Raw genomic sequence first — 56,936 nt, forward strand, 5'->3', positions numbered from 1 at the left:
GGTGGTGAGGTACGCGACGAAGTCGTCGACGCTCTCGGGCTTCAGCTGCTCGTCGGCGGCGTTGTAGTTGCCGGAGACGTAGCCGTTCTCGGTCATGAAGTACGGCGGGGAGTTGCTGAAGGCCTCCCACTTCGTGATCTTGTCCTTGAGGGCCGTGAGCCACCAGCGCTGGGTCTCGTCGGCGGTGAAGTCGTAGGAGGCCGGGTCATCGGCGTCCCAGGCCGCGGCGTAGCGGTCGCGGTCGGCGTAGTCGGAGGTGATCGGTCCGTCCGCGTCGCTCGCGCCGAGCTCCGGGTTCCACCAGCCGTCGACGGCGCCGCCGGCGCGGAGGTAGGGCGGGACGTCGCTCGCGTTACCGCCACCGATGTTGTACCGAGCGATGTTGAGGTTGAGGCCGTCCTCCCCGAACACCTTGTCGAAGAGGTCCTGGCGGACGTCGGCGGGGTAGTCGCCGGTCGCGTTGGCAAACCAGACGAGGCTCGTGCCCCAGCCCTCGAAGGCCTCGTTCTGGTAGGCGGGGTTCGGCGTGATGGTCAGGGCGGTGCCCTCCGCAGCGGCGGCAGGCGTCGCCTCCACGGTGGCGAGCGCTGGTGCGATCGCGGCGATGCCGAGGGCGACGGCGACGGTCGCTCCGATCGTTCGGCGGCGGACTGGTGACGGCAGTGTCATCGGTGGTTCCTTCGTTGGAGGCCGTGGAGCAGATCGATGTTCACGTGAACATTCCACGACACGACGTCGCGATGTTCACGTCAACATTTCCGACGAGTATGGGCGACCCCTCACTCGGGTGTCAAGGGCGCCGGTCAGCGCGTGGGTGGGGGAGCGGTGCTCGCGCGCACGACGAGGCGGGTCGGCGTCAGCGGCTCGGAGGACGCCGACGGGCCCTCCTCGATCTCGCGGAGGAGGATCGTGATCGCCCGTCGGCCGATCTCGTCGAAGTCCTGGTGCACCGTCGTGAGCGGCGGCCAGAAGGAGTCCGACTCCGGGGTGTCGTCGAAGCCGACCACGCTGATCGACCCCGGCACGGCCCGCCCGCGTTCGTGCAGGGCACGCAGGAGTCCGAGCGCCATCTGGTCGTTCGAGGCGAAGACGGCGGTGATTTCCGGGCGCTCGGCGATCTCGAGGCCGATCTCGTAGCCGGAGGTCGTCGACCAGTCGCCACGGAACGCGGGCGGCGGCGTGATGCCGGCCGCGCGCAGGGTGTCGCCCCAGCTCTGCTCCCGACGAGCTGCCGAGTAGGAGGTGCGGGGACCGGCGATGTGCCACACGCCCTGGTGCCCGAGGTCGAGGAGGTGCTGCGTGGCGAGTGCCGCACCCTGCGCCTGGTCGTTGTCGACGACCGGGTAGTCGGTGCGCGCGGCCGAGTCGATGACGACGACGGGCAGGCCGGCCGGCAGCTCGACGTCGGCGCCGTCGACGATGTGCGACTCGATCACGATGATGAGCCCGTCGACGTCCTGCTCGCGGAGGCTGTCGAGCGCGACGGCGACGTCGCGCTGCGTGGGGTACTCGACCGGGACGACGGTGACGGAGTACCCGGCCCGCGCCGCCTGCACGGTGATCGCATCGAGCGTGCGCATGTTGCCGTAGGAGGAGAGTGTGAACATCGTGATGCCGATGCTGCGGGTTCGACCGGATCGAAGGGCGCGTGCGGCCCGGTTCGGGCGGTAGCCGAGTTCCGTCATCGCCTCGAGGACGCGGTCGCGAGTGGTGTCGTCGACGTTCGTCAGGCCGTTCGCGACGCGCGACACCGTCTGCGAGGAGACGCCGGCGTGGGCGGCGACGTCCGCCATGGAAGGCGCACGTCTGGCGCGGCCGGGCGCTCGCCGAGTGGTGTCCGTCATGGTCTCCCTATCGTCGCATCCATCCTTGCATGTTGACGTGAACATGCTATGGTACCGAACAGATGTTGACGTAAACATCACCGGCGACACCCCCACCACGCCACACCGCACGACGGTTCCACCCGAATCCAGCAAGGAAGCTGCCCATGACCACCACGACCGCTCGCACCGGCCGGCCACCAGCGGTCCGCGTCCACCGCCGCGACCGCCGGGATTGGAAGGGGTGGGCGTTCATCGCCCCCTTCATGATCGTCTTCGCGCTGATGATCATCGCGCCCCTCGTCTACGCGCTCTACCTCAGCTTCTTCCAGGAGAAGCTCATCGGTGGCAACGCCTTCGTCGGGTTCGACAACTACCTCCAGGTCTTCCAAGACCCGAAGTTCTGGGAACCGTTCGGCCGCGTCGCGCTGTTCTTCGTCGTGCAGGTGCCGATCATGCTGGCCCTGTCGCTCACGGCCGCACTCGCACTCGACAGCGCCCGGCTGCACGGCGCCGCGTTCTTCCGCATCGCCCTCTTCCTGCCGTACGCGGTGCCTGGCGTCGTCGCCGCACTCATCTGGGGCTTCATCTACGGCGACCAGTTCGGGCTCGCGGGCAGCTTCAACGACCTCGTCGGCGCGCAGATCCTCGAGCCGTTCAGTTCGCAGGCCGTCCTCGCCTCCATCGGCAACATCGTCACGTGGGAGTTCATGGGCTACAACATGCTCATCTTCTACGCCGCCCTCCGGGTGGTCCCCGGCGAGATCTACGAGGCGGCCGAGATTGACGGCGCCGGACAGTTCCGCACGGTCTTCAGCATCAAGATCCCGGCGCTCCGCGGCGCACTCGTCATCGCGACGATCTTCTCCGTCATCGGGTCCTTCCAGCTCTTCAACGAGCCGAACCTGCTGAAGAACCTCGCCCCCAACGTGATCACGAGCAACTTCACGCCGAACATGTACGCCTACAACCTGTCCTTCGCGGGGCAGCAGTTCAACCTCGCGGCGACGGTCGCGATCATCATGGGCGTCATCACCGCCGTCATCGCCTACGTCGTGCAGGTGCGCGGCTCCCGACAGGAGAACAGCTGATGGCCACCGTCTCGAACCCCACCGTGCGTCCGCAGACCGTCTCGACGAGCACCGCCCGCAACGCACGCGCCTTCGACCGCCCCACCCGGAAGCGCCACGATCCGCGACGCAAGCGCTCGCTCGTCCTGACGATCGTCATGGCCGTGTTCCTCATCTACTCCGTCGTCCCGATCCTCTGGCTCGTCATCAACGCGACGAAGTCCCAGCCCGACCTCTTCTCCTCCTTCGGCCTCTGGTTCGGCGACGGCGGGTTCAACCTGTGGCAGAACATCGTCGACACCGTGACCTACCGCGACGGCCAGTTCGTCGGCTGGTTCGGCAACACGCTCCTTTACGTCGTCGTCGGCGCCGGTGGGGCGACCCTCCTCGCGACGATCGGCGGCTACGGGCTCGCGAAGTTCCGGTTCCCGGGCAAGCGTGCGGTCTTCGCGATCATCCTCGGCTCCATCGCGGTGCCCGGAACCGCGCTCGCCGTGCCGACGTTCCTCATGTTCAGTCAGCTCGGCCTGACGAACACGCCGTGGGCCGTCATCCTGCCCTCGCTCGTCAGCCCGTTCGGCCTGTACCTGATCTGGACGTACGCGGTCGACGCCGTGCCCACCGAACTGCTCGAAGCGGCACGGATGGACGGCGCGGGGGAGTTCCGCACCTTCTTCACGATCTCGCTCCGGCTGCTCGGACCCGGCATCGTCACGGTCCTCCTCTTCGCGATCGTCGCGACCTGGAACAACTACTTCCTGCCGCTGATCATGCTCTCCGAACCCACCTGGTACCCGCTCACCGTCGGCCTCAGTCAATGGAGTGCACAGGCCACGGGTGTCGCGGCCCAGCCGATCTTCAACCTCGTGATCACCGGATCGCTCCTGACCATCGTCCCGATCGTCATCGCGTTCCTCTTCCTGCAGCGCTTCTGGCAGTCCGGCCTCAGCGCCGGCAGCGTCAAGGGCTGATCCGCTCCCGTCCGTCCGGTCCCTGAGCCTGTCGAAGGGCCCCGGTCCACAACCGCTTTCCCCCGGTCCCTGAGCTTGTCGAAGGGCCACCAGCACCACTCCTCCTCCCAACGCAGTGAAAGGAAACACCCATGAAGCGCATCTCACCGTCCCGCACGGTCCTGCGCCGCGCGGCCACGGCGGCCGTCGCGTCCGCGATGATCGGAGCGTCGCTCGTCGCCTGCTCGTCCGGCGGCGGCACCACCGCCTCGGGCGACGCCAAGGACATCGAATCGGCCCTCGAGGCCGGTGGCGAGCTGACCTACTGGTCGTGGACCCCGTCCGCGGAGGCCCAGGTCGCCGCGTTCGAGAAGGCCTACCCCAAGGTGAAGGTCAACCTCGTGAACGCGGGCACCAACACCACCGAGTACACGAAGCTGCAGAACGCGATCAAGGCCGGCAAGGGTGCCCCGGACGTCGCGCAGGTCGAGTACTACGCCATCCCGCAGTTCGCGCTGAGCGACTCCCTCGTCGACCTCAACGCCTACGGCTTCGGCGACCTCAAGGACGACTACAGCCCCGGACCGTGGAGCTCCGTCAACATCGGCGACGGCCTGTACGCCCTCCCGCAGGACTCCGGCCCCATGGCCATGTTCTACAACAAGACGGTGTTCGACCAGTACGGCATCGCCGTCCCGACCACCTGGGACGAGTACATCGCCGCCGCGGCCCAGCTGCACACCGCCGACCCGTCGAAGTACATCACCAACGACTCCGGTGACTCCGGCTTCGCGACCAGCATGATCTGGCAGGCCGGTGGCCGTCCCTTCACCGCCGACGGCACCAAGGTGAGCGTCAACCTCGCCGACGAGGGCTCGAAGAAGTGGGCAGACACCTGGAACCAGCTCGTCGAGGGTGACCTGCTCTCCGACGTCCCCGGGTGGAGCGACGACTGGTACAAGTCGCTCGGCAACGGCAGCATCGCGACCCTCATCACGGGCGCCTGGATGCCCGGCGTGCTCGAGTCGTCCGTCGCCGAGGCCTCCGGCCAGTGGCGCGTCGCCCCGATCCCGACCTACGACGGCAAGCCGGCCAACGCCGAGAACGGTGGCGGCGGCCAGGTCGTGCTGAAGCAGAGCAAGAACCCGGCGCTCGCCGCGGGCTTCCTCAAGTGGCTGAACAACGACGAGGAGAGCGTCAAGGTCTTCCTCGACAACGGCGGCTTCCCGGCGACCACCGCCGACCTGAACTCCGACGAGTTCCTCTCCGCCGCCCCCGAGTACTTCGGTGGACAGAAGATCAACGAGGTGCTCGTCCAGGGTGCCAAGGACGTGTCGACGGGTTGGCAGTACCTGCCCTACCAGGTCTACGCGAACAGCATCTTCGCCGACACCGTCGGGCAGTCCTACGCCAACCGGGCAGACCTGAACGACGGTCTCGCCGACTGGCAGAAGCAGCTCGTCGAGTACGGCAACACGCAGGGCTTCACGGTCACCGAGAAGTAGTCGTCCACCGGCTCCGGTCCCTCCCGGAGCCGGTGGCGCGGCCTGCGGCGACACCGCGGGCACCTGCACCATCAGCACCATCGACCGTGGCCGGTCGGCGGACCCGCACGGGTCTCGTCGGGCCGGCCACGGTCGCTCCATCCCGACCTCTTCATCACGGAGCCCCAGCATGCCCACGTTCTCCATCGGCGCCGACGACTTCCTGCTCGACGGCCAGCCGTTCCGGATCCTCTCCGGAGCCCTCCACTACTTCCGGGTGCACCCCGAGCAGTGGGCGGACCGCATCGCGAAGGCGAAGCTCATGGGGCTCAACACGATCGAGACGTACGTGGCCTGGAACCAGCACAGCCCCGAGCGCGGCGTGTTCGACACCACCGGCACCAACGACCTCGAGCGCTTCCTCGACCTCATCGCCGAGGCCGGCATGTACGCGATCGTGCGGCCCGGCCCCTACATCTGCGCCGAGTGGGACAACGGCGGCCTGCCGGGTTGGCTGCTCCACGATCCGGAGCTCGGACTGCGTCGCAGCGAGCCCCGGTACCTCGCGGCCGTCCGCGAGTACTTCGAGGCGCTCCTCCCGATCGTCGCCGCGCGGCAGATCGACCGCGGTGGTCCCGTCATCCTCGTGCAGGTCGAGAACGAGTACGGCGCTTACGGCGACGACCACGACTACCTGCGTACCCTGACCGCCTGGACCCGTGAGCTCGGGATCACCGTGCCGCTGACGACGGTCGACCAGCCGACCGCGCAGATGCTCGAGGACGGCAGCATCCCCGAGCTCCACAAGACCGGTTCCTTCGGCAGCCGTTCGCTCGAACGCCTCGCGACCCTGCGGGAGCACCAGCCGACCGGCCCGCTGATGTGCTCGGAGTTCTGGGACGGGTGGTTCGACCACTGGGGTGAGCACCACCACACGACCCCGGTGGCGGAGACGGCCGCCGACCTCGACGCGCTGCTCGCCACGGGTGCGTCGGTCAACATCTACATGTTCCACGGCGGCACGAACTTCGGGTTCACCGGCGGCGCGAACGACAAGGGGCAGTACCGCTCCCACGTCACGTCCTACGATTACGACGCCCCACTCGATGAGGCCGGTCACCCGACGGAGAAGTTCTTCGCCTTCCGCGACGTGATCGCGAAGTACGCCGAGGTGCCGACGGACATCCCGCCCGCCGCGGCGGACGCGCCGGCGTTCACCGCCGCGTTCGAGTCCGAGGTGCCCTTCGCGCAGGTCGCCGACGAGCTCGCACCGCTCGAAGCGTTCGACCGGATCCCGACGATGGACGAACTCGGGGCCTTCAGCGGTCTCGCACGCTACCGTGCGCGGCTCGGTGGACGTGGCGGCGTGCTGCGGTTCGCCGAGGTGCGCGACCGCGTCGTCGTGTCCGTCGACGGCGTGCCGGTCGGGACGCTGACCCGCGAGTTCCAGGAGCGTTCCCTCGTGATCCCGGCGGGCGAGACGCTCGAACTCCTCCTCGAGAACCAGGGACGCGTCAACTACGGCAGACGCCTCGGTGAGCCGAAGGGCATCATCGGGCCCGTGTCGCTCGACGGCGTCGAACTGACTGCCTGGGGGATCGCGCCGATCGCCCTCGACCGACTCGACGAGGTCGTCGACGCCGCGGCGTCGCGGACGCCTGTCGCACCGATCAGCGGTGCCGGCCCGGTGCTGCTCACCGCGACCGTGACGCTCGATGCACCCACCGACCTGTTCCTCGACACCGCCGCCTGGGGCAAGGGACTCGTCTGGGTGAACGGCTTCCTGCTGGGCCGCTACTGGTCGAGAGGGCCGCAGCACACGCTCTACGTCCCCGGAGGTCAGTTGCGTGCGGGGGCGAACCGGTTCACCGTGTTCGAGTTCCACGCGTTGACCGCGCCGGAGCTCTCCTTCCTGGCCCGTCCGTCGCTCGGTCCCGTGGAGTTCTAGGCGCCGTCCGAGCGGTGGCCGTCCGCTTCCATCGGCGGCCCCGATGTCGGGGGCGACGGCTACCATTGGTGGGTGGTCACTGCTCTGTATCGCCGGTATCGGCCCGAGACGTTCGCCGAGATGATCGGTCAGGCGCAGGTCACCGATCCCCTCATGACGGCCCTGCGCACCAACCGGGTCAATCACGCCTATCTGTTCAGTGGTCCGCGAGGCTGCGGCAAGACGACGTCGGCCCGCATCCTGGCCCGTTGCCTCAACTGCGCCGAGGGCCCGACCGACACCCCCTGCGGTGTCTGCGCGAGCTGTGTCGACCTCTCACGCGACGGCTCGGGCTCGCTCGACGTCGTCGAGATCGACGCCGCCAGCCACAACGGTGTCGACGACGCCCGCGACCTCCGCGAGCGCGCGATCTTCGCGCCGGCCCGCGACCGCTACAAGATCTTCATCCTCGACGAGGCGCACATGGTCACCCCGCAGGGCTTCAACGCGCTGCTGAAGATCGTGGAGGAGCCGCCGGAGCACGTGAAGTTCATCTTCGCGACGACCGAGCCCGACAAGGTGATCGGCACCATCCGTTCGCGCACCCACCACTACCCGTTCCGGCTCATCCCGCCGGCCCAGATGCTCGACTACGTGCAGCAGCTCTGCGACAGCGAGCACGTCGGCGTCGAGCCGGGCGTCCTGCCGCTCGTGGTCCGCGCCGGTGGCGGTTCGGCGCGCGACACCCTGTCGCTGCTCGACCAGCTGATGGCCGGCTCGGAGGGCGACTCGGTCGACTACGAACGTGCCGTCGCGCTGCTCGGCTACACGCACACCGCGCTGCTCGACGAGGTCGTCGACGCCCTCGCCGCGCGCGACTCCGGGGCCGCGTTCAGCACGGTCGACCGCGTCATCCAGACGGGACAGGACCCCCGACGCTTCGTCGACGACCTGCTCGAACGACTCCGCGACCTCATCGTCGTGGCCGCCACCGGGGAGAACGCGGCCGCCGTGCTGCGTGGTCTGCCCCAGGACGAACTCGACAAGATGCTCGGCCAGGCGCGTGCCTTCGGCATCGCCGAGCTCTCCCGCACGGCGGACGTCGTCAACGAGGCGCTCACGCAGATGACGGGCGCGACCTCGCCACGGCTCCACCTCGAACTCATGATGGCCCGCATCCTCGTCCCCGCGGCCGACGACTCCGCCCGCGGAGCGCTCGTCCGGGTCGAGCGCCTCGAGCGCCGCATCGGTGTCGACGGTGTCGCAGCCGACCCCACCGCTACAGCGCCCTCGGCCTCGGTTCCGGCACCCGCCTCGAGCCCGGCCGTTCCGGCAGGGGCTCCGTCATCCGCACAGGCCCCGGCCCCCGCATCGTCTCCGGTCCCCGAGCCGGTCGACGCACGCGCAGCTGCCGCTCCCGCGCCGGTCGCCCCTCCGGCCCCGGCCGCGCCCCGCGTCGGCCCGGTCACGCTGCAGCTCGTCCGCGACGCGTGGCCGGAGATCGTCGCCCGGGTCGAGAAGGCCGACCGCAAGGCGTGGATGATCGTCGTCAACGCCCAGGTCGGTGGCTACTCCGACGACGAGGTCCTCACCCTCGTGTTCGCGAACAACAGCGACCTCAACGACTTCAAGGCACGCCACGCTCCGGGCACCGGGGTCGCCGAGGTGCTGCGCACCGCCGTGCTCGACGTCCTCGGCGTGCGGGTCAAGTACCTCGCCAAGGTCGCGGGTGCCGAGGAGCCCCCGGCGGTCCGCGCCGGTGCGGCGGCCTCGGGCCCCACCTCGTCGGAGCCGTCCGCCTGGTCGACGCCGAGCCTGCCGCAGAACGTCCCAGCGCCCGCAGCGCCGTCGTCGACCGGCGGCCCCGCCTCCGCGGCGTCCCGCCCGTCGTGGCCGACGGTCGCGCCGGCCGGAGGAGCGGACGCCGCGTCCTCGTCCGAGCCCGCTGCCGGCGGTTCCGGCGTCGCCGTCATCGAGTCGCCGGCTCCGTCGCCTGCGGCGCCGGTCGAGGAGCGGGCCTCGGTCTCGTCCTCCTCCTGGGCGACGGTCGCCCCGCCGGCCGACGAGCCCGAGCCGTCCTCGGTCCCTGAGCCTGTCGAAGGGCCCACGGCATCTCCGGCGCCTGCCTCCGCCACGCAGCCGTCTCCGGTCCGCGAGCCTGTCGAAGCGCCCACCTCCTCTCCGGCGCCTGCCTCGACGACACCACCGTCTCCGGTCCCTGAGCCTGTCGAAGGGCAGCCCACCCAGCCCACAGGACCCGCAGCTTCCGCCCCGACGACCACGCCGCGCCAGCAGGCCGCGCCGTCGCGCCAGCAGGCGCCCGCCCGAGGTCCCGCCAACGGCGACGCCCTCGGCTCGCGGACCGTCACCTGGGACGTGGTCTCGATCCCGTCCGACGCGGACGCACCGCCGCCGGACGACGAGCCGCCGTACCCCGACCCCTACGACGCCCCGGCGTCCGCGGCGGCCCCCTCGGCTCCCGCCGCTCCGGCTCCGGCCGCTCCAGCCACCCCACCCGAGGCCGAGCGCCGGCAGCCGCTGGTCAAGATGCGTCAGGCGCCCCCGGCGTCGGCGGGCTCCCATCCGGCGGGCGACAACCGGTACGGCGAGAGCGTCGTCCGCGAGCTCCTCGGCGCCACATTCATCGAGGAGCAGCCGCACGAGCCGCGCTCCGGAGGGCGGTAGGCCATGTACGAGGGAATCGTCCAAGATCTGATCGACGAGTTCGGGCGACTGCCGGGCATCGGTCCGAAGTCGGCGCAGCGCATCGCGTTCCACATCCTCCAGACGGAGTCGTTCGACGTGTCGAAGCTCGCCGAGCTCCTCACCGTCGTGCGCGAGAAGGTGAAGTTCTGCGAGATCTGCGGCAACATCTCCGAGCAGAACCTGTGCAGTGTGTGCCGCGATCCACGGCGGAACCCGGCGCTCATCTGCGTCGTCGAAGAGCCCAAGGACGTCGTCGCCATCGAGCGCACACGTGAGTTCCGCGGGTTCTACCACGTGCTCGGTGGCGCCATCAGCCCCATCGACGGCGTCGGGCCCGACGACCTCAACATCCGTCGACTCATGCAGCGTCTGGCCGACGGCACGGTCACCGAGGTCATCATCGCGACCGACCCGAACCTCGAGGGCGAAGCGACCGCCACCTACCTCAGCCGGCTGCTGCTCCCGATGGGGATCCGCATCACCCGACTCGCCTCCGGCCTGCCCGTCGGCGGTGATCTCGAGTACGCCGACGAGGTCACCCTCGGGCGCGCCTTCGAGGGCCGCACCGTCGTCAGCGGCTGAGCCGCCGGCCCACCCACCCGTTCACCCCAGCCCGCTCTGACGCCGGTCGACCCGTTCTCAGGAGTCGGCCGGTGTGTCGGGTTCGGCCGGCGTCGCCGCGCCGGGGAACTCCTGAGTTGGGGCGGGTCCGGCGGGGGTCAGGCGTCGGCGGACGGCGAGGGCCACTCGGCCACCACCGGCCGCACCGAGAGCTGCCGACCGACGGCGGAGAAGCCGAGCTTCCTCGCGACCGCGCGCGATCCGGGGTTCGTGTCGGCCGCCCGCCACTGGGGGAGCAGGCCGTGCTCGAGCGCGTGCTCGACGGCGGTCGAGGCGAGCCGGGTCGCGAGACCGGTGCCGCGAGCCTCCGGTGCCGTCAGTGCCGTGACGTGTGCGACCCCGAGCGGCCAGGAGCGGTAGCCGGCGACAGCCAGTACGCGTCCGTGGTCGCGTACGGAGAACAGGGGAGAGGTGATCCCGAAGATCCCGCTCTCCGAGGCCTCATCGTCGCCCACCTTCGACAGCATCGACTCGATGGCGGGGTCGCTCGCCTTGCTCGCCACCACGTCGATCTCCTCGGCGGGCGTGAACCGGCCGGGCAGCAGGTAGTCGAGGGTCGCCGGGCCGAGGACCTCGGCGATCTGCATCCGGGATCGCAGGAAGTCGACGGTGCCGACGTTCTTCGGCGACTCGTCCTCGATCGCCAGTCGTTTCGCCGTGTCCTCGTCGGGCACGATCGCGAGGGCGCTGCCGGCGATCTCGACGACGCCGATCCAGCCGGGCGGGCAGGCCATCGACCCGGCGTTCACGACGACCGCGACGCGTCCCGGGGTGAACCGTGCGGTCGGCGAGGCGAGCCCCTGCCAGAGGCGCCGCACCGTCGCGAGCACCCGAGCGTCGTCCTGTTGCATGCGCCAACCCTACCCAGCGGGTGCCACCGTCCGGGGCCGGTCACGGCGGTCGCGAACCGGGTGAGGGTGCCCTTCGTCACATGAACGGCGCGGAATGCCCGGATGGGTAGGATGATCGCGGGGCCGCTCGTGCCCGCACCGACTTCCCCAGGAGATCCGATGGCATTGATCGTGCAGAAGTTCGGCGGGTCATCCGTCGCTGACGCCGAGAGCATCAAGCGCGTGGCGAAGCGCATCGTCGAGACCCGCAAGGCGGGCAACGAGGTCGTCGTCGCCGTCTCGGCGATGGGCGACACGACCGACGAGCTCCTCGACCTGGCTCACGAGGTCACGCCGATCCCGGCACCCCGTGAGCTCGACATGCTCCTCTCGAGCGGTGAGCGCATCTCGATGGCGCTCCTCGCGATGGCCATCAGCAGTATGGGCTACGTCGCGCGTTCCTTCACCGGCAGCCAGGCCGGCATGATCACGGACGCCCAGCACGGCGCGGCCCGCATCGTCGACGTCACCCCCGTGCGCTTGCGTGAGGCCCTCGACGACGGTGCGATCGTCATCGTCGCCGGATTCCAGGGCTTCAACCGCGACACCCGCGACATCACGACGCTCGGTCGAGGCGGCTCGGACACCACGGCCGTCGCCCTCGCCGCGGCGCTCGACGCCGACGTCTGCGAGATCTACACCGACGTCGACGGCATTTTCACCTCCGACCCACGGGTCGTGCCGAAGGCGCGGAAGATCGACCGCATCTCCAGCGAGGAGATGCTGGAACTCGCGGCCTCTGGCGCGAAGGTCCTCTACATCCGCGCCGTCGAGTACGCACGCCGTCACGGCGTGACGCTCCACGTCCGCTCGTCCTTCAACAACAACGAAGGCACGCTCGTCCTGAACGATGCGGGCCGCAACAACCCAGGAGCAGGTGAGGCACCCATGGAGCAGCCCATCGTCGCCGGAGTCGCGACCGACCTCAGCGAAGCGAAGATCACGGTCGTCGGCGTCCCCGACCTGCCCGGCAAGGCGGCGGAGATCTTCACGATCGTCGCGAAGTCCGGCGGCAACGTCGACATGATCGTGCAGAACGTGTCGACCGCCGTCTCCGGTGTCACCGACATCTCCTTCACGCTCCCGAAGCCCGAGGCGCAGCAGGTGCTGCGTGCCCTCGCGGCCGAGCAGGGACGGGTTGGCTTCTCGGCCATCCAGCACGACGACCAGATCGGCAAGCTCGCGCTCGTCGGCGCCGGCATGCGCACGAACACGGGCGTGTCCGCGAAGCTCTTCGAGGCGCTCAGCGCTGCGGGGATCAACATCGAGATGATCTCCACGAGCGAGATCCGCATCTCGGTCGTGACGCGCGCCGACACCCTGAACAAGGCCGCGAACGTGGTGCACTCCGCGTTCGGTCTCGACGGCGAGGACGAGGCCGTCGTCCACGGCGGTACCGGCCGCTAGCGCCGCCCTTCGACCAGCTCAGGGACCGGACGGTCGCCTGAGGGACCGGATGGTCCACCCAGGGGGTCGGCACGGCCGATCCTGATGCAAGATGGTTCACAACAACCCCTGATCCCAGAGGAATCCCCATGAGCAACGGTGTACGTGTCGGTGTGGTCGGAGCGACCGGTCAGGTCGGCAAGGTCATGCGCCGCCTGCTGGAGGAGCGCGAGTTCCCGATCAGCGAGATCCGCTTCTTCGCGACCGCGCGGTCCGCGGGCACGACCCTGCCGTTCCGCGGCCAGGACATCGTCGTCGAGGACGTCGAGACGGCAGACCCCAGTGGCATCGACATCGCCCTGTTCTCCGCCGGCGCGACCGGTTCGCGGACGCAGGCTCCACGCTTCGCCGCCGCCGGTGCGCTCGTCATCGACAACTCCAGTGCGTGGCGCATGGACCCCGAGGTCCCGCTCGTCGTCAGCGAGGTGAACCCGCACGCCATCAAGGACGCCGTCAAGGGCATCGTCGCGAACCCGAACTGCACGACCATGGCCGCCATGCCGGTGCTCAAGGTGCTCGACGCCGAGGCCGGGCTCTCGCGCCTCATCGTGAACACCTACCAGGCCGTGTCCGGTTCCGGCCTCGCCGGTGCCGCAGAGCTCGCCGGTCAGATCGAGGCAGCCGTCGCCCAGGGCGACCTCACGCGCCTCGTGCACGACGGTTCCGCCATCGACTTCCCGGCACCCGAGAAGTACGTCGCGCCGATCGCCTTCGACGTCATCCCGCTCGCCGGGTCCATCGTCGACGACGGCCTCGGGGAGACCGACGAGGAGAAGAAGCTCCGCAACGAGAGCCGCAAGATCCTCGAGCTCCCGGAGCTGCTCGTCTCCGGCACCTGCGTGCGCGTGCCGGTCTTCACCGGCCACTCGCTCTCGATCAACGCCGAGTTCACGAACGAGCTGTCGGCGGAGCGCGCGACCGAGTTGCTGCGCGACGCCCCCGGTGTCCAGCTCTCCGAGGTCCCGACGCCCCTCGAGGCCGCCGGTGCCGACCCGTCGTTCGTCGGGCGCATCCGGCCCGACCAGAGCGCTCCGGCCGGGAAGGGCCTCGTGCTCTTCATCTCGAACGACAACCTCCGCAAGGGTGCCGCGCTCAACGCGGTCCAGATCGCCGAACTCGTCGCCGCCGAGCTGCTCGCGCAGCCCGCGTCGGTCTGACCGGCTCCCGGAACCCGACAGGGGAGACATGTCGCGCCCACGCCTGCGCCGACGCTGGTTCGTCGCCTTCATCGCCGCCGCCGTCGCGGTGGCCGCAGTCGTCACCGTGAGCGGTCTGCGTGCCGACGTGCAGCAGACCACCGTCGCGCGTGCCGGGTCCGGCTCAGAGGTGGCGGTCGGTCCGCTGGTCGCGTTCTACGGAGACTCGTACACGAAGGGGTCCGCGGCGTCGGCACCCGCCGCTCGCTGGTCCTCGCTCGTCGCCCAGGCCGAGGGGTGGACGGAGTACAACGCCGGGTACCCGGGGCTGGGGTTCGTCCGCAAGCGCGACCAGGTCGGCGACGTCGCGGCCGACGTCATCGCGCAGCACCCCGAGGTCCTCATCGTCGCGCTCGGCATCAACGACAACTTCGAGTGGACGGGCAACGAGGAGGCGATCCGGGAGGCGATCCTGCCGGAGTTCCAGCGCCTGCGGGACGGCCTGCCCGGAACGCGGATCGTCGTCGTCGAGCCCTGGTGGTTCACGGCGGAGCGTCCCGACTCGCTGGAGCAGATCATCGGGTGGGTCCACGACGCCGCCGACACGATCGACGCCGACTACATCTCGGGTGCGTCGCACTGGCTCGACGAGGATCCCGCGGCCTGGATCTCCGCCGACGGTCTGCACCCGAGCGACGCCGGCTACGCGCACATCGCGCAGCGGATGCTCGAGGAGCTCGACGCCCTGTCGCCAGCACTCCCCGGACGCTGAGGCTCCGGCCCGGCCGGTCTTCCGGGTGCTGCGCGCACCGAGCGCAACTGTCTCGACATCGAGCTATCCGATAAGTGGCGATCACTGACCTCGCGCGGGTGGAGAGCTCGCGCCTCGCCGCGACTAGACTGCTCTGGTGACCGAAACCATCGACGTAGCCCTCATTGGTGGTGGCATCATGAGCGCCACGCTCGCCGCCCTCATCCACCAGGTGCAGCCTGATTGGAAGGTGGAGGTCTACGAGCGCCTGAGCGACGTCGCGCTCGAGAGCTCCAACCCGTGGAACAACGCGGGAACGGGCCACGCGGCGCTGTGCGAGCTGAACTACATGCCGCAGGACGCCCACGGGAAGGTCGACCCGGCCAAGGCCATCGGCATCAACGAGCAGTTCCAGCTCAGCCGCCAGTTCTGGGCGCACCTCGTGGAAGAGGGGCTGCTGGGCGAGCCCGACACGTTCATCAACCCCACGCCGCACATGACCTTCGTCCGTGGCGAGAAGGACGTCGAGTACCTGCGGAAGCGGTACGAGGCGCTCAAGGACGAGCCCCTGTTCGCCGGCATCGAATTCTCCGAAGACCCCGCGGTCATCGCCGAGTGGGCACCGCTGCTCATCAACCGTCGTGCCGTCGGCGAGCGCATCGCCGCCACGCGGATCACGGCGGGCACCGACGTCGACTTCGGTTCGCTCACCCACAAGCTCTTCGATGCGGCACCGTCCGCCCACGTGCGGTTGAACCACGAGGTCCGCTCGCTCAAGCGCCTGAAAGACGGCACCTGGCGGATCCGGGGTCGGCAGACGCTCGGCCGCTCGCCGATGGAGATCAACGCCCGCTTCGTGTTCGTCGGAGCCGGCGGATGGGCGCTCAAGCTGCTGCAGAAGTCCGGCATCCCCGAGATCAAGGGCTACGGCGTCTTCCCGATCGGCGGCCAGTTCCTCCGCACCGACAACCCCGCGGTCGTGTCGAAGCACCAGGCCAAGGTCTACAGCCAGGCCTCGGTCGGCGCCCCGCCCATGTCGGTCCCGCACCTCGACACCCGCGTGGTCGACGGTCAGGCGAGCCTCCTCTTCGGCCCGTACGCGACCTTCAGCCCGAAGTTCCTCAAGCGTGGTTCCATCCTCGACCTCGTCACCCAGGTCCGCCCGCACAACCTCTTCCCGATGCTGGCGGTCGCGAAGGACAACCCGAGCCTGATCACCTACCTCGTCGGGCAGCTCCTGCAGTCCCGCTCGCAGAAGATGGAGAGCCTGCGGGAGTTCCTGCCGACGGCGAAGGACGAGGACTGGTACCTCATCGAGGCCGGCCAGCGCGCTCAGGTCATGAAGAAGGACAAGGACAAGGGCGGCGTCCTGCAGTTCGGGACCGAGGTCATCACCGGCGCCGACGGCACGATCGCAGGCCTCCTCGGAGCGTCGCCCGGTGCCTCGACCGCCGTCCCGATCATGCTCGACGTGCTGCGCAAGTGCTTCCCCGACCGCATGACGGCGTGGGAGCCACGGCTGCGCGAGATGATCCCGACGTACGGCTCGACGCTGAACGACGTCCCCGCCAGGGCGGCCGAGGTGCTCGAAAGCACGGCTGAGGCGCTCGACATCTCGCTCTGACGCGGTCTCGACCGCTCCGGGCCAGGTGAACGGCTGTCGACGGCCGTCGCCGTCGATGCAACAGGTGCCGTCTCCGAACCCTAAGCTTGCCTGGTGGCGAAACTCTACTTCCGTTACGGGGCGATGAACTCCGGCAAGAGCACCGCCCTGCTCCAGGCTGCCTTCAACTACGAGGAACGCGGTCACCGCGTCCTCCTCGCCAAGCCGTCGCTCGACACCAAGGGCGACGCCGCCATCGTGAGTCGCCTGGGCGTCACGCGAGACGCCGACTTCCTGCTCGGTCCGGACGACGACGCGGTCCAGGTGTTCGCCGAGCACCGCCGACGGGTCGTCGCGGAGACCGGCGCGGACGTCAGCTGCCTCCTCGTCGACGAGGCGCAGTTCCTGCACGCCGGGCAGGTCGACGGCCTCCTGCGGATCGCCCTTCTGGAAGGCATCCCCGTCCTCGCCTACGGCATCCGCACCGACTTCCAGACCGTCGCCTTCCCCGGGAGCCGCCGCCTCCTCGAGGTGTCGCACAGCCTCGAGGAACTGAAGACGATCTGCCGCTGCGGACGCAAGGCGATCTTCAACGGGCGCCGCTTCGGCGACACCTTCGTCTTCGACGGCGACCAGGTCGCCATCGACGGCACCACGGTCACCTACGAATCGCTCTGCGGCGTCTGCTACCTGCAGGAGTCCGGCGGCCGACTCTCCTCCACCTCTCCCACCGTCCGACCCATCAGCGAAGGATCACACGCATGAAGCTCTCCGTCATCGGCTGCGGCTACCTGGGCGCCGTGCACGCGGCCGCCATGGCATCGATCGGTCACGAGGTCGTCGGCATCGACGTCGACCCCGCGAAGATCGAGGCGCTCGCTGCCGGTCGTTCGCCGATCTTCGAACCGGGACTGCCCGAGCTCCTCCTCGCCGGTGTCGAGTCCGGTCGCCTGCGGTTCAGCACCGACATGGCCGACGCGGCCGGGGCGACCATGCACTTCGTGGCGGTCGGTACCCCGCAGAAGGCCGGTTCCAACGCGGCCGATCTGCGCTACGTGGACGCCGCGGTGACGGCGCTCCTCCCGCACCTGTCGGCCGGTGACGTCGTCGTCGGCAAGTCGACCGTGCCCGTCGGCACCGCAGCGCGCCTCGCGGAGCTCGTCGCCCCCACGGGTGCCGTGCTCGCCTGGAACCCCGAGTTCCTCCGCGAGGGCTTCGCCGTCCAGGACACCATCGCCCCCGACCGGCTCGTGTACGGTCTGCCGCCGGCTCCCGAGGACGCCGCTGTCGCCCGTGCCGCCTTCGACGAGGTGTACGCGCAGGCGCTCGCCACCGGGACGCCGCTCGTCGCCACCGGCTACTCGACCGCCGAGCTCGTCAAGGTCGCCGCCAACGCCTTCCTCGCCACCAAGATCTCGTTCATCAACGCCATGGCGGAGATCGCCGAGGTCACGGACGCGGACGTCACGGAGCTCGCCGACGCGATCGGGTACGACGCGCGGATCGGCCGTCGCTTCCTGAACGCCGGCGTCGGCTTCGGCGGCGGCTGCCTGCCGAAGGACATCCGCGCGTTCACGGCGCGAGCGGAGGAGCTCGGTCGCGGCGAGTCGGTCGCGTTCCTGAAGGAGGTCGACGCCATCAACCTCCGTCGCCGTCAGCGGGTCGTCGACCTCGTCGTCGAGGAGCTCGGTGGGAGCGCCTACCAGAAGCGTGTCGCGGTGCTCGGACTCGCCTTCAAGCCCGACAGCGACGACGTCCGTGACTCGCCGGCCCTCGACGTGGCCGTCGGGCTCAACGGTCTCGGTGCGAAGGTCCTCGCGTTCGACCCGGAGGCCGTGCCCAACGCGCGTCGTCTCCACCCGCAGCTCATGTTCGCGGAGTCCGCTGAAGAGGCGGTGACCGACGCCGACATCGTCGTGGTCGTGACCGAGTGGAAGGCGTTCCGCGCCCTCGACCCGGAGGCGGTGGCGGCGCTGACCGCCGGCAAGATCGTCGTGGACGGCCGCAACTGCCTCGACGTCGACGCGTGGCGTGGTGCCGGGTGGCGCTACGTCGGCCTCGGTCGCCCCTGAGCGCTGACGAGGAGTCGGACGACGAGCACGATCGTCGCGCCGAGCAGCCCTCCGGCGGCGTTCGCGTAGACGTCGGCGATGGTCGCGACCCGAGCGGGGAGCAGCGTCTGGCCGAGCTCGATGGCGACGGAGAACGTCGTCGTCGTCAACGGAGCGATCCACCACAGCTTCAGGGGGAGCTCCAACGCGAGGAGTGCGCCGAGCGGGATGAACAGGACGACGTTCGCGGCGGACTCGACGAAGCGGTAGTCGAACCAGGACGGCGCTCCGGCGGCCTGGAGTCGATCGATCAGCGCCAGCAGGGTGTCCCGCCCACCGGCGTCGACGGGCGTCGGCCAGAACGCGATCCCGAGCATGACGCACAGGCAGACCAGCAGCAGGACCCCGATGATGATTCGAGGTGTGCGGGTCATCTGCGGTGCGGCTCCTGATCGGTCGTCGGGTCGTGCCGTCGGCACCTCGCAATCGTAGGCCATGGGGTGCCCGAGACCCGGGCGACGGGCGGCTGCTTGCCCCAAAACGGGGGCGTGCAGCGCCCCGTTCCGCCCGTCAGCTGGCGGCTAGGCTGTGCCTACCCGAACAAGGAGCACTCTTGGCTGACCCACGCCCGGCGACGGCCGGCATCCCCACGAGTGGTCGCCGACGGTCCCGCCGCTGGTGGATCGCACTGGCCGTCCTCCTCGTCGTCCTCGCCCTCGGAGCGTGGCTGGGTGTCCGGGCCTCCCTCGCGAAGTCCGCCCTCGAGGCCGCCCAGGCGGATGCCAAGACCCTCCAGACCGCCGTCCTCGACGGTGATGCGAGCGGCACCGACGCCACCCGACAGTCGTTGTCGGCGCACACCGGCGAGGCCGTCTCCCTGACGAGCGATCCGGTGTGGCGCGCCGCCGAGGTCCTCCCGTTCCTCGGCGTGAACTTCTCCGCGGTCCGCGAGGCCGCAGCCGCGACGGACGACGTGGCGGACGACGTGATCCCGTCGGTCGTCGAGATCGCCGGTCGGGTCAACCTCTCCTCGCTCCTCCCCGGCGACGGGTCGATCGCCACCGAGCCGTTGCGTGACGTCGCGCCGAGGGTGGCCGAAGCCGCGGCCGCCGCCGACGCCATTGCGGGTCGCGTCGACACGATCAGCACGGACGGTGCCCTCCCGGTCGTCGCGGACGCCGTCGAGAAGCTCACCCGGACCCTCGACGGGGCGAGCACGATGCTCGACACGGCCGCGCGCGCCACGGCCCTCCTCCCCGACATGGCAGGCGGGGCGGGGCCGCGGAACATCATGGTGATGATCCAGAACAACGCGGAGGTGCGCTCGAGCGGCGGCATCGCCGGCGCCGTGGCGCTGATCCACGCGGAGAACGGCGTCATCTCCTTCGCCGGGACCCGCGGCAGTGACGACTTCTCCAAGTTCCCGACCCCGGTCCTGCCGCTCACCCCCTTCGAGCAGAACGTCTACACCGACAACCTCGGCACCTACATCCAGGACACCAACCTCACCGTCGACTTCAGCCGGACGGGCGAACTCGCCGCCGCCATGGGCACCCGGGTGTTCGGCGTGCCCATCGACACCGTGGTCGCCATCGACCCCTACGTCCTCGCCCACCTGCTGCAGGCGACCGGCCCGGTCGCCCTGCCGGACGGCTCCGAACTCACCGCCGACAACGCCCCGAAGACCCTCCTGAGCGACGTCTACGCGCGGTTCCCGGACCGGCTCGTCCAGGACGCCTTCTTCGCCGCCGTCTCGGGTTCGGTCTTCGAGACCATGATCTCCCGGTCACCGGACCCCGCCGCGCTCGTCGAGGCGCTGTCGGCATCCGCTGCGGAGAACCGGCTCCACCTCTGGAGTGCCGTGCCCGCCGAGCAGACGCTCATCGCCCAGACGACGCTCGCCGGGATCCCGCCCGCGACCGACGACGACGCCGTGTACACCGGGGTGTACCTCGAGGACCTCACCCGGGCGAAGATGGACTACTACCTGGAGACGAAGGTCGACCTCCGCGACGCCCGCTGCACGAGCCAGGGCGCCGAGTACGTCGTCGCCGTCACCCTCACGTCCACTGCCCCGGCGGACGCCGCGACGTCCCTCCCCGACTACGTGACCGCGGGCGGACGCTTCGGCACCCCTCCCGGCGACATCGCGACGCGCGTCGTGATCCACGGACCACTCGGCGCGGCCCTCCTCGGAGCGAGCGACGGAACCGACCTCGCGGTGAAGGCGGTGACCGACCCGAACGGTCGCCTCTACGCGCAGACCGACGTGACCCTCACTCCGGGGGCATCCACCGAACTCGTCTTCACGGTGGTCGCTCCGAAGGCCTCCGACGTACCCCCAAACCTGGTCACAACCCCCGGAATCACGGGCAAAACGACGATTTCGACCTTCCCTCGCTGTGGCTCCTGACATAGCATGACAACACCTCAGGAAGCCACGCACCCGAATTCGTGACCCTGGGGAACCTCGCGCGGACGCCCACCCGAAATCGGCGGACGCAGGGGTACTCGACGTTCCTTGGGGATACACACATGAAGCGCACCCTTGCCCTAGCATCGCTCTGCCTGCTCGCCGTCTTCGCGGTCCCGACCGCGGCGAACGCAGCCACCGACTCGTCCACGTACGGCCCTGCCGGCTGTGCCACCCTCACCCCGGTCTCGGTGACCCAGGGGGAGTCCACCGTGTTCCGTTGCGACGGCACCTTCGACCCCGGCACCCCCGTGACGGTCACGGTCGATGGCCCCGGCTGCAGCGTGCCCGCCCCCGCCAAGCCGAACACCGCCGGCACGACCGAGCAGGCCGCCGGCCAGAGCGCCGTCCCCACCTCCGGGACGTTCAGCGCCGACACCGCTCGCGCGTTCGCCGTGACGATCTCGACCGACGCGACGAAGTCGGGCACCTGCATGGTGACCGCGACCCAGGGTGCGACCACCGAGAGCGCCTCCTTCCAGGTCTCCGAGCGCGAGTTCGCCTCGACCGGCTTCGACGGTGGAGCCCTGCCGTGGATCGGTGGCGGCCTGCTCGTCGTCGGCGCCGGCGTCGTCTCCGCGCTCGCCGTCCGTCGCCGCAAGACCGCCTGATCGGGTCATCCGGTCCCGGGTCCGCGAGCATGTCTCGCGGGCCCGGGGCGGCCGGGGTGCCCGTACCCCCAAAGGTGGTCACATCCGCGGAATTCCGCGGTTTTCAGCGGTCCCGTCGGCGGCCGCTGCCCTAGCATGATCACGGCCATGGAGGCCACGAGTGACCAGTGCTCGGCTCCAGGCCCACTGTCCGCATGACGCGTCATCGCACCGCATGCGCCATCCGCACACCTAGGGGCCCGCACATGAACCGCACTCTCTCCGCCGCCGCACTCGTCCTCCTCGCCGTCGTCGCGCTGCCCACCGCAGCCAACGCCGTCGAGGGTGAGAGCTACGGACCCGGCAGCTGCAACTCGATCACGCCCGCGAGCGTCGCCCGGGGTGCAGCCGTCACCTACTCCTGCTCGGACTTCTGGGCGGCGAACCAGACCGTGTCGATCACCATCGACTCGTCGGCCGCAGGCGGATCGACCCGCACGCTGTCGACCGTCGCCGACGCGGCCGGTGACATCGACGTCTCGATCGACACCGCAGCCGACCCCGCCGGCACCTACACGCTGACGGCCACCCAGGGTGCCGTGAGCGACTCGTCCGACTTCACCGTGCTCGACCCGGCTGAGGCCGCTGCCGCCGCTGCGTCCGACCCGTCCGCCGGGGGCAACGCCCTCGCCGACACCGGCTTCGCCGGAACGGCCCTCCCGTGGGCCGCCGGAGGCCTCCTCGCCGTCGGTGCCGCAGCGCTCGGCACCGTCCTCGTGCGCCGCCGCCAGCAGGCCTGAGAGCACGGATCGGTCGGGCGTCGACGACGCCGCCCGATCGATCCGGTCCAGGATCGCCCGATTCTCGGAAGTGGCGAACAGCCGCTGAAAAATCGGCTATCCTAGACAAGGCCTTCGGGCCATCGGGGTGTGGCGCAGTTTGGTAGCGCGCTTCGTTCGGGACGAAGAGGTCGTGGGTTCAAATCCCGCTACCCCGACAGCAAAGCCCGGTCAGATGAGTAATCATCCGACCGGGCTTCTCTGTTTCCCAGGGATGGCGAACCGTCGAGCCGGCGGGTTGCACATCCCGCTACCCCGACAGCATTAGCCCGGTCAGACAAGCAATTGTCTGACCGGGCTTCTCTGTTTCCCAGGGATGGCGAACCGCCAAGCCGCTCCGGTCCCTGAGCTTGTCGAAGGGTGCTCCGTCCGACCCCGCCTCGGTCCCTGAGCCTGTCGAAGGGCGGCCTACGCCCCGAACCGCCTCAGACCGCGGTACGGCGGGGGAGCAGCGTCACGAGCGACGCCTCCGGGCGGCACGCGAAGCGGACCGGCGCGTAGATGGACGTCCCGAGGCCCGCCGACACGTTGAGGTACGCGGAGCGGAGCGCGTGACGCCACACGCTGAGCCCCTTCACCTGCTTGCGGGGGATGTCGCAGTTGGTCACCAGCGCGCCGTAGCCGGGCACGCAGACCTGCCCGCCGTGGGTGTGTCCGGCGAAGATGAACTGGGCCCCCTGCGTCACGAACGCGTCGAGCACGCGGCGGTACGGGGCGTGCATCACGCCGACCGTCACGGTGTGCGCCAGGGCGGGGTCGTCGGTCGAGAGGGTCTCCGCGTCGAGCCGCTCGTCGATGAGGGCCGTCAACGTGTCCAGGCGGTCGAAGTGCTTGTGCGGGTCGTCGACGCCGAAGAGGTCGAGTCGTGTCCCGCGGACGGTGATCTCGCCGACCGCGTTGTTGAGGTCCAGCCAGCCCAGGTCCTCCATGAAGAACCGCTCGAGCGCGCCGGTGTCGAGCGTCGTCGGGGAGACGTGCTTGGAGGAGGTCTGCGTGAAGTACTTGAACGGGTTCTTCGCGCTCGGACCGTAGTAGTCGTTCGAGCCGTGCACGAACGCGCCGGGGACGCCGGCGAACACGGACAGCGCGGCACGGATGCCGTCGATGCCGTGCTCGTGGCCGAGGTTGTCGCCGGTGTTGATGACGACGTCCGGGCGGAGCTCGGCGAGCTCGCGCAACCAGGCCTGCTTGCGACGCTGCCACGGAGCCATGTGGAGGTCGGAGAGGTGGAGCACGGTGATCGGCTCGGCGTCCGGTGGCAGGACCGGAGCGGTCACCCGGCGGAGCGTGAAGGCGTTGCGTTCGACGAGGGACGCGTACCCGAAGGTGAGGGCGCCGAGGCCGGCCACGACGGCCGCCGCGGTGCCGAGTCTGCCGCCGGTGCTCATGGGTGCCGCCATCGATCGTCTCCTTCTCGGTCGTCGGGTGGTTCCGACCGTCCCCCGAGCGTACCGGGTGCGCCCTCCGAGGACCCTCGGAGCGCCCGTCGTGGAAAACGCCGAAGGGCCCGGTCGGGATGTCCGACCGGGCCCTCCTGGTTGACGCGAACCGCTAACAGCTGGTCTTGGAGACCGTCACGGTGACCTTGCCGTCCTTGCGCGCCGCCGTCCCCGCCGGGGGATCGACCCCCGTCACCTTCGGGGTCGTGGCTGCCGGATCGACCGCACACTTCTGGCCCACATTCGCGAACCCGGCGCTCTGGAGAGCCGCCTTGGCCTCGTCGTAACTCGCGGCGCCGCTCACGTCGGGGACGGTCGCCAGGAGGCCGTTGCTGGTGTAGACGGTCACGATGGAGCCCTTCGGCACCGTACCCGAGGGGTTCGTGCTCGCGGCCTGGCCTGCCGGCAGCGCGGAGTCACCGGCGCCGCCGTTCGCGAAGCCGAAGCCGGCATCCTCGAGCAGCTTCTGCGCCTCTTCGATCGTCTTGCCTGCGACGTCGGGCACCTGGACCGACTGGCCGTTGATCAGCGACGGATCCGGGTCGCCGAACGCCGAGCCGCCGAACTTGGCGTTGGCGGTCAACATGATCCGTGGCCAGATCTTGTGTCGGATCGTGGCCACCTGGCCGGCGTCGAAGTACGTGCGGCGGAGGTTGACGTGGCCGGTCGCATTGAAGACACCGACGATCGTCGCGGCCTGGGTGCTGGCACCGCTCATCCACGTGGCCTCGTTGTTGTCGGTCGTGCCCGTCTTGCCGATGAGCGGGATGCCGTCGCCGGTGCGCGACGAGCTCGTCGTGCCGCCGTTGAAGGTGGCCTGCAGGGCTACGTTGGCGGTGGCCGCGACGTTCGCCTCGAGGCCGACGCGGCAGTTGGCCGCCGGGACCGGGATCTCGGTGCCGTCGGGCTTCACGACGCGGTCGATCGCGATCGGGTCGCAGGTGGTGCCGCCGGACGCGAAGGTCGCGAAGGCGGTCGCCATGCTGAGCGGCGCGACCTCGTTGGTACCGAGGACGGTCGCGGGGGACTGGAGCAGCGGCCCGCCGTCTGCGCGGTGGACGCCCATCGACTCGGCCGTCTTGCGGATGCCGCAGAGGTCGAGCTGCTTCGCCATCGCGATGAAGCCGGTGTTGATGGACAGCTTCGTCGACTGGAGTGCGGTGTACTGGCCACCGTTGCCACCCTCGTCGTTGCCGGGGTTCCAGTCGGAGCCGGCGTACACGGTGCCACCGTCGGCGCAGGAGTCCTTGAACGTGCCCCACGGCGATCGCTTGCGGCCGTCGACGCCCTCGTTCAGGCCGTGGCCTTCCTTGAGCCACTCGGCCAGCGTGAAGGTCTTGTACGTCGATCCGGGCTGGAAGCCGGTGGACCCGCCGTAGTCGACGTCGGTGTTGTAGTTGACGGCCGAGTAGTTCGACCCGAGGGCGAGGGTGTCCTCGTCGCTCGCATAGTCCTTGTTCTGCGCCATGGCGAGGATGCGCCCGGTTCCGGGCTGGACCGTCACCGCCACCGCGCCGATGTCGAGCTGGTCGCTCGCGTGCGGGATGTAGGCGTCGAGCGCGGTCTGTGCCGAGTACTGCAGGTCGAGGTCGAGGGTCGTGAACACGTCGTAGCCGCCGCGGTTGAAGGCGGCCCAGCGCTCGTCCTCGGTCGCACCGAAGATCGGGTTGTTCTGGAACACCCGCGTGACGTAGTCGCAGAAGTAGCCCGCTCCCGGGCTCACGTTCACGGCCGTGATGCACCCGGTGCTCGACGGCGTGATCGTCGGGGTGATGACCGTGACGATCGCCGCGTCGTACTGCTCCTGCGTGATCTTCTTCTCGGCGAGCATCTTGCCGAGGATGTAGTCGCGCCGGTCCTTCGTCTTGCTGTAGCCGTCGGCCGCGCCGTTCACCTCGTTCTCGGGCTGGTCGAAGCGCAGGTTCGACGGGTTGTTCACCACGGCGAGCAGCGTCGCCGCCTGCTCGAGGGTGAGGTTCGCCGCCGTCGTGTTGAAGTAGTAGTTGGCGGCGGCCTCGATGCCGTACACGCGCCCGCCGAAGCCGGTGATGTTCAGGTAGCCGCGCAGGATGTCCTGCTTGCCGTAGCGCTTCTCCAGGCCGATGGCCATGCGCATCTCCTTGAGCTTGCGCTCCGGAGTCGTCTTCGTCGCCTCTTCGTACGCGGCCTTCATCTTGGCCTCGTCGGTGATGGCCTCGGCCTTCTGCACGAGCACGTTCTTCACGTACTGCTGCGTGATCGACGAACCACCCTGCAGATCGCGCCCCGTCGCGCTGATCGCGACGGCTCGGATCGTTCCCGTGAGGTCGACGCCGCCGTGCTCGTAGAAGCGCGGGTCTTCAGCAGCGATCGCCGCGTCCTTGACGAACTGGTTGATCTGGTCCCAGCCCACCTCGATGCGGTTCTGCTGGTAGAAGGACGCGAGCAGCTGCGGGTTGCCCGCACTGTCGGTCGCGTAGATGTTGGACTTCTGCGCCAGCTCGTCGAGGGCCAGGTAGTCGGGGAGACCGTCGAACACGTTGATCGTGCTGTTGGTCGCGATCCCGGTGACGGCGAGGGCCGGCGTGACCGTCGCGGTGACGAGGACACCCGCCGCGACGCTCAGCCCGAGGAAGCCCAGGAGGCCGCCGAGCACACCGGTGGCCGTGCGATGTTGTTGAGGCATGGATCGATGCTAAGCGACATTCCTGAAAAAGGCCCGCTCAGAGCGACGTCGAAACCCGATCGTTGTCGGGCCGGCGGCGGGAGGTCGGGAAGCCGACCGCCCCGCCCGCCGTCCGTCCGATCAATCCGGAGGGCCGTTGCCGGTGCCGTTCCCGGTGCCGTTGTTGCCGTTCCCGGGCGCGGCCGGCTCACCGGGTTCACCCGTGCCGCCGGTGCCGCCCTCGTCGCCCGGTGCCGGTGTCGGCGCCTGGGTGGGTGCCTGCGTCGGGTCGGCGGTCGGTGCTGGCGACGGGGTCGCATCCTCTCCGCTGCCACCTGATCCGTCGCCCTGCAGCGTGGCGCGGTCGGCCTCAGGGAAGTCGCCACCCGGATACTTCGCCAGGGCGGCCGTCATGATCTCCGGCCAGATGAGGTGGCGCATCGACGCGACCTGCGTGCCGTCGATGTAGGTGTCGCGGAGGTTGACGTGCCCGGAGACGTTGAACGTGCCGACGACCGTCGCGACGGTCGTGCTCGCGCCGCTCATCCAGGTCGCCTCGGCGTTGTCGGTCGTCCCGGTCTTGCCGATCAGTTCGCCGACCCCGTCGGTGCGGCTGCCGGAGGCCGAGGCGGTGCCGTTCGACACCACCCCCTGGAGGACGTCGTCGGCGGCGGCCGCCACCTTGGCGTCGACGGACTGGCGGCAGTTCGCCGAGGGGACCTCGGCGGTCGAGCCGTCGGGCTTCGTGATCGAGTCGATGGCGATCGGGTCGCAGGTCTTGCCGCCGGCGGCGAGGGTCGCGAACGCCGTCGCCATGCTCAACGGAGCGACCTCGTTCGTGCCGAGCACCGTGGCCGGGGAGTTGTTCAGCGGTGCTCCGTCGGCGCGGTGCACGCCCATCGACTCGGCCGTCTTGCTGATGTCGCAGAGGTCGAGTTCCTGCGCCATCGCGATGAAGGCCGTGTTGATCGACTGTTGCGTGGCCCGACGGACCGTGTACGAACCGGATTCACCCTCGTCGTTCCGTGGGCTCCATCCGGCCTCGGCCTGTTCCGTCCCGCCCGGCACACAACTGTTGGTGAAGGTGCCCCAGTCGGATCGGCGGTTCGCGTTGATCGACTCGTTCACACCCTTGCCCGCCTTCAGCCAGTCGGTGAGGGTGAAGATCTTGTACGTCGACCCGGGCTGGAACCCGGCCGATCCGCCGTAGGCCTGATCGGTGTTGTAGTTGATGGCGCTGTAGTTGGCGCCCGTCGCGAGCACGTCGGGGTCCTGTGAGTAGTCCTTGTTCTGCGCCATCGCGAGGATGCGTCCCGAACCGGGCTGCACGCTCACCGAGACGGCGCCGAGGTCGGCCTCGGTGGTGGTCTTCGGCACGTACTCGTCGATCGCGGCCTGTGATGCGCCCTGCAGATCGAGGTCGAGGGTCGTGAAGACGCTGTACCCGCCGCGCTTGAAGTTCGTCCAGCGCTCCTCCTGGGTGGCACCGAAGATCTCGTTGTTCTGCAGCACATTGGTGACGTAGTCGCAGAAGTAGGCCGCCGACGCGGCAGCCGAGCAGCCGGTGACCGGCGGCACGATCGTCGGTGTCACCGGCACCGCGATGGCGGCGTCATGCTGCTCCTGGGAGATCTTCGCCTCCTTGAGCATCTGGTCGAGGACGTAGTCCCGGCGGGTCTTCGTCAGGGCGTATCCGTTCGCGGCCCCGTTGTCGGCGTTGTCCGGTCTGTCGATGCGGAGGTTCTCGGGGTTGTTGACGATCGCGAGGAGCGTCGCCGCCTGTTCCAGGGTGAGGTTCGCGGCGGTGGTGTTGAAGTAGTAGTTCGCGGCGGCCTCGATCCCGTAGACCCGACCGCCGAACCCGGAGATGTTGAGGTACCCGCGGAGGATGTCCTCCTTGCCGTACGTCTTCTCCAGACCGATCGCGAGCCGCATCTCCTTGAGCTTGCGCTCCGGGGTCGTGGCCGTCGCCTCCTCGTAGGCCTTCTTGCTCTCGGCCGCATCGGGGATCGCCTCGGCCTTCTGCACGAGCACGTTCTTCACGTACTGCTGCGTGATCGAGGAGCCACCCTGCGTGGACCCGCCGGCGGCGTTGTTGACCACGGCGCGGACCGTGCCCGCGAGGTCGATGCCGCCGTGGTCGAAGAAGCGCGGGTCTTCGGCCGAGACGGCCGCGTCCTTCGCGAACTGGGAGATCTGGTCCCAGCTGTCCTCGATGCGGTTCTGGTCGTAGAAGGAGGCGAGGAGCACCGGGTTGCCGGCGGAGTCCTTCGCGTAGATGCTCGACTTCTGGGCGAGCGAGTCGAGCTGGAGGTAGTCGGGGAGACCGTCGAAGACGGTGATGCCCGTGGACGTGGCGAGGCCCGTCATCGCGATGGCGGGGGTGACCGCAGCGGTCGCGAGGACACCGGCGGCGACACTCAGGCCGACGAAGCCGAGGACGCTCTGCACGACCGTCTTCGCGGGGGTACGTGGTTCAGGCATAGGATCGAAGGTAAGCGGGGAAACTGTGAGCGAGCTTCACCCGGTGTTCGCCACGTCCGTCCCCTGCGCATCCGCCTCACTGTGTGGAGCGCCCGATCGAGGAGAGACATGACCCGCTGGGAGTACCTCACCACGCCGTTGATGATCCACAACACGGCAGCCATCCTGAACAACTGGGGCGGGGACGGCTGGGAACTCGTCCAGGTCGTCACCGGTCCCGAGGGCGGCCTCGTCGCCTACCTCAAACGACCCATCGCCGACTGACCGCACGCCCCGGAGGAGCCCCCATGTCCCAGATCGCCGATCGACTCGCCGAGCTCGACATCACCCTGCCCACCGTCGTCCCGCCCGTGGCCGCGTACGTCCCCGCGGTCGTCTCCGGCGACCACGTCTTCACCTCCGGTCAACTGCCGATGACCGACGGCAAGCTCCCGGCCACCGGCAAGGTCGGTGAGGGCGACGGCCTCGTCTCGCCAGCGGACGCGAAGGCGTACGCCCGCACCTGTGCCCTCAACGCGCTCGCCGCGGTGGAGAGCCAGATCGGTTCGCTCGACCGCGTCACCCGTATCGTGAAGGTCGTCGGCTTCGTCGCCTCCGACCCGGCGTTCACCGGCCAGCCCGGCGTGATCAACGGTGCTTCCGAGGTCCTCGGCGAGATCTTCGGCGACCTCGGCGTGCACGCCCGTTCGGCTGTCGGCGTCGCGGTCCTCCCGCTCGACTCGCCGGTCGAGGTGGAGCTCATCGTCGAATTCGCCTAGCGAGTCCCTGCGTCGACGCACGAGAGCCGGATGGAATCAGCGATTCCGTCCGGCTCTCGTACTTGGAGCACTCGCCTAGCTGTTCTTCACCATCTTGTCGGTGATGATCTGCATGACGGTGGTGTCGGCGAGCGTCGTCGTGTCGCCCACCTCGCGGCCTTCGGCCACGTCGCGCAGGAGACGACGCATGATCTTGCCGGAGCGCGTCTTCGGCAGTTCGTTCACCAGGTAGACCTCGCGCGGTCGGGCGATCGGCCCGATCTGCTCGCCGACCCAGCTGCGCAGGGCGCCCGTGATGTCCGCGAGCCCCGAAGCCTGCTCGAGGTGGGACTCCTTGATGATGACGAAGGCGACCACCGCCTGGCCGGTGGTCTCGTCGGCCGCACCGACGACGGCGGACTCGGCCACCATCTCGTTGGCGACCAGCGCGGACTCGATCTCCGCGGTCGAGAGCCGGTGCCCGGACACGTTCATCACGTCGTCGACGCGGCCGAGGAGCCAGACGTCGCGGTCCGAGTCGAGCCGGGCGCCGTCGCCGGCGAAGTAGAACGGTCCGCCCTCGACGTCCCAGAACTTCTCCCAGTAGGTCTCCTTGAACCGCTCCGGATCGCCCCAGATGCCACGGAGCATCGACGGCCAGGGTTCGGTCACGACGAGCAGCCCGCCGCCACCGGCACCGACCGCGTCGCCGGCCTCGTCGACCACGTCGATCGAGATGCCGGGGATCGGGACCTGAGCGCTGCCCGGCTTCGTCGAGGTCACACCGGGGAGGGCCGAGACCATGATCGCGCCCGTCTCCGTCTGCCACCAGGTGTCGACGATCGGGGCGAGCTTGTTCCCGATGATCTTCCGGTACCACATCCACGCCTCGGGGTTGATGGGTTCGCCCACCGAGCCGAGGAGGCGGATCGACGAGAGGTCGAACTGCTTGGGGATCGTCCGGCCGAGCTTCATGAACGAGCGGATCGCCGTCGGCGCCGTGTAGAAGATGCTGACGCCGTACTTCTCGATGATCTCCCACCAGCGGCCCGGGTGCGGGGCGTCCGGCGTGCCCTCGTACAGCACCTGGGTCGCGCCGTTGGCGAGGGGGCCGTAGGTGACGTAGCTGTGTCCGGTGATCCAACCGATGTCGGCCGTGCACCAGTAGACGTCGGTCTCGGGGTGGAGGTCGAAGACGTTCTTGTGGGTGAACGCCGTCTGCGTGAGGTACCCGCCCGAGGTGTGGAGGATGCCCTTCGGCTTGCCGGTGGTGCCGGAGGTGTACAGGATGAACAACGGCTGCTCCGCGGGGAACGGCTGCGCGTCGTGCTCGGGCTCCGCGTCGGCGATCGCCTCGTGCCACCACAGGTCGCGTCCGGCGGTCCACTCGACGTCGTTCTCGCCGCGACGGACGACGAGGACGTGGTCTACCGTCGCCTGTTCCGCGAGCTCTCCGCGGCTGGCGAGTGCGGCGTCGACGGCCGGCTTCAACGCGGACACCTTGCCCTTGCGGTAGCCGCCGTCGGCCGTGATGACGAGTTTCGCCTCGGCGTCGTCGATGCGGGAACGGAGGCTGTCGGCGCTGAACCCGCCGAAGACGACGGAGTGCACCGCACCGATGCGGGCGACGGCCAGCATGGAGACGATGGCCTCGGGGATCATCGGCAGGTAGATGGCGACACGGTCCCCGGCTGAGACGCCGAGGCTCGTGAAGAGGTTGGCGGCCCGCTTGACCTCTGCGGTGAGCTCGGAGTAGGTGATCGAGCGGCTGTCGCCCGGCTCACCCTCCCAGTGGAGCGCGATGCGGTCGCCGTTGCCGGCCTCCACGTGTCGGTCGAGGCAGTTGTAGGCGACGTTCAGCTCGCCGTCCTCGAACCAGGTCGCGAACGGCGGGTTCGACCAGTCGAGGGTCTTGGTGAACGGCTTGCTCCAGGTGAGCAGTTCGCGGGACTGGTCCGCCCAGAACGCGAGTCGGTCGTCCGAGGCCTGTTCGTACAGTCCGGCGTCGGCGATCGCCTGTGCGGCGAACGCCTCCGACGGCGGGAACCGTCGGTCCTCGTGCAGCAGGCTGTCGATGTGAGTGCTCATCGTGTGTCTCTCGCTCCCTTGCGAATCCGCGTTCTGACCTGTCCGCGCGTCGGCGGCCGGGTCCGTGCCATGCACGAGCGTAGCGCGTTCTCGGTTGCGGATTTGTCACTCATCCGAACAAACTCCGGCGACCAGTCTGTGAATGATCTGGGCATGGTAGGGAAACCACTCGATCTGGGGCCATCGGAATGCTTGTGTTCCGGGTCGACTGGCGTACACTTGAACCCGGCCGAATACTTATTCGTGCATGCAGTGCCAGCGATTCCCCCCAATCCGGCACTGCAGAGGCGGCACCCATTCCCCCCAATGGGTGCCGCCTTCTTCTGTCTCCGGCGGTCACGCGCTCGAGCGGGTGATCTCGCGCCATGTTGCCCGGAATCGGACGCCGACGCCCTGGGTCATGCAAGAACGCCCGCGCCTCCGGGAATCCGGTGGCACGGGCGTCCTGACAGGCTGCAGCTCAGTCGGAGGCGACGGGATGCTCCTCGCGGAACACCTCGAGTTGCTCCTCGCTCGGGTACGAGGCCTGTGCGCCGGCCCCAGTCGCCGCAAAGCTCCCGACCGCCGAGGCGAACCGTGCCGCATCGACGAGCGTGTCCCCGGCGGCGAGCCTGCGGGCGAGGGCGCCCATGAACGCGTCACCGCAACCGGTCGTGTCGACCGCGGTGACCTTCGGCGACCGCACGACGACCGCATCGGTGCTTTCGTCGATCACGACGCTGCCGGCAGCCCCGGTCGTGACGACGGCTCGTCGGACGCCCCGGTCGCGCAGTGCGGACGCCATCGCCGCCCACCCGGACACCTCGGGATCAATGCCGGTGAGCTCGGCCGCCTCGTGCTCGTTCACGAGGAGCACGCCCGTCGCCTGCAGGAGTTCCTCGGGCACGGGGCCGAACGGGGAGAGGTTGAGCAGGACGACCGCGCCTGCCGCTGCACCGCGCTGCGCGGCCTCGAGCACGGTCTCCAGCGGGACCTCGAGGCACAGGCAGACGACCCCGGCGCTGTCCAGTGCCGACCATGCCTCGCCGATCCGCTCCGGCGCGAGCGTGCCGTTGGCTCCCGGCGAGACGATGATCGTGTTCTCGCCGGCATCGTCGACGGTGATCACCGCCGTACCCGTCGCCGTGTCGTCCCGGCGCGCGATCCGGGTCACGTCGACCCCGGCGTCCGAGAGCGACTCGAGCAGCATCGAACCGTTCGCATCGTCACCGACCGCGCCGACCATCGTGACGTCGCCGCCGAGCCGTCCGGCGGCGACCGCCTGGTTGGCGCCCTTGCCGCCGGGGATGACGGCGAGTTCGGAACCGGTGAGCGTCTCACCGGGTTGGGGGAAGCGGGCGGTGCGGACGACGAGATCGGCGTTCAACGACCCGACGACGACGATGCGTGGACCCTGCATGATGCTCCTCTCTCAGCTCGCCGAAACGGGATCGGCGGGACGGACCTCGGCGCTCGCCGGCTTCGGGATGAGGAACGAGACCAGGAGGGCGACGGCGGTGACGCCCGCGCCGACCAGCATGGCACTCGTGTATCCCGCGGTCGACGTCCCGCCGTTCGGTGCCACGGCGATCTGCACCGCCGGAAGCACGACGAAGCTGAGACCGGCGCCCAGGTTGAAGGCGCCCGCGTTCAGCCCGGGCAGGAACCCCGGGTTCTCCTTCGGCGACAGGACGATGCCGAGCCCGTTGAGCATGATGTTGCCGATACCCGCGTACGTCGCGCCGATGAGGACCGTCGTCGCGATGAGGACCGGCAGGGAATGGACGCCGACGAGCGCCATGACGACGATCGAGACGATGCTGCCGACGAGTCCGATGCGGAGCACGTTCAGGTAGCCGATGGTCGGCGCGAGACGGCCGGCGAACGGACCGACGATCCAGCCGACGAGCGCATACGGCGTGAGGAAGGCGAGGGAGGCGAGGTCGGCCTCCATGCTGAACCCCGCGTCGGCGTTCTGCGCGATGGAGGTGACGAGGCCGTTGACGACGGCGAAGACCCCGGTCATGGTGAGCAGGGTCGTCAGGAGGAGGGCCCACGTGCTGCGCTGACGGAGGTACCTGGTCGCCACGAGCGGTTCCGCGACGCGCTTCTCGACGGTCCAGAAGATCGCGAACGCGACGAGGGCGACCACGACGAAGCCGCCGACGAGCAACCAGTTCGCTGCTGCGAGCTTGCCGGCCTCGTTGAACGCGGTGAGGAGTGCCGCGATCGAGACGACGAGCGGGAGCACGCCCCACCAGTCCATCCGCGTGCCCTTCGAGGGCTGCGAGTTCGCCGCCCACAGGATGACGAAGACGATCGCGACCGCTGCGACGACGGCCATGGTCCAGAAGACGGACCGGAAGCCGTGATTGGTGACCAGCCAGCCGCCCGCGAGGGCGTCGATCCCGGCGATCCCGCCGTTGACCGCGGTGATGAGGCCCATCATGGCGCCGTACCGCTTGGGGTCGGTGACCTCTGCGCGCAGCATGAGCAAGGTGATGGGCACGACCGGCCCGGACACGCCCTGGATGATGCGGCCGACGAACAGCATCTCGACGTTGACGGCGAGGGCCGCGACGACGGTGCCGATGAGCATGACGACGAGCATCCCGGTGAGGACGCGCTTGCGGCCGACGATGTCGCTGAGGCGGGGGAGGAAGACGGAGAACAGGGCGGCGGTGGTGAAGAACATCGTCTGCGAGAGGCCGATGGTGGCGTCGTCGGTGTTCAGCTCGCGCGCCATGCTGACGAGCGCCGGGCTCAGCATGCTGGCGTTCAGCTGGAAGGCGACGCAGGCCGCGAGCAGCGCGGCCATGAGTGCGCCGATGCGGACCGCGGGCGTCGTGCCGGTGGTGCCGGACGCGGCGCTCACAGCTCGACCTGCCCGATGTCCTCGAGCGCTTCGGTGACGAGTCCCCAGAAGCGGGCGTGGTCGAGATCCGTCGCGGCCCAGGTGCTGCAGTCGTCCGGGGCGGGGTGGCGGAAGTCGGCGACCGTCATGCCGAGCGTGAGCGTGCCGGTGAGCTCGATGTCGATCGGGACCTTGACGGTGCGCACGATCGTCGGGTCGATCACGTAGGCGACGGCGCACGGGTCGTGCACGGGCGGACTGTCGAAGCCCTGCGCGTCCTTGTAGGTGGTGCCGAAGAATTCGAGCAGCTCGACGACGAACCGCGCCGGGCCGGTGCCGACAGCGGCGATGCGCTCGACGACCTCGGGCGTCGCGAGGGCCTGGTGTGTCAGATCGAGACCGACCATCACGACGGGCCAGGCCTCGTTGAAGACGATGTGTGCGGCTTCCGGGTCGATCTTGATGTTGAACTCGGCGACCGCCGACCAGTTGCCGACGTGATACCCGCCGCCCATGAGGACGACCTCCTTCACGCGGTCCACGATCCGCGGCTCCTTGCGGGCGGCGAGGGCGATGTTCGTCAGGCCGCCGGTCGGTACGAGGGTGATCTCGCCGGGCTCGTGCGACATCACGAGGTCGATGATGAGGTCGACGGCGTGCCGCTGGTCGAGCTCGATCGCGGGGTCGGGGAGGACGGGGCCGTCCATGCCCGACTCGCCGTGGATGTCCGGTGCGTTCTCGAGCGGACGCACGAGGGGGCGGTCGGCGCCGGCTGCGAAGGGCACGTCGGTGATCCCGGCGATGCGGGCGACGGCGAGGGCGTTCCTGGTGACCTTCGGGAGCGTCTGGTTGCCGACGACGGTGGTGACGGCGAGGAGCTCGATCTCCGGGTTGCCGTGCGCCAGGAGGATGGCGATCGCGTCGTCGTGGCCGGGGTCGCAGTCGAGGATGATCTTGCGGGGCATGGTTCTCCACATCGTTGGGGTGCCGGCGCGGTGCGAGCCGCGACGAACGTAAAGCGCTTCAGGTGCGCCGCGAGCAGCTTACGTCAAGCGCTTTAGGTTCGCCAATCCGGGCCATCGGCCCCGAGGCTCCGGCGCCCGATACGATCGACGGGTGACTGACGCGTCGAACGATCCCAGCCCGCGCGGCGCCCGTCGGGTGACCGCCGCGATGGTCGCGGAGCGTGCAGGGACGTCGGTCGCGACCGTGTCGCTCGTCGCCAACGGCAAGGACGCCGGCCATGTCTCGGCGCGGAACGCCGAGCGGGTCCGTCGGGCGATCGCGGAGCTCGGGTACGTCGCCGACCACGCTGCCCGGGCGCTTGCCAGCGGATCGAGCAACCTCGTCGTCTTCGTCACCCCGGATGCCTCGAACCCGTACTTCGGCGCGGTCATCCGCGGGCTCCGTGAGGGGCTCGGCGACACCTACCAGCTCCTCGTCTCGGTGACGGGGGAGGGCGACGTCCCCACCGCCGCAGCACTCGGACGGCTGGCCGCGCTCCGGCCGGCCGGGGTCGTGGTCGACGCTCCGAGTGAGGCCTTCCTCGACGAGTTGCGGCTCGACACTCCACTCGTCCTCCTCGACGCGCCTCGGCTTTCCGCTTCGACGGTCGAGGCGGCTTCGGGTGCTCCGTCGCCGGACCGCCGCGCCGTCTCGGTCGACTTCGACCTCCTCGGCGGGGTGCGCGCGCTCCTCGACCACCTGCATGTGCTCGGGCACCGCCAGCTCGGCTACCTCGGTGGGCGGACGGCGACCGACACCTTCCGCCTCCGAAGGCTGCTCCTCGAGCGGGAGGCCGCGCTCCGCGGGATGCGGGTGCATGCCGACGACCGGGCGGAGAGCATCATCGACCTGGCCGCGGCGGCGGAGGCGTTCGTCGACAGCTGGCCGCGGTGGCGCGACGCCGGGGTGACGGCGCTCGTCTGCGCCACCGACACGCATGCCTACGGGGTGCTGCAGTCGGCGCGGGCGATGGGTATGCCGGTGCCCGGCGAACTCGCCGTGGTCGGGTTCGACGACCTCGCCTCGTCCGTCGTCAGCGATCCGCCGCTCACGAGTGTGCGGTTGCCCGGTGAGGCGCTCGGTCGTGCCGGGGCCGAGCAACTCCTCGCCCAGATCGAGGGCCGGACGGCGGCACCGGCGCCCGTGATCGCCGCGGACCTCGTCGTGCGGGCGTCGACGATCGGACGCTGAGCCGGGCCGTCGCGTCGCGGAGCCGGTCGATCGTCCGTCCGCCCCGCGCGAAGCCGGCATCGCGTCACTCGATGCGGTGCGACACCGCTCCACAATCGTCCCCACCCGTGTCACCGTCGCCGGTCGCCTCGTCCGACCGCGAGCACCGACCGGACCGCGCCTACGCTCGCCGCATGTCCGAACGTTTCGTCGTCTCCGTGCCGCCCGACACCGCCCCACCCGACCCACCGGGGGCGGCCGACGAGGCCGAAGCCACCCGCGCGGACGAGTCCCGCGGGGTCACGGCGCTCGCCGATTTCGGCGCCCTCGCGCCCTACCTCGCCGACCCGGGGGTGACCGACCTCTTCGTGAACGGGACGTCCGGCCTCTGGCTCGACCACGGCGCCGGCCTCGTCCGCGAAGCCGGATGGACGTCCGACGAGGCGACCATCCGTGCGCTGGCCATCCGCCTCGTGGCGCGCGGCGGACGGCACGTCGACGAGGCGACCCCGTGCGTCGACGTCCGGCTGCAGGACGGCATCCGTGTCCACGTGGTGCTGCCGCCGGTCTCCACGAGGGGCACCCTGCTGTCCATCCGGGTGCCTCGCGATGAGGCGCTGGGATTCGAAGCCCTGCAGTCCGTCGGCATGTTCCCGTCCACCGTCGCCGAACTCCTGCGTGAGGCCGTGGCCACGCGCGTGAACATCCTCGTCACCGGCGCCGGGGGATCCGGCAAGACGACCCTGCTGGGTGCCCTGCTCGGGCTCGCGCCACCGGCTGAACGGCTCGTCGTCATCGAGGACGTCGCCGAGCTCCGGATCCTCCACCCGCACGTCGTCGCACTCCAGTCCCGCCAGGCGAACCTCGAGGGCGCAGGCGGTATCGACCTCGAGCGCCTCCTACGCGAGGCGCTCCGCATGCGGCCCGACCGCCTCGTCCTCGGCGAATGTCGAGGTCCGGAGGTGCGGGAGTTGCTCTCGGCGCTCAACACCGGCCACGACGGCGGCGCCGGCACGCTCCACGCGAACTCGCTCACGGACGTCCCCGCCAGGCTCGAAGCGCTCGGTGCGCTCGCCGGCATGAGCCAGGAGGCCGTCGCGCGTCAGGCGACGAGCGCCATCGGGCTCATCGTCCATCTCGCTCGGCTTCCGGCCGGGAGTCAGGTGGTCGCCGTCGGACGGCTCGTGCTCGACGAACGGGATCGTCTCGCGGTCGAGGAGTTGCCGTGATCACCCCTCGATGGCTTCGCCCCGTGCTCGCGGCGTTCCCTGGCGCGACCCCGCCGGAGGACGACGGTCCCGCGCGGGTCGCCCGCACCACGCGCCGTCTGGCCGTGCTGCTCGGCGCCGGTGTGGCACCCGCCAGTGCCTGGACGCATCTCGCCGCGGCTGCGGAGCCGCAGGGTGGTGTCACAGGAGCCGGTGCCGTCGAGCCTGGCCGTGACGACGCGTCGGACGTCGGAGTGGTAGACCCGGAGCCACAGGCGCGCTCGGATGCGGAGGCGCTCGCCGCCGTGGCCGACGCCGCGGTCCGAGGCGGGGACATGCCGCAGGCCATCGCCGCCATCGCCGAGCAAGAGTCGAGCACGGGCGCTCGCACGGCCTGGGCGGGGCTCGCTGCCGCTTGGCAGGTCGCCTCGATCAGCGGCGCGCCGCTCGGGGTCTGCCTCCGAGACCTGGCCGGGTCGTTGCGGGAGCTGGATCGGATCGCCCGGGACGTGGGCACGGCGCTCGCCGGCCCTGCGGCCACCGCGCGGCTCGTGCTGTGGTTGCCGGTCGTGGCCGTCCTCCTCGGGATGGCACTCGGCTTCGACACCCTCCGGACGCTCTTCGCGACAGGACCCGGTCTCGGCTGCTTGGTCGTCGGCGTGGGGTTCCTCGTGCTCGGTGCACGGTGGAGTGCGTCGCTGAGCGCGCGGGCAGCCCAGCGGGATCCGGCCCCCGGGCTGTCACTCGACCTCGTCGCGGTCGCGATGGCGGGTGGGGGCGCCGCTCCGGCGGCCCGGGCGATCGTCGAGGAGGCCTGCACACGGTTCCACGTGCCCTACGACGAGCAGGCGATCGCCGGGGTGCTCGCCCTGTCGGCCCGGGCGGGTGTCCCGGCAGGCGAACTGCTCCGGAGCGAGGCGCAGCAGCAACGCGATCAGGCTCGTTCCGACGGCGAGCGCGCCGCTGCGGTCCTCGCGACGCGCCTGATGATCCCGCTCGGCGTCTGCGTGCTGCCCGCTTTCCTGCTCGTGGGTGTGGCCCCGCTGCTCCTGAGCGTCCTGACCTCCACCGCACTGGGGTTCTGAGCCCCGGTGGTCGCCGGTGTGGCTCTAGTGTCTCGGGCGCGGCAGAGCGCGCCAGCATCGGGCACCGAGCAGGACACCGACTGCGAGTATCACCGCCGGCACGAGGAGCCAGGCCAGGTCGCCGCTCCATCCCACGCCGATCCCGTCCGGACCGGCGAACGCGAGGACGTCGACGAAGAAGAACCGTGCGTGTGTCTCGGTGAGCGTCGACTGCTCGACGACCGAGAGCATCCCGAGCGTGAACAGGGCGAAGGCGCACCAGTAGGCGAGGATCGCGACGCCACCCCAGATGACCCCGATCGACCACACGGGCCGGAGCCGTGTCGGGTCTTCCGCGTATCGGGCGGCGAGTGCTCGGGGTGAGCCGAGGTCGGCGAGGGCTGCGGCCATCGGCCTCCGCTCGGCTGTGAGGTCCTCGCGGAGCGATCGGACGATCGACCGGCGTTCGCGTCCGGGCACGACGGCCTCGAGGTGCCAGTCCACGCGCTGCAGGTAGGCATCGCGACGCCATCGGTCCGCGGCACCCGGGCGGTGCGGAGTGGGTTCGGCGGATCGCTCGTCCGTCGGGGTGGTCTTGCGATCGGTCATGGTCGGGCTCCCTCTGGGTCCAGTCCTCGCTCGGCGATGTCGGTCATCGCCCTCCAGCGTGCGATGGCGTCGAGCCTCGCCGCCTCTCCTCGTTCGGTGATCGCGTAGTACTTCCGTGCCGGTCCGCCAGGTGACGCGACCCGGCGTCCGGTCACCAGGCCGTCACGCTCGAACCGGCTAAGGACCGGGTACACGACGCCGGTGGCGAGGTCCGTCAGGCCGAGAGCGCGCAATTGCTCCACGAGTTCGTACCCGTACGTCTCGCCGCGCTGCACGGTCGACAGGATCAGCATCGGCAACACCCCTCGGAGGAGTTGCGAATCGCGTCCCGCCAGCTGTTCATCCACGACTAATACTCAACCATGAATAGCGCTGCTTCGCAATGGAAGCCGCTCCACAACGCGTCTTGCCACAGCACGCGTCGGTCCCGAGCCCGTTGTCGATCCGACAGCCGCCGCGGCCGGAGACCATGGAGGTGTTCGTGCCACGGACACAGCACTCCGGTGCAGGGAAGGAACATCATGATCAGGATCGCAAGCCGGGTCGAGCAGGACATCGTGTGCGAGGCGCGACGCCTCCTGCGGGACGAGCGAGGGTCGGCGACGGCGGAGTACGCCGTGGCGACCATGGCGGCCGTCGGGTTCGCGGGACTCCTCGTCGCCATCCTCCGGGGCGATGAGGTGCGGGGCATCCTCACCGACCTCATCCGTCGCGCGCTCACGGCGAACGGTTGAACGGTGCGTCGATGTCGCCGTGCGCTCCGCTCCGAGGACGGCTCCGTCACGGCGGAGTTCGCCGTCGTGGTCCCAGCAGCCGTCCTGGTGTTGGCGATGGGGCTCTCCGCCATCCAGGTGGGCCTGACCCAGCTCCGCGCGACCGATGCCGCTGCCGACGCGGCCCGCAGCCTGGGACGCGGCGAGGACGGTGGGACGGCGGCGGGCCGGGTCTCGCAGATGTTGCCGGGGGCGACCACCGACAGCAGCTCGGAGGGCGACCTCGTCTGCGTGCAGGTCGCCGCCGCAGGTGGTTCAGGCCTCGCGGCGCTCATCCCGATCTCGGTGTCCTCCTGCGCCTTGGCCGGCGGACGATGAAGCACCGCCACGGCAGGCTCGGCTTGGCACGGTTGCGCGACGAGGCGGGCGCAGGCTCGGTGCTGGCGGTGGGTGTCATGGGCGCGCTCGTCGCGCTCCTCCTCGCCACCCTCCCCGTGGCGACACTGCTCGCCGGGCATCAGCGGGCGGCCAACGCGGCGGACGCAGCCGCGTTGGCCGCCGCGGACACCCTCTCCGGACGCGTCGCGGGCTTCCCGTGCGACACCGCGCGCGTGGTCGCATCCCGCAACCAGGCCACGCTCGGGGCCTGCACCATCGAGGGGGAGACGGTCGTCGTCGACGCCATCGTCGAGACCCCGCTCGGCACCGTCACGGTCGCGGCGAGGGCGGGCCCGCCGCCGGACGCCGCAGGGCGGCCGAACGGCGCACCCGGAAACGCACCGTATTAAGAGGTACCGGTGCGACAGGTCAGGGCTGGTCGGATCCGGTCGTGAAGACCGCCTCCAGGAAGCGGTAGTCGACGGCACTCGGCGCTCCCGAGTCGTCGTACTCCTCACCGGTCGTCCGGGCGTACCGGTAGACCTTGCCGGCCGTGCCACTCGGCACGTCGACGGTGGGCTTCGGCGATCCCTGATCGGTGAGCGGGGCGCTGATCGTCTTGCCCTCCAGCGGACCGTCGGTCAACTTCACGGTGTAGTTCGTCTGGGTACTCATGGGACACATTCTGCTCCCAACGCCGCAGAACGCAAGGGGATGGACACCCGAGTGGCCCGCCTCCCGATTGGACAAGCCTGCCGTGCACGTGTGTATGGTGTCGCTGATGGAAGGAGCCTCGTGGCAGGCAAGAAACTCGTGATCGTAGAGTCACCGACCAAGATGAAGTCGATCGCCGGATACCTCGGTGACGATTACGAGGTGTTGTCCTCGGTCGGGCACATCCGCGACCTCATCGAGCCGAAGAACCTTCCCGCCGAGCTCAAGAAGGGCTCCCTCGGCAAGTTCTCGGTCGACGTCGACAACGGCTTCGAGCCGTACTACGTCGTCTCGGACGCGAAGAAGAAGACCGTCGCGGACCTCAAACGCGCCCTCAAAAACGCCGACGAACTCCTCCTCGCGACTGATGAGGACCGCGAAGGCGAGGCGATCGCCTGGCACCTCCTGCAGGTCCTGCAGCCCAAGGTCCCGGTCAGCCGCATGGTGTTCCACGAGATCACCAAGGACGCCATCCTCGCCGCCAAGGACAAGACGCGACCCCTCGACACCGACCTCGTCGACGCCCAGGAGACCCGCCGCATCCTCGACCGCCTCTACGGGTACGAGATCTCCCCGGTGCTCTGGCGCAAGGTCGGTCCCGGACTGAGCGCGGGACGCGTGCAGTCCGCCGCGACCCGACTCGTCGTCGACCGCGAGCGTGAGCGCCTCGCGTTCCGCGCCGCCTCCTACTGGGACGTCATCGCCCGCTTCCTCCCGGGTGAAGACGCCACCGGTGCACCCTTCACCGCCCGCCTCGTCCGCCTCGACGGCGACCGCGTCGCCACCGGCCGCGACTTCGACGACCTCGGCCAGCTCAAGGGCAGCGCCGTCCCGCTCGACGAACAGCGCGCCACGGCGCTCGCCGCAGCACTCGAGCAGTCGAAGGCGACCGTCCTCTCGGTCGAGTCGAAGCCGTACTCGCGTCGACCGGCAGCGCCGTTCACCACCTCGACGTTGCAGCAGGAGGCGGGCCGGAAGCTCCGGTTCTCCGCCCGCCAGACGATGAGCGTCGCGCAGTCGCTCTACGAGAACGGCTACATCACCTATATGCGTACCGACTCGCCGTCGCTGAGCAAGCAGGCGATCGATGCGGCGCGCAAGCAGGCGGCGTCCCTCTACGGAGCCGAGACGGTGCCGGACAAGCCGCGCCTCTACAGCGGCAAGAGCAAGAACGCGCAGGAGGCGCACGAGGCGATCCGGCCGTCCGGAGACACCTTCCGCACCCCGTCGTCGCTCTCCTCGACGCTCCGCGGCAACGACTTCAAGCTCTACGACCTCATCTGGAAGCGCACCGTCGCCAGCCAGATGGCCGACGCCAAGGGCTCGACCGCGACGATCACGCTCGAGGCCGCGACCGAGGTCGGCCGCGCCGAGTTCACCGCATCGGGTACCGTCATCACCTTCCGTGGCTTCCTCGCCGCGTACGAAGAGGGTCAGGACGAGGACCGCAACTCCCAGGAGGACGCCGCCGAGGCGAAACTGCCGCCGCTGACCGAGGGGCAGCAGCTCGGTGTCGCCGACCCGGAGGCGAAGGGGCACGAGACCTCGCCGCCCCCGCGGTACACGGAGGCCAGCCTCGTGAAGCGCCTCGAGGAGCTCGGCATCGGCCGCCCCTCGACGTTCGCGTCGATCATCTCCACGATCATCGACCGTGGTTATGTGACGCAGCGCGGCCAGGCGCTCATCCCGAGCTGGGTGGCGTTCAGCGTCGTCCGACTGTTGGAGGAGTACTTCGAGGAACTCGTCGAGTACGACTTCACGGCTGAGATGGAGAACGACCTCGACCGCATCGCCGGAGGAACGGTCGATCGTGTCGACTGGCTCAAGGGCTTCTACTTCGGAGACGACGCCGGCCGTGGCCTCCGCCAGGTGATCGACAACCTCGGCGACATCGACGCTCGTCGGATCAACTCGATCGTCATCGACGACGGGGTCACGCTGCGGATCGGCAAGTACGGCCCGTACCTCGAGGTGACACCGGACGGCCCGCCGCCCGCCGAGGGCGAGGAAGGCCCGACGCCGCGTCGGGTCAACCTGCCCGAGGATCTCGCGCCGGACGAGCTGACGCCGGAGAAGGCGCACGAACTCATCGACGCGCCCGTCGTGGGCGATCGCGTCATCGGCCTGAATCCGGCCACCGGCAAGGAGATCGTCGCGAAGGACGGCCGGTTCGGCCCATACATCACGGAACTCGACCCGGAGCCCGAGGCGGAACTCTCCGTGGACACGGCGACCGGCGAGGTCACCGAGCCTGCAGCCGGCGCGAAGAAGAAGGCTCCTGCCAAGAAGAAGGCAGCGGCGGAGAAGCCCCGCACGGCGTCGCTCTTCAAGTCGATGGACCTCGCGACGATCGACCTCGAGACCGCACTCAAGCTCCTCGACCTGCCGCGTGTCGTCGGGGCGGACCCCGAGTCCGGTGAGGAGATCCTGGCGCAGAACGGCCGATACGGTCCCTACTTGAAGAAGGGCACCGACACCCGGTCGCTCACCTCCGAGGACGACATCTTCACCGTCGACCTCCCCGGCGCGGTCGAGCTGTTCGCTCAGCCGAAGTACGGCGCTCGGAAGGCGTCGAGCGCGCTGAAGGAGTTCGAAGCGGACCCGGAGAGCGGCAAGCCGATCAAGATCAAGGACGGCCGTTTCGGCGCCTACGTCACCGACGGGGTGACCAACGCGACGATCCCGCGCGGCGAACAGGTCGAAGACGTCGACTTCGAGCGAGCGGTCCAGCTGCTGGCGGACAAGCGCGCGAAGGGCCCGGCGAAGCCGAAGACGACCAAGAAGGCTCCGGCGAAGAAGGCCCCTGCCAAGAAGGCACCCGCCAAGAAGGCCACGACAGCCAAGGCGACCACGGCGAAGGCCACGACGGCGACGTCGACGGCGCGGTCCGCCGCGGCGAAGAAGGCGGCCGCGACCCGTGCTGCCAACAAGGCGGCTGCGGCGAAGGCCGACGCCGTCACGTGAGCGAGGGAGCGCGGCCCCGCGGGTTGTTCATCACCCTCGAGGGCGGAGACGGTGTCGGCAAGTCGACGCAGGCGAGCCTGCTGAGCGACTGGTTCGAGCAGCAGGGTCGCACCGTCGTCCGCACCCGCGAACCGGGCGGGAGCGATCTCGGGGTCGAGATCCGCGAGATCGTGCTGCACCATCGCGGCGACATCTCCCCGCGTGCCGAGGCGCTGCTGTACGCCGCGGACCGTGCCCACCACATCGCCACCGTCGTGCGTCCGGCACTCGCCCGCGGCGAGATCGTGTTGCAGGACCGCTACCTCGACTCCTCCGTCGCCTACCAGGGCAGCGGACGGGTCCTCGACGCGGCGCAGATCCGGGGCATCTCGCTGTGGGCCGCGGAGGGCCTGCTCCCCGACGTCACCGTGCTCCTCGACCTGGACGTCGCCGTCGCCCGAGGTCGGCTCGACAACGCCAACAAGCGGTTCGACCGGCTGGAGGCTGAGGCGCAGGACTTCCACACCCGCGTGCGCGAATCGTTCCTGGCCCTCGCGGCAGCGGAACCGGAGCGGTTCCTCGTCGTGGACGCCGCGCTGCCGCCCGAGGAACTCGCGGCCGACATCCGCGAGCGGATCGCGCCACTCCTCTGATCAGACCCGGTCCCTGAGCCTGTCGAAGGGCGGCCCGGTGTCTGGAAGCGTGAGCTCGGCACTTCGACAAGTTCAGTGACCGGTGGGCGGCTCAGTGACCGGTGGGCGGCTCAGTGATCGCCCGTCGGCTCGGATACCCGCACGACCGCCAGCCGCCGTCGGTGGCGCCCGGTATCGTTGACCCATGGCTTCCTGGACCGACTTGACGGGTCAACGCGACGCGATCGAGTTGTTGCAGGCCGCGTCGGACCCGGTCGAACCCAAAGGCCTCACCCACGCCTGGCTCATCACCGGTCCGCCCGGTTCCGGCCGGTCGACCCTGGCCTATGCGTTCGCTGCGGCACTCCTCAGCCGAGAGCCCGGGGGAGACGACGTCACCCGTCGGCAGGTCGAAGCGCGCACCCACCCCGACCTCTCCGCGCTGAGCACCGACCGCGTCATCATCACGATCGACGAGGTCCGCGACCTGGTCCGCAACGCCTACCGTGCACCGTCCGTGGCTCGTTTCCGCGTCATGGTCGTGGAAGACGCCGACCGCATGACCGAGCGCACCTCAAACCTGCTGCTGAAGTCCCTCGAGGAGCCGCCCAGCAGCACGATCTGGGTCCTGTGCGCGCCCAGCGAGGCGGACCTCCTGCCGACGATCCGGTCCCGTGTGCGCTCCGTCCGGCTCGGCGTGCCGACCATCGACGACGTCGCGGAGCTGCTGGAACGACGCGACGGCGTGGCGCACGACATCGCGGAGCGCGCGGCCCGTGAAGCTCAGAGCCACGTGGGGATGGCCCACCGTCTGGCGACCGATCCCGGAGCCCGGCAACGTCGTGAGTCCACCCTGCGGGCCGTCCTCGACATCCGCAGTGCGGGTCAGGCCGTCGTCACGGCCGGGCGGCTCCTGGAACTCGCCGGAGACGACGCGAAGGCCTACACCTCGCTGCGCGACGAGGCCGAGCGCGAGAGCACGCTGCGGTCGCTCGGCGTCGAGCCCGGCCAATCCGTCCCTCCCGCCCTCCGGTCGCAGGTGCGGGCGATGGAGGAGGACCAGAAGCGGCGCGCGACACGGAGTCTCCGCGACGGGCTCGACCGCATCATGGTCGACCTGCTGTCGCTCTATCGCGACATCGTGCTCCTCCAGCTGGGACACGACGCCACGATCATCAACCGGGAATTGCGTCCGGAACTCGAGGATGCCGCTCGGCGGACGACGCCGGCGGTTACGATCGATACCTTGGAGGCGATCTCCGTCGCCCGAACACGAATCGAAGGGAACGTCGCCCCAGCGCTGGCCTTGGAGGCCATGCTCGTGTCGGCGGTCCGGTAGGGAGCCTCTGTGACTTCGCCCAGGCAGCAGCCGTCGGCCTCGATGGGACCGGCCGGTGGATCCCGCCGCAGCGGTCCCCGTGCGCGGCGGACGGCACGTGTCGCGCTCGTCGCCGGTCTCGCGGTGGCGGCCCTCACGCTGAGTGGATGCGTCACGGCGTTCCTGCCCCCGAAGGCCGCCGAACCGACGCCGTCGTCGTCGGCGGCGACCAGCGACGTCGATGCGGCGCTGAAGCCCTTCTATGAGCAGCAGCTCGACTGGAAGACCAGTGGGTGCGTCGACGGCTTCGAGTGCGCCACGGCGAAGGCGCCCATCGACTGGGACAACCCGTCCGATGGCGAGCTGTCCCTCGCACTCGTGCGTCACCAGGCGACGAACGGCAAGCCGATCGGTTCGCTCTTCATGAACCCCGGCGGCCCGGGCGGTTCCGGCTACAGCCTCGTCGCCGACAGCCTCGACTTCGCGGTCGACAAGGACCTGCAGGAGAACTTCGACGTCGTCGGCTTCGACCCTCGTGGTGTCGGCAAGTCGACGCCCGTCACCTGCCTGAGTGATTCGGAGATGGACGCATACCTGTACGACGTCACGCCGGGCGAGCGCGGCTCCGACGAGTGGATCGCCGCCAACGAGAAGGCCGCGAAGGACTTCGGCGACGCCTGTGCGGAGGAGACCGGCAAGATGCTCGAGTTCGTCGACACGCAGAGTGCAGCGAAGGACCTCGACATGCTCCGGGCGGCCGTCGGCGACAAGCAGCTCTACTACCTCGGCTACTCGTACGGCACCTTCCTCGGCGCGACCTACGCCGAACTCTTCCCGAAGAACGTCGGGCGCCTCGTCCTCGACGGGGCGATCGATCCGTCGACGTCGAACTTCGAGGTGGTGAAGGAGCAGGCCAAGGGCTTCGAGAGCGCGCTGCGCGCCTACCTCGAGGACTGCATGTCGGGGACGGACTGCCCGTTCTCCGGTTCGGTCGACGACGCGATGACGGAGATCAAGAGCCTCCTCGACCAGGTGGACGCGAGCCCGATCCCCGCTGACGACGGCCGTGAGCTCGGCGGCAACACGCTGCTCACCGCGATCATCTACCCGCTGTACCAGGCCGACGCCTGGCCGTACCTGAGTCGGATGTTCGACGAGGTCATGCAGGGCGGCACGGACATCGCGTTCCAGTTCGCCGACGGATACAACGGTCGCGGCGACACCGGCAAGTACACCGACAACCAGACCGAGGCCTTCAACGCGATCAACTGCCTCGACTACAGCTACGACGACGACAAGACGAAGATGGCCGACGAGGCCAAGGAACTCGAGCAGGCCGCTCCGGTGATCGGCGAGTACATGGCCTACGGCGACACGTTCTGCGCGAACTGGCCGTACCAGACGAGGACCGAGCGTGGCGAGATCCATGCGAAGGGTGCCGCTCCGATCCTCGTCGTCGGAACCACGAACGACCCGGCCACGCCGTACGTCTGGGCGCAGAACCTCGCGGAGCAGCTCGACCAGGGCCAGCTCATCACCTACAAGGGTGAGGGGCACACCGGCTACAACAAGGGCAGCGACTGTGTGAACCAGGCGGTCGACCAGTACCTCATCGATGGCACCGTCCCGTCGAAGGACCCGATGTGCAGTTGATGGCGGGACCTCGATGACCATGACGGTGCCGGCCGAACTCGGGCTCCGCGAGCGGAAGCGCCTCGCGACGCGTCGGGCGATCCAGCACGCGGTGTTGACGCTCGCGGGGGAGCACGGGCTCGAGAACGTGACGGTCGAGGAGGTGAGCCGGCGGGCGGAGATCTCACCGCGGACCTTCTTCAACTACTTCGGGACGAAGGAGGAGGCGCTGATCGGCGACATCCCGTTGATCCCCGACGGCGACGCCCTCGAAGCCTTCCTGACCGCGGGCCCGGCGACCGACGTCCTCACCGATCTCGGCGAGTTGTTGGCCCGGACGGTGGGCGATGCCGACGAGGACGTCGAGATCCACCATCTCCGCAAGGACGTGCTGCGTGATCACCCGCACCTCCTCGGGGCGCGGATCGCGAGCATGCGCGGTTTCGAAGAAGGTCTGTACAAGGTCGTCGAGCGGCGGGTGCTGAACGACGAGCCCGCGCTCGCGGATGACTCGGAAGCCCTCTTCGATCGGTGTTGGATGATGACGATGGTGGGATTCGCGGGGCTCCGCCATGCCTGGCGTTGCTGGGCCGATGCGCCGACCCCCGGGTCGCTCGCGGAGCGGATCCGTCGTTCTTTCGCTGAGCTGTACACGACCGTGCAAAAGCTGCGCTAACATGGATACTCGTGCGCCGGGCGACCAGTGCACGCGCCGCCCTAGCTCAGTCGGCAGAGCATCTCACTCGTAATGAGAAGGTCAAGGGTTCGATTCCCTTGGGCGGCTCCACCAGCATCACCCGGCCGTTGCCCTGGAAAACGCAGGTCAGCGGCCATTTTCTTGCCCACTCACAGGCCCGTCCGACCGGCCGAACTGGGCGACAGCTGCCGGCTAGGCGCGAAAATGTAGCAACGCGTGTAGCAACGCATGTAGCAACGACCCCGCGAACGGCAGTGAACAACGGCGAACGTGCATGGTCATTCCGGTCCTACAGCGGGGGAGTCGAGCGCGGCATTCATCGCGTCTGAGGCGTTCCGCAAGGTCGTCGGTGCGACGTGCGAGTAGATGTCGGAAGTGATCGCCATGTTGGCGTGGCCGAGTATTTCCATGACCGTGCGCATCTGCACACCTTGGGCCAGCAGGAGCGACGCGCAGGTGTGACGCATGTCGTGAAACCGGATTCGGCGCACGTTCGCGGCGGCGATCTCCTTGTCGAAGCTCCGGCGGAGGTTGCTCGGCTCGATGGGGGTACCGGTCCGTGTCGTGAAGACGAGCCCGGAATCGACCCAGGCATCGCCGGCCGCGCGCTGATCCGAGAGTTGGTTCGCGGCTCGAGTTCTGAGCGCAGCGATAGCTCGAGCCGGTAGGGGCAGCGTCCGCCGCGATCGCGCGGTCTTCGTCGGTCCGATCGAGATCCCTTGACCGGTTCCGGCGCGGTGAGCAGTCTGTCGGATGCGGAGCTGTGTTCGCTCGGCGTTGATGTCTGCCCAGCGCAGGCCGAGCAGCTCTCCCCGGCGAAGTCCGAGCGTCAGCGCGAGAACGTAGAGCTCGGCGAATTGTGAGTCGCGGCTGGACTCCATAAAGGCGGAAGCCTCCTCCGCTGTCCACGGCTCCACTTCCTGGTGCTCGATCTTGGGAGCGCGGACGAGTGCCGCGACGTTACGCCCGATGTGCTGCTCGCGGGCTGCTTCGGCGAGGATACTGCGGAGCACGGCGTGAGCAAGCCGCACGGTGTGGGCCGAGACGCCCGTGCGCGCGATGTTGGAGTGCATTTCGCGGACGTGTTGTGGCGTCAGCTGTTCGAGTTTCTTCGTGCTTAGCGATGGGAGCACGTGTTTCTGCAGAACCCACTCGTAGTTGGCCCTGGTGGTCGGGCGGAGCACGCTCGGTGCGATGTGGGTGAGCCAGTGCTCGGAGTAGGTCTTCACGGTCCAGCCCGAGACCGCGGTTGGGACGCCGGCGTCTGTCTGGGTGATGAGGTCGCGGAGCTTGGCGGCGACCTGCGCTTTGGTGTGTCCATAGACGGTGCGGCGCTTTCGCGCTCCGTTTGCGGCCAGCACGTACGCTGCGCCAGTCCACTGGCCGTCGTCGCGCTTGTAGATCGAGCCCTCGCCGTTTGCGCGCTGACTCACGCCTGGTCTTCACCTGCGAGCTGCCGAGCAAAGCGGCGCAGTGCGGCGACGGGGATGCGTCTGGCTCGTCCGATCTTGACGCTGGATAGGTGGCCGAGTCTCATGAGGTCATAGACCGTGGAGCGTCCCACTCCGAGTGATTCTGCTGCCTCTTCGGCGGTGAGCAGGAGCTTGTCGATTGGCATGATGATCCGATCAGTCATTGGCCGCCCGAGCGGGCGCCCCGTGACTCCTCTTGTCGGGAGGCTCGGCAAGCGGCGGACCCCGACGGATCGTGCTGTCTTTCGGATCGGCTGGGTCCGTGAGGAGCGAGCCTCCGCTTTTCTGACGGAGCGCGCGGTGCGGGGTGCTCGAGAGTCGGCTCGGGCAAGCGCCGAAAGGCGGCAATGGCTGACGTCGGCACCGGGGCATCGACGAAGCGGTTGCAATCACATCGAGCGGCAACCGAACTGGACGTCGTTGATGTCCGTCAGTCGCTAGTGGTGATCGCCGAGACCTTCGGCTGGACGCGCCTGACCAAGCATGGCCGCCGCAGAGCGACGGAGGATGTGGGCTGTCAGGGGGTCATCGATCTCCCGCATCGCAGCGTGCGCATTCGTGCCGTCAATGAGCGCTAAGAGCTGCCACGCAGCCTCGCTCGAGTCCTCGACCGTGAAGTCGCCCGCACGCATTCCCTGCTCGATCAGATCACTGAGCAGGCGATGCCATCGCTCGGATTGCTCGCGCAGTTCTATGCGGAGCTGAGGGTTGCGTCTTGCGACCGCCCAACTCTCAACCCAGACGAACGCGCTGGCCGCGTACTCCGCCTCCGGCGAAGCCCCGAGCACAGTGTCGAGCTTCTCAACCGGATTCGACAGCGCCGCCAGAGCGTTCGCGGTCTCGGCGTACTCCTCGGAGGCGATCGTCGCATACGTCTTTGCAACGAGCTCGTCCAGAGAAAAGTAGTGCGTAACGAGGCCTGCGGCGATGCCTGCACCGGTCGCAACGGACCGTACCGACAACGCACCGAGCCCCTCGTCGCGAGCGATCTGAACGGCGGCGCGGAGGATCTCAGTGGCCCGTTGTTCGGGCGACAACCTGACACGTACGCGTGAATCCTTCGTTGACATGCCCCCATAGTCTCACTACGCTCACCTTATTGTTCAGCTGTTCAATAGGCGACGGAGGCTTTGAGATGAGCAAGAGCGACATCGGGATCGACACCGCGGGACACATCGAGGTCGGCGGGATCGACTACATCGCGGAATCTCAGCGCCATGGACGCCCGCTTGGCCTGTTCGGAATCTGGGCGGCAGCGAACGTGACCTACCTCTACATCGTCTACGGCGGGCTCTTAGTCATCCTTGGACTGCAGGTGTGGGAAGCGCTCGTCATCTGCGTCGTCGGAAACCTGTGGTGGTTCGTGGTGGGATGGGTTGCGGTATCCGGGCCGGCCTCCGGCACCCCGAGCGTGATCATCATGCGAGCCATGTTCGGGCTCCGTGGCAACACGCTGTTCGGTGCCGGGCTCGGCGCCGCAATCGCGATCCTCTTCGTGATCCTCAACGTCACCTTCGCCGCGCTCGCGTCGAACGCACTCCTCACCGCGCTCGGTCTCGACGTCACACCGGTGGGTTCCTTCTTCCTACTGCTTGCCGTGGCCGCACTCAGCCTCACGCTGAGCGTGTTCGGCCATGCGACGATCGAACGCCTGAGTCCATACATTTCCGGCGCCGTGGGCGCGTGTTTCCTGCTCGCCGGAGTGTATGTGCTCAAGGCCGCGGATTGGGGCTTCCAGTCACCCGCACTCGGTGGGTGGGAGCGCACTGCGCTATGGCTCGTGGGATTGACGATCATCGCTTCTGGACCGCTCTCCTGGGGAACCAGCGCCGACTTCTCCCGGTATCTCCCGACACGAAGCTCGAGCAGGGGCGTGGTCATCTGGACGGCGCTCGGCGGCATCATCCCGTCTGTGCTCCTCGGAGCACTGGGCGTCGTCGCAGCAACCTGCATCGACATGAACGATCCCCAGACCGCCATCGCAGCGATCCTGCCGACATACTTCTACCCGGTGTTCCTCGCAGCAGTGATCGTTGGGAGCATCGCGAACAACGCCCTCACCGCATACTCCGCGGGTCTCTACGTGCAGACCTTCGCTCCTCGTATGCGCCGTTGGGTGATTGTGTTGCTCGTCGGAATCGTCTGCGTGGTCGCGGCGGCCTACCTCGTCTTCCTGGCCCCTGATCTCCTCGAGACCCTGAACTACCTCATCGAGATCTCGGTGGCAGTGATGGGCCCGCTCCTCGCCGTGTACGCGATCGATATCGTTCTGCGACGGAACCGGTACAACGGACTCGAGCTGAGCCGGACCGATCCTGACAGCCCGTTCTGGTTCCGCGGAGGATGGTCCCTACCGGGCACGGCGGCCATGCTGATCGCCACCACCGTGGCACTGCTGATGGTCAACACCACCCTGTACATCGGTCCGATCGCGGCGGCTCTGGACGGCGCGGACCTGTCCTCCATCGCCGGGCCGACTCTTGCAGCAGTGATTTACTCGACGCTCTGGACGCACGAAGACCGATCCGCCAAGCACGACGCGCTCGGAGCCACCGCGTGAGCCTTCCTGTCGTCGACCACTGGTTCCGTATGCGCGACGTCGCGCCGGGACTGATACAAATCGACGAACCCTACGCGCACGAATTCGTCCGGGGCAACATCTGGTGGCGGCAAGGTCACGACCGCGACCTCATCGTCGACACCGGTCTCGGTGTCGGCTCGCTGAAGCAGGCACTCGAAGCGGAATCGCACGCTCAAGGTCGTCTGTGGCGAGAACCGATCGTCGTCCTCACGCACGGCCACCTCGACCACGCGGGTGGAGCTGCCGAATTCGACGACGTTCGCGCGCACCCCGGGGATACTCCTGCAGCCGTCACCTCGCTTCACGCCCCTACGTTCGCACGACAACTCGGCGCCCCTTCAGACCCGTCGATGCCCAGCGACATGTTCGTCACAGCTTCGCCTCGCACCGGGTGGGATCCTGCCGTCCATGATGTCGGCGAGATCACCGTGACCGCCGTCGAGGACGGCGACGTGATCGATCTCGGCGACCGGCAGTACGAAGTACTCCACCTTCCCGGACACACCCCGGGTAGCCTCGCACTCGTCGACCGGGCAAACCGCGAACTGATCTCAGGAGACGCGGTCTACGACGACTACCTCCTAGACGGTCTCCACGAGTCAAACCAAGACGACTACCGCGTCTCGATGAAGCTCCTGGCGGCGCTCGAGGTCGATGTCGTCAGGCCAGGCCACGGCGCATCATTCGATCGCTACGTGCTCGACCGCATCGCGCGGGCGTACCTGGCCGGAGGACCGTGATGCCGCATCTCCCCTCGCGCTCGTACCGCCCTCGAGCGTTCCTCGGACGGACCACACCATGAACACCTTCACCCTCCGCAGCACCAACGGAGTCCCCGCGTCTCCCGCCCGGGTCGATGCTGGCGACCGCTTCCCGCTCCGCGTCGCGGTCGTCCAACACGCCTGGAACCCGGACCGGGACGAGCTCGTCGCCGACCTCGACGCGGCTATCGGGATGGCAGCCGGAGCCGGGGCCCGCATCGTCTTTCTGCCGGAGCTCACCCTCAGCCGCTATCCGGCGGACGAGCTTCCGATGGGCCGTGCGGACGTCACGGCGGAGTCTCTGTTCGACGGTTCTACAGTGACGTTCGCCCGCGCGGCCGCGGCCCACCACAACGTCTTCGTCCACGCCTCGTTGTACGAGGCCACCGGCGACGTCACCGGTCGAGGCTTTGACACCGCGGTGATCGTCGCACCTGACGGCTCACTCGTCGCCCGGACGAGCAAGCTACACATCCCTGTGACCGCGGGATACTACGAGGACCAGTACTTCCGCGAAGCACCGGCCGCAGGACGTGAGGGTACCGGCGGAGATGGCACCGGTCAGACGACGCCCTACCCTGTCTACACGCTGGACACGCTCGACGGGGCACGCATCGGACTGCCTACCTGCTGGGACGAGTGGTTCCCCGAAGTCGCCCGCGCCTACTCGCTCGGCGGTGCCAATATTGTCGTCTATCCGACAGCGATCGGGTCCGAGCCCGATCACCCCGACTTCGATACCAGACCGCTCTGGGAGCAAGTGATTGTCGGTAACGGGATCGCGAACGGTCTGTTCATGGTCGTGCCGAACCGCACGGGCTCGGAGACGCGCTCTGATGGCAGTGCAGGCAACACGTTCTACGGCTCGTCATTCATCAGCGACCCTTACGGTTGTATCCTGGCGAGCGCCGGACGGGACGAGCAGGTCGTCCTCGTCGCGGACCTGGAGCTCGAGCAGCGACACGACTGGCTGAACCTGTTTCCCTTCCTCCGCACCCGTCGGCCCGACACATACGGTGCGCTTGTCGAGCCGGTCAATGCAGAGGCCTCCGTATGAGCTGGACGATGCGACCCGAGAGGGCACCACACGAACGCACGTGGATGGCCTGGCCGACGAGCGGCTACACCGTCGGCGACACCATGGAAGCAGCTGAAGAGGCCCGACAGACCTGGGCTGCGGTCGCCAACGCCATCGTCGCCTTCGAGCCTGTGACCGTCGTCGTTGATCCTCGCGACATCGATATGCTCGTTCGGCGACACCCGTGATGACGAAGCTGCAGCCATCCTCGCGGCCGCATACCCAGGACGGACCGTCGTTCAGGTCGATGGACGGCCGCTCTTCGCCAGAGGCGGTGGCATTCACTGCACCACCCAACAACTACCAGCCCTCTAGCCGCAATGGGCGGCGTACCAGTGACGGACTCGTGATCCGCAGATAGCTCGAAGCGCCCGATGAGGAATTCCTCAACGGGCGCTTCGGCTTGAGCCGCTCTGACGACAGGTCCCACCACGTGGTCGTCGTTCTGCCGACGTCGGGTCTCGGACAGCCGCGATTCCGACGGTGGGCGCGACGTGCGCCTACTGTGCCAGGTAGCCGCCGTCGACGGGGTAGTACGAGCCGGTGACGAAGCTTGCAGCATCGCTTGCGAGGAAGGCGATCACGGCTGCCACCTCGTCGGCCTTACCGAGTCGTCCGATCGGGTGCTTGCTCTCCGTGTATCGAAGCGCATCGGCGTCCATCTTGCCTTCGACGAACGGGGTGAGGATGAAGCCAGGACCGACAGCGTTGATGCGAACGCCCTGCGCGGCGTAGTCGAGCGCGGCGGCTCTGGTGAGTCCCAAGACGGCGTGCTTTGAGGTGATGTATGCGCTGGACATGGCAACGCCGATGCTGGAGCCGATGGAGGCGGTGTTGACGATCGCGCCCCCGCCGTTCGCGACCAGCGCTGGCAGTTGGGCCCGCATCCCGTTCATCACCCCGGTGACGTTGACTGCGAGGACGTCATCCCAGGTCTGCGCGGGATACTCGGCGGCTTGAGCAACTGATCCACCAACCCCTGCATTGTTGATGGCGATACCGAGCGGTGCGAGCTCGCTAGCCTTGCGCACGGCCTCGAAGGCGTGCTCCGGGTCGGTGACATCTCCGACCAGACCCACGGCAGAGCCGCCGGCAGCGATGATCTCATCGACCACGGTGTGGAGGAGTTCGGCGTTGATGTCAGTGACAAGAACGGACGCTCCGTTCGCGGCAAGCAAGTGAGCAGCGGCCCGGCCAATGCCGGATGCGCCTCCTGTCACGATTGCGGAACGGTTGGCGACGTCGTATGCGGCCATGATGTGCTTCTTTCTCTAGGGGTGATTTGCGTGTCAAATGGAGGTCTGCGTGAACGAACTGCCCACGATCGTTGGAAAGAAGGCGTCTGTTCTTCGGGATTGAGTCGTTATACGGGAAAGGTGACGCCAGTGAGTTCCTCGGACACGGACCACAGTCGGCGCTGTGTCGTCAGGTCGTAGGAGGCGGCGCTTGACGTGACCAGATGAGGGTGTCCGCGGGTCTCACGCATGCGGTCGGGGCCGTAGTACTGGCCGCCGAGCACGCTTGCATCAGTCGCGGCACGCAGAGTGGGTAGTGCGCCTCCAGCAGCGCTCTGAGCAAGCAAAGGCTTGACGGCGGCCGAGGCGACTCGCGCGAAAGCGGGCAAGTTCTGGGTCAGCTCGGTTGAAGCGTTGCCCGGGTGGGCGGCAACGGCGATGGTGCTGCCCCGTTCGGCGAGGCGGCGCTGTAGCTCGTAGGTGAACATCAGGTTCGCCAGCTTGGCCTGACCGTAGGCGGCGACCCGGTCGTAGGTGCGGTCCCACTGCAGGTCGTCGAAGTAGATGTCCGCTCGAATGCGGTGGCCGTAGCTGCTGACCGTCACCACGCGGGAGCCCGGCACGGGCAGGAGGTGGTCGAGCAGTAGACCGGTCAACGCGAAGTGGCCGAGGTGATTGACGCCGAACTGCAGGTCGAATCCGTCGGTCGTCTTCTGCTGCGGTGTGTACATCACGCCAGCGTTGTTGATGAGTAGATCGATCCGCGGGTGTGCAGACCGGAGCTCGGCGGCCGCTGCGTGCACGGATGCCAGGGAGCCCAGATCCAGCTTTTGCACCGTGACGCGGGCGTCGCGCACCTGGTCGGCGATCCTCGCCGCAGCTTCCTGGCCCTTGTTGATGTCGCGGACGGCGAGGACGACGGCCGAGCCGTGGTCGGCGAGGGCACGGGCTGTTTCGAATCCCAGCCCGCTGCTGGCTCCGGTGATGACGGCGACCCGTCCGTCCTGGCGAGGAATGTCGTTCGTGGTCCATGGGGTGGTCACGGGGTAGCTCCGATGTTTCGTAGTCGATGGGTTGTGTTGCCACTATAGGACACAGATGGCACTCAGTGCCACACATGCCGATGTGACGATAGGGTGGT

Annotated in this window: 51 protein-coding genes, 2 tRNA genes and 1 pseudogene (1 of these 54 running past the window's edge); 35 read left to right on the top strand and 19 right to left on the bottom strand. The window is 68.9% G+C overall.

The window, feature by feature from the left end; genetic code table 11:
• Both ASF68_RS18120 and ASF68_RS18125 read right to left on the bottom strand, forming a co-directional pair.
• A protein-coding gene (locus ASF68_RS18120) for a glycoside hydrolase (protein ID WP_056014459.1) crosses the window boundary here: on the bottom strand, positions 1 to 669 show its 5' portion. The gene continues 3,231 nt to the left of window position 1, outside the view; the window shows 669 of its 3,900 coding nt (coding positions 1–669); it begins with the start codon at positions 667 to 669; its stop codon lies beyond the left edge, outside the window.
• 134 nt (positions 670 to 803) lie between these two features.
• Positions 804 to 1,844, bottom strand: coding sequence for a LacI family DNA-binding transcriptional regulator (locus ASF68_RS18125; RefSeq protein ID WP_056014461.1), 1,041 nt, complete (start codon positions 1,842 to 1,844; stop codon positions 804 to 806).
• A 146-nt stretch (positions 1,845 to 1,990) separates the two neighbouring features.
• On the opposite strand from ASF68_RS18125, the gene ASF68_RS18130 reads away from it, so the two are divergent.
• The 6 genes from ASF68_RS18130 to recR all read left to right on the top strand — a co-directional run bounded on the left by ASF68_RS18130 (position 1,991) and on the right by recR (position 10,542).
• Positions 1,991 to 2,914: a carbohydrate ABC transporter permease gene (locus ASF68_RS18130; RefSeq protein ID WP_056014464.1), complete on the top strand. Its 924-nt coding sequence runs from the start codon at positions 1,991 to 1,993 to the stop codon at positions 2,912 to 2,914.
• Complete coding sequence (locus tag ASF68_RS18135; RefSeq protein WP_056014467.1) at positions 2,914 to 3,864, top strand: carbohydrate ABC transporter permease; 951 nt, start codon at positions 2,914 to 2,916, stop codon at positions 3,862 to 3,864. Before ASF68_RS18130 ends, ASF68_RS18135 begins: the two co-directional genes overlap by 1 nt.
• A 131-nt stretch (positions 3,865 to 3,995) precedes the next feature.
• Positions 3,996 to 5,348: a sugar ABC transporter substrate-binding protein gene (locus ASF68_RS18140; RefSeq protein WP_056014470.1), complete on the top strand. Its 1,353-nt coding sequence runs from the start codon at positions 3,996 to 3,998 to the stop codon at positions 5,346 to 5,348.
• Between the two features lie 169 nt (positions 5,349 to 5,517).
• A complete protein-coding gene (locus ASF68_RS18145) occupies positions 5,518 to 7,275 on the top strand; it encodes a beta-galactosidase (RefSeq protein ID WP_056014473.1) in 1,758 nt (585 codons plus the stop codon).
• 72 nt (positions 7,276 to 7,347) lie between these two features.
• The gene (locus tag ASF68_RS18150; RefSeq protein WP_056014476.1) at positions 7,348 to 9,939 is read left to right on the top strand and encodes a DNA polymerase III subunit gamma and tau; all 2,592 of its coding nucleotides are present in this window, start codon (positions 7,348 to 7,350) and stop codon (positions 9,937 to 9,939) included.
• Positions 9,940 to 9,942: 3 nt separating this feature from the next.
• Positions 9,943 to 10,542: a recombination mediator RecR gene (gene recR, locus ASF68_RS18155; RefSeq protein ID WP_056014479.1), complete on the top strand. Its 600-nt coding sequence runs from the start codon at positions 9,943 to 9,945 to the stop codon at positions 10,540 to 10,542.
• Between the two features lie 137 nt (positions 10,543 to 10,679).
• On the opposite strand, the gene ASF68_RS18160 is transcribed toward recR, so the two are convergent.
• Entirely contained in the window at positions 10,680 to 11,432 is a 753-nt protein-coding gene (locus tag ASF68_RS18160; protein ID WP_056014482.1) for a GNAT family N-acetyltransferase, read from the bottom strand.
• Between the two features lie 159 nt (positions 11,433 to 11,591).
• Here ASF68_RS18160 and ASF68_RS18165 point away from each other — a divergent pair, with 159 nt between their 5' ends.
• From ASF68_RS18165 to ASF68_RS18190, 6 genes are all read left to right on the top strand, one after another.
• Positions 11,592 to 12,878, top strand: a complete 1,287-nt coding sequence (locus ASF68_RS18165) for an aspartate kinase (protein ID WP_056014485.1) — start codon at positions 11,592 to 11,594, stop codon at positions 12,876 to 12,878.
• A 128-nt stretch (positions 12,879 to 13,006) separates the two neighbouring features.
• Positions 13,007 to 14,074 carry an aspartate-semialdehyde dehydrogenase gene (locus ASF68_RS18170; RefSeq protein WP_056014488.1) on the top strand — a complete coding sequence of 356 codons (1,068 nt, stop codon included), beginning with the start codon at positions 13,007 to 13,009 and terminating at the stop codon, positions 14,072 to 14,074.
• A 28-nt stretch (positions 14,075 to 14,102) separates the two neighbouring features.
• Entirely contained in the window at positions 14,103 to 14,825 is a 723-nt protein-coding gene (locus ASF68_RS18175; RefSeq protein WP_056014491.1) for an SGNH/GDSL hydrolase family protein, read from the top strand.
• Between the two features lie 136 nt (positions 14,826 to 14,961).
• Entirely contained in the window at positions 14,962 to 16,428 is a 1,467-nt protein-coding gene (locus ASF68_RS18180; protein ID WP_056014494.1) for a malate:quinone oxidoreductase, read from the top strand.
• A gap of 93 nt (positions 16,429 to 16,521) precedes the next feature.
• On the top strand, positions 16,522 to 17,172 hold the full coding sequence (locus ASF68_RS18185) for a thymidine kinase (protein ID WP_056014497.1): 651 nt from the start codon (positions 16,522 to 16,524) through the stop codon (positions 17,170 to 17,172).
• A complete protein-coding gene (locus tag ASF68_RS18190) occupies positions 17,169 to 18,479 on the top strand; it encodes a UDP-glucose/GDP-mannose dehydrogenase family protein (RefSeq protein WP_056014500.1) in 1,311 nt (436 codons plus the stop codon). Before ASF68_RS18185 ends, ASF68_RS18190 begins: the two co-directional genes overlap by 4 nt.
• Here ASF68_RS18190 and ASF68_RS18195 read toward each other — a convergent pair.
• Positions 18,455 to 18,937 (bottom strand): VanZ family protein, encoded by a 483-nt coding sequence (locus tag ASF68_RS18195; RefSeq protein ID WP_162239373.1) that lies wholly within the window; start codon positions 18,935 to 18,937, stop codon positions 18,455 to 18,457. The genes ASF68_RS18190 and ASF68_RS18195 overlap by 25 nt on opposite strands.
• Before the next feature lie 134 nt (positions 18,938 to 19,071).
• Between ASF68_RS18195 and ASF68_RS18200 the strand changes: the two genes are divergently transcribed.
• The 4 genes from ASF68_RS18200 (at position 19,072) to ASF68_RS18215 (ending at position 22,518) form a co-directional block, all read left to right on the top strand.
• Positions 19,072 to 20,871, top strand: a complete 1,800-nt coding sequence (locus tag ASF68_RS18200) for a DUF4012 domain-containing protein (RefSeq protein WP_056014507.1) — start codon at positions 19,072 to 19,074, stop codon at positions 20,869 to 20,871.
• A 122-nt stretch (positions 20,872 to 20,993) separates the two neighbouring features.
• Positions 20,994 to 21,542 carry a hypothetical protein gene (locus ASF68_RS18205; protein WP_056014510.1) on the top strand — a complete coding sequence of 183 codons (549 nt, stop codon included), beginning with the start codon at positions 20,994 to 20,996 and terminating at the stop codon, positions 21,540 to 21,542.
• Between the two features lie 245 nt (positions 21,543 to 21,787).
• Positions 21,788 to 22,321, top strand: a complete 534-nt coding sequence (locus ASF68_RS18210; RefSeq protein ID WP_056014513.1) for a hypothetical protein — start codon at positions 21,788 to 21,790, stop codon at positions 22,319 to 22,321.
• A gap of 123 nt (positions 22,322 to 22,444) precedes the next feature.
• Positions 22,445 to 22,518, top strand: a tRNA-Pro gene (locus ASF68_RS18215).
• A gap of 267 nt (positions 22,519 to 22,785) precedes the next feature.
• Here ASF68_RS18215 and ASF68_RS18220 read toward each other — a convergent pair.
• The 3 genes from ASF68_RS18220 to ASF68_RS18230 form a co-directional block, all read right to left on the bottom strand.
• Complete coding sequence (locus ASF68_RS18220) at positions 22,786 to 23,760, bottom strand: metallophosphoesterase (protein WP_235522508.1); 975 nt, start codon at positions 23,758 to 23,760, stop codon at positions 22,786 to 22,788.
• Positions 23,761 to 23,911: 151 nt separating this feature from the next.
• Positions 23,912 to 26,464, bottom strand: coding sequence for a transglycosylase domain-containing protein (locus ASF68_RS18225; protein WP_157579734.1), 2,553 nt, complete (start codon positions 26,462 to 26,464; stop codon positions 23,912 to 23,914).
• Positions 26,465 to 26,584: 120 nt separating this feature from the next.
• Positions 26,585 to 28,927, bottom strand: coding sequence for a transglycosylase domain-containing protein (locus tag ASF68_RS18230; RefSeq protein WP_056014519.1), 2,343 nt, complete (start codon positions 28,925 to 28,927; stop codon positions 26,585 to 26,587).
• A gap of 108 nt (positions 28,928 to 29,035) precedes the next feature.
• On the opposite strand from ASF68_RS18230, the gene ASF68_RS19120 reads away from it, so the two are divergent.
• Both ASF68_RS19120 and ASF68_RS18235 read left to right on the top strand, forming a co-directional pair.
• On the top strand, positions 29,036 to 29,191 hold the full coding sequence (locus ASF68_RS19120; protein WP_164488328.1) for a hypothetical protein: 156 nt from the start codon (positions 29,036 to 29,038) through the stop codon (positions 29,189 to 29,191).
• Positions 29,192 to 29,214: 23 nt separating this feature from the next.
• Positions 29,215 to 29,685: a RidA family protein gene (locus tag ASF68_RS18235; protein ID WP_056014522.1), complete on the top strand. Its 471-nt coding sequence runs from the start codon at positions 29,215 to 29,217 to the stop codon at positions 29,683 to 29,685.
• Positions 29,686 to 29,760: 75 nt separating this feature from the next.
• Here ASF68_RS18235 and acs read toward each other — a convergent pair whose 3' ends face one another.
• From acs to ASF68_RS18255, 4 genes are all read right to left on the bottom strand, one after another.
• Positions 29,761 to 31,752: an acetate--CoA ligase gene (acs, locus tag ASF68_RS18240; RefSeq protein WP_056014525.1), complete on the bottom strand. Its 1,992-nt coding sequence runs from the start codon at positions 31,750 to 31,752 to the stop codon at positions 29,761 to 29,763.
• Between the two features lie 460 nt (positions 31,753 to 32,212).
• Entirely contained in the window at positions 32,213 to 33,151 is a 939-nt protein-coding gene (locus tag ASF68_RS18245) for a ribokinase (RefSeq protein WP_056014528.1), read from the bottom strand.
• Positions 33,152 to 33,163: 12 nt separating this feature from the next.
• Complete coding sequence (locus ASF68_RS18250) at positions 33,164 to 34,549, bottom strand: MFS transporter (protein WP_056014774.1); 1,386 nt, start codon at positions 34,547 to 34,549, stop codon at positions 33,164 to 33,166.
• A 53-nt stretch (positions 34,550 to 34,602) separates the two neighbouring features.
• Complete coding sequence (locus tag ASF68_RS18255; RefSeq protein ID WP_056014531.1) at positions 34,603 to 35,550, bottom strand: nucleoside hydrolase; 948 nt, start codon at positions 35,548 to 35,550, stop codon at positions 34,603 to 34,605.
• A gap of 151 nt (positions 35,551 to 35,701) precedes the next feature.
• Between ASF68_RS18255 and ASF68_RS18260 the strand changes: the two genes are divergently transcribed.
• From ASF68_RS18260 to ASF68_RS18270, 3 genes are all read left to right on the top strand, one after another.
• The gene (locus ASF68_RS18260) at positions 35,702 to 36,781 is read left to right on the top strand and encodes a LacI family DNA-binding transcriptional regulator (protein WP_056014533.1); all 1,080 of its coding nucleotides are present in this window, start codon (positions 35,702 to 35,704) and stop codon (positions 36,779 to 36,781) included.
• Positions 36,782 to 36,954: 173 nt separating this feature from the next.
• A complete protein-coding gene (locus ASF68_RS18265) occupies positions 36,955 to 37,989 on the top strand; it encodes a TadA family conjugal transfer-associated ATPase (protein WP_082498824.1) in 1,035 nt (344 codons plus the stop codon).
• Positions 37,986 to 39,053 (top strand): type II secretion system F family protein, encoded by a 1,068-nt coding sequence (locus ASF68_RS18270; protein ID WP_157580627.1) that lies wholly within the window; start codon positions 37,986 to 37,988, stop codon positions 39,051 to 39,053. Before ASF68_RS18265 ends, ASF68_RS18270 begins: the two co-directional genes overlap by 4 nt.
• A 24-nt stretch (positions 39,054 to 39,077) precedes the next feature.
• Here ASF68_RS18270 and ASF68_RS18275 read toward each other — a convergent pair whose 3' ends face one another.
• Positions 39,078 to 39,641, bottom strand: coding sequence for an HAAS signaling domain-containing protein (locus ASF68_RS18275; protein WP_235526873.1), 564 nt, complete (start codon positions 39,639 to 39,641; stop codon positions 39,078 to 39,080).
• Complete coding sequence (locus ASF68_RS18280; protein WP_235526874.1) at positions 39,638 to 39,988, bottom strand: PadR family transcriptional regulator; 351 nt, start codon at positions 39,986 to 39,988, stop codon at positions 39,638 to 39,640. Before ASF68_RS18280 ends, ASF68_RS18275 begins: the two co-directional genes overlap by 4 nt.
• A gap of 174 nt (positions 39,989 to 40,162) precedes the next feature.
• Between ASF68_RS18280 and ASF68_RS18285 the strand changes: the two genes are divergently transcribed.
• Genes ASF68_RS18285 through ASF68_RS18295 form a run of 3 tightly spaced genes read left to right on the top strand, consistent with a single transcriptional unit; the run spans position 40,163 to position 41,142 of the window.
• Entirely contained in the window at positions 40,163 to 40,375 is a 213-nt protein-coding gene (locus tag ASF68_RS18285) for a DUF4244 domain-containing protein (RefSeq protein ID WP_082498805.1), read from the top strand.
• A 3-nt stretch (positions 40,376 to 40,378) separates the two neighbouring features.
• The gene (locus tag ASF68_RS18290; RefSeq protein WP_056014539.1) at positions 40,379 to 40,732 is read left to right on the top strand and encodes a TadE family type IV pilus minor pilin; all 354 of its coding nucleotides are present in this window, start codon (positions 40,379 to 40,381) and stop codon (positions 40,730 to 40,732) included.
• A complete protein-coding gene (locus ASF68_RS18295; RefSeq protein ID WP_056014542.1) occupies positions 40,729 to 41,142 on the top strand; it encodes an Rv3654c family TadE-like protein in 414 nt (137 codons plus the stop codon). Before ASF68_RS18290 ends, ASF68_RS18295 begins: the two co-directional genes overlap by 4 nt.
• 19 nt (positions 41,143 to 41,161) lie before the next feature.
• Here the strand turns inward: ASF68_RS18295 and ASF68_RS18300 are convergent, their stop codons facing one another.
• On the bottom strand, positions 41,162 to 41,407 hold the full coding sequence (locus ASF68_RS18300) for a hypothetical protein (protein ID WP_056014545.1): 246 nt from the start codon (positions 41,405 to 41,407) through the stop codon (positions 41,162 to 41,164).
• A 120-nt stretch (positions 41,408 to 41,527) separates the two neighbouring features.
• On the opposite strand from ASF68_RS18300, the gene topA reads away from it, so the two are divergent.
• The 6 genes from topA to ASF68_RS18330 all read left to right on the top strand — a co-directional run bounded on the left by topA (position 41,528) and on the right by ASF68_RS18330 (position 48,758).
• The gene (topA, locus tag ASF68_RS18305; protein ID WP_255353606.1) at positions 41,528 to 44,410 is read left to right on the top strand and encodes a type I DNA topoisomerase; all 2,883 of its coding nucleotides are present in this window, start codon (positions 41,528 to 41,530) and stop codon (positions 44,408 to 44,410) included.
• Complete coding sequence (gene tmk, locus ASF68_RS18310) at positions 44,407 to 45,042, top strand: dTMP kinase (protein WP_056014548.1); 636 nt, start codon at positions 44,407 to 44,409, stop codon at positions 45,040 to 45,042. The genes topA and tmk overlap by 4 nt, the downstream gene beginning before the upstream one ends.
• A gap of 184 nt (positions 45,043 to 45,226) precedes the next feature.
• Positions 45,227 to 46,360, top strand: a complete 1,134-nt coding sequence (locus ASF68_RS18315) for a DNA polymerase III subunit delta' (RefSeq protein WP_056014551.1) — start codon at positions 45,227 to 45,229, stop codon at positions 46,358 to 46,360.
• A 9-nt stretch (positions 46,361 to 46,369) separates the two neighbouring features.
• A complete protein-coding gene (locus ASF68_RS18320; protein WP_369796536.1) occupies positions 46,370 to 47,992 on the top strand; it encodes an alpha/beta hydrolase in 1,623 nt (540 codons plus the stop codon).
• A gap of 13 nt (positions 47,993 to 48,005) precedes the next feature.
• Positions 48,006 to 48,647 (top strand): TetR/AcrR family transcriptional regulator, encoded by a 642-nt coding sequence (locus ASF68_RS18325; protein WP_056014557.1) that lies wholly within the window; start codon positions 48,006 to 48,008, stop codon positions 48,645 to 48,647.
• A gap of 35 nt (positions 48,648 to 48,682) precedes the next feature.
• Positions 48,683 to 48,758, top strand: a tRNA-Thr gene (locus ASF68_RS18330).
• 188 nt (positions 48,759 to 48,946) lie between these two features.
• On the opposite strand, the gene ASF68_RS18335 is transcribed toward ASF68_RS18330, so the two are convergent.
• The 3 genes from ASF68_RS18335 to ASF68_RS18345 form a co-directional block, all read right to left on the bottom strand.
• Complete coding sequence (locus ASF68_RS18335; RefSeq protein WP_056014559.1) at positions 48,947 to 50,101, bottom strand: site-specific integrase; 1,155 nt, start codon at positions 50,099 to 50,101, stop codon at positions 48,947 to 48,949.
• Positions 50,098 to 50,286: a helix-turn-helix domain-containing protein gene (locus ASF68_RS18340; protein ID WP_056014792.1), complete on the bottom strand. Its 189-nt coding sequence runs from the start codon at positions 50,284 to 50,286 to the stop codon at positions 50,098 to 50,100. Before ASF68_RS18340 ends, ASF68_RS18335 begins: the two co-directional genes overlap by 4 nt.
• Before the next feature lie 291 nt (positions 50,287 to 50,577).
• Positions 50,578 to 51,210: a TetR/AcrR family transcriptional regulator gene (locus ASF68_RS18345; RefSeq protein ID WP_082498806.1), complete on the bottom strand. Its 633-nt coding sequence runs from the start codon at positions 51,208 to 51,210 to the stop codon at positions 50,578 to 50,580.
• Here ASF68_RS18345 and ASF68_RS18350 point away from each other — a divergent pair.
• The 5 genes and pseudogenes from ASF68_RS18350 to ASF68_RS18620 form a co-directional block, all read left to right on the top strand.
• On the top strand, positions 51,192 to 52,700 hold the full coding sequence (locus tag ASF68_RS18350; RefSeq protein ID WP_157580630.1) for a cytosine permease: 1,509 nt from the start codon (positions 51,192 to 51,194) through the stop codon (positions 52,698 to 52,700). The two genes, ASF68_RS18345 and ASF68_RS18350, sit on opposite strands and share 19 nt — an antisense overlap.
• A gap of 29 nt (positions 52,701 to 52,729) precedes the next feature.
• Positions 52,730 to 53,461 (top strand): MBL fold metallo-hydrolase, encoded by a 732-nt coding sequence (locus ASF68_RS18355; RefSeq protein WP_056014567.1) that lies wholly within the window; start codon positions 52,730 to 52,732, stop codon positions 53,459 to 53,461.
• Positions 53,462 to 53,519: 58 nt separating this feature from the next.
• Entirely contained in the window at positions 53,520 to 54,539 is a 1,020-nt protein-coding gene (locus ASF68_RS18360; RefSeq protein WP_056014576.1) for a nitrilase-related carbon-nitrogen hydrolase, read from the top strand.
• An 8-nt stretch (positions 54,540 to 54,547) separates the two neighbouring features.
• Positions 54,548 to 54,748, top strand: a complete 201-nt coding sequence (locus ASF68_RS18615; RefSeq protein WP_200936470.1) for an agmatine deiminase family protein — start codon at positions 54,548 to 54,550, stop codon at positions 54,746 to 54,748.
• Positions 54,726 to 54,875, top strand: a pseudogene (locus tag ASF68_RS18620) (agmatine deiminase family protein); the annotation flags it as partial. The gene ASF68_RS18615 and the pseudogene ASF68_RS18620, both read left to right, overlap by 23 nt.
• 185 nt (positions 54,876 to 55,060) lie before the next feature.
• Here ASF68_RS18620 and ASF68_RS18365 read toward each other — a convergent pair.
• Both ASF68_RS18365 and ASF68_RS18370 read right to left on the bottom strand, forming a co-directional pair.
• Entirely contained in the window at positions 55,061 to 55,816 is a 756-nt protein-coding gene (locus ASF68_RS18365) for an SDR family NAD(P)-dependent oxidoreductase (protein ID WP_056014579.1), read from the bottom strand.
• Positions 55,817 to 55,923: 107 nt separating this feature from the next.
• Positions 55,924 to 56,838, bottom strand: a complete 915-nt coding sequence (locus tag ASF68_RS18370; protein ID WP_056014582.1) for an SDR family NAD(P)-dependent oxidoreductase — start codon at positions 56,836 to 56,838, stop codon at positions 55,924 to 55,926.
• Positions 56,839 to 56,936: the final 98 nt, after the last annotated feature.

It is taken from the genome of Plantibacter sp. Leaf314 (genome assembly GCF_001423185.1).
In the GTDB taxonomy this organism is placed as follows: Bacteria; Actinomycetota; Actinomycetes; order Actinomycetales; family Microbacteriaceae; genus Plantibacter.

Bases quoted from the DNA above. Each gene is read 5' to 3' on its own strand.
- ASF68_RS18125 (WP_056014461.1), bottom strand. From the start codon at position 1,844: ATGACGGACACCACTCGGCGAGCGCCCGGCCGCGCCAGACGTGCGCCT.
- ASF68_RS18130 (WP_056014464.1), top strand. From the start codon at position 1,991: ATGACCACCACGACCGCTCGCACCGGCCGGCCACCAGCGGTCCGCGTC.
- ASF68_RS18135 (WP_056014467.1), top strand. From the start codon at position 2,914: ATGGCCACCGTCTCGAACCCCACCGTGCGTCCGCAGACCGTCTCGACG.
- ASF68_RS18140 (WP_056014470.1), top strand. From the start codon at position 3,996: ATGAAGCGCATCTCACCGTCCCGCACGGTCCTGCGCCGCGCGGCCACG.
- ASF68_RS18145 (WP_056014473.1), top strand. From the start codon at position 5,518: ATGCCCACGTTCTCCATCGGCGCCGACGACTTCCTGCTCGACGGCCAG.
- recR (WP_056014479.1), top strand. From the start codon at position 9,943: ATGTACGAGGGAATCGTCCAAGATCTGATCGACGAGTTCGGGCGACTG.
- ASF68_RS18160 (WP_056014482.1), bottom strand. From the start codon at position 11,432: ATGCAACAGGACGACGCTCGGGTGCTCGCGACGGTGCGGCGCCTCTGG.
- ASF68_RS18165 (WP_056014485.1), top strand. From the start codon at position 11,592: ATGGCATTGATCGTGCAGAAGTTCGGCGGGTCATCCGTCGCTGACGCC.
- ASF68_RS18170 (WP_056014488.1), top strand. From the start codon at position 13,007: ATGAGCAACGGTGTACGTGTCGGTGTGGTCGGAGCGACCGGTCAGGTC.
- ASF68_RS18175 (WP_056014491.1), top strand. From the start codon at position 14,103: ATGTCGCGCCCACGCCTGCGCCGACGCTGGTTCGTCGCCTTCATCGCC.
- ASF68_RS18190 (WP_056014500.1), top strand. From the start codon at position 17,169: ATGAAGCTCTCCGTCATCGGCTGCGGCTACCTGGGCGCCGTGCACGCG.
- ASF68_RS18205 (WP_056014510.1), top strand. From the start codon at position 20,994: ATGAAGCGCACCCTTGCCCTAGCATCGCTCTGCCTGCTCGCCGTCTTC.
- ASF68_RS18210 (WP_056014513.1), top strand. From the start codon at position 21,788: ATGAACCGCACTCTCTCCGCCGCCGCACTCGTCCTCCTCGCCGTCGTC.
- ASF68_RS18220 (WP_235522508.1), bottom strand. From the start codon at position 23,760: ATGGCGGCACCCATGAGCACCGGCGGCAGACTCGGCACCGCGGCGGCC.
- ASF68_RS18225 (WP_157579734.1), bottom strand. From the start codon at position 26,464: ATGCCTCAACAACATCGCACGGCCACCGGTGTGCTCGGCGGCCTCCTG.
- ASF68_RS18230 (WP_056014519.1), bottom strand. From the start codon at position 28,927: ATGCCTGAACCACGTACCCCCGCGAAGACGGTCGTGCAGAGCGTCCTC.
- ASF68_RS19120 (WP_164488328.1), top strand. From the start codon at position 29,036: ATGACCCGCTGGGAGTACCTCACCACGCCGTTGATGATCCACAACACG.
- ASF68_RS18235 (WP_056014522.1), top strand. From the start codon at position 29,215: ATGTCCCAGATCGCCGATCGACTCGCCGAGCTCGACATCACCCTGCCC.
- acs (WP_056014525.1), bottom strand. From the start codon at position 31,752: ATGAGCACTCACATCGACAGCCTGCTGCACGAGGACCGACGGTTCCCG.
- ASF68_RS18245 (WP_056014528.1), bottom strand. From the start codon at position 33,151: ATGCAGGGTCCACGCATCGTCGTCGTCGGGTCGTTGAACGCCGATCTC.
- ASF68_RS18250 (WP_056014774.1), bottom strand. From the start codon at position 34,549: ATGGCCGCGCTGCTCGCGGCCTGCGTCGCCTTCCAGCTGAACGCCAGC.
- ASF68_RS18255 (WP_056014531.1), bottom strand. From the start codon at position 35,550: ATGCCCCGCAAGATCATCCTCGACTGCGACCCCGGCCACGACGACGCG.
- ASF68_RS18265 (WP_082498824.1), top strand. From the start codon at position 36,955: ATGTCCGAACGTTTCGTCGTCTCCGTGCCGCCCGACACCGCCCCACCC.
- ASF68_RS18275 (WP_235526873.1), bottom strand. From the start codon at position 39,641: ATGACCGATCGCAAGACCACCCCGACGGACGAGCGATCCGCCGAACCC.
- ASF68_RS18285 (WP_082498805.1), top strand. From the start codon at position 40,163: ATGATCAGGATCGCAAGCCGGGTCGAGCAGGACATCGTGTGCGAGGCG.
- ASF68_RS18295 (WP_056014542.1), top strand. From the start codon at position 40,729: ATGAAGCACCGCCACGGCAGGCTCGGCTTGGCACGGTTGCGCGACGAG.
- ASF68_RS18300 (WP_056014545.1), bottom strand. From the start codon at position 41,407: ATGAGTACCCAGACGAACTACACCGTGAAGTTGACCGACGGTCCGCTG.
- ASF68_RS18315 (WP_056014551.1), top strand. From the start codon at position 45,227: ATGGCTTCCTGGACCGACTTGACGGGTCAACGCGACGCGATCGAGTTG.
- ASF68_RS18325 (WP_056014557.1), top strand. From the start codon at position 48,006: ATGACCATGACGGTGCCGGCCGAACTCGGGCTCCGCGAGCGGAAGCGC.
- ASF68_RS18340 (WP_056014792.1), bottom strand. From the start codon at position 50,286: ATGCCAATCGACAAGCTCCTGCTCACCGCCGAAGAGGCAGCAGAATCA.
- ASF68_RS18345 (WP_082498806.1), bottom strand. From the start codon at position 51,210: ATGTCAACGAAGGATTCACGCGTACGTGTCAGGTTGTCGCCCGAACAA.
- ASF68_RS18355 (WP_056014567.1), top strand. From the start codon at position 52,730: ATGCGCGACGTCGCGCCGGGACTGATACAAATCGACGAACCCTACGCG.
- ASF68_RS18360 (WP_056014576.1), top strand. From the start codon at position 53,520: ATGAACACCTTCACCCTCCGCAGCACCAACGGAGTCCCCGCGTCTCCC.
- ASF68_RS18615 (WP_200936470.1), top strand. From the start codon at position 54,548: ATGCGACCCGAGAGGGCACCACACGAACGCACGTGGATGGCCTGGCCG.
- ASF68_RS18365 (WP_056014579.1), bottom strand. From the start codon at position 55,816: ATGGCCGCATACGACGTCGCCAACCGTTCCGCAATCGTGACAGGAGGC.